This is a genomic window from Marinomonas pontica, assembly GCF_026191375.1.
Lineage (GTDB): Bacteria > Pseudomonadota > Gammaproteobacteria > Pseudomonadales > Marinomonadaceae > Marinomonas > Marinomonas pontica.
The window spans coordinates 1-57,671 of record NZ_JAODTL010000038.1; the positions used below are offsets into that span (position 1 = coordinate 1).

The window sequence follows — 57,671 nt, forward strand, 5'->3', positions numbered from 1 at the left end:
TATGGGGAAGGCTTATTAATTTTAAGATAACCACCAGATTATCTTAAAATAGTAATTGGTTTATGTGATTGTTTTGGTCAAAGATCTTGCTTGTTCTTTTACCCAACGCTTTAAATATCCTATGGCTTCTTCATTTCTTCGACTTTCTTTATAAGCCAAGTAAAAATTATCACCTGTTTTAAAAGCTGGGCATGGAAGCTTAATCAAGGCTACTTCATTTTCTTTTTCATTCATCATGTAGTCGTTTACAAGAGCGATTCCAAGCGAGTGTTTCGCGGCTTCATAAGCCAGCATCAAGTGACTAAATCGATGGAATTGAGCATTTTCGGGTAGAAGTTTACCTTGGCTTGAAAACCATCGCTTCCAGTCTTCTGTGTGTCTGTCGTAAATGCTGTGAGATGTGATTAAAGGGAAGTCGGCTATTTTCTCTGGTGATACATTCAGCTTGCTTTGAAGGTCTTGGTAGCTGGTTACTCCTAACTTATTCTTTATAGTCTCAAAGTAGCCATGACTGCATATCGGAAATAGTTCTTCTTGGTATAGGGTTTCAAAGACAAAGCCTCTTTTTTCTCTTTCTACTGTGATAAAAAAGTCAGCTGTTTTGTCTGACAAATCGGGAGTGCCGTGACTCATTTCAATGCTAAGTTCTAGGTTAGGATACAGATAACGTAGACTAGGGAGCCTTGGGATTAGCCAGTACACGGCAAATGAACTATAAACGGCCAGTCGAATGTGGGTTTTTTGTTGTCCTTTGATTTTATTGGTTGCTTCTTCGATTAATGATAGCGAGTTACTGATCGAGTCCAGATACTGCTTGCCTTCTTTTGTCAGCTCTACGTTACGCCCTTGTCTATAAAAAAGGCTTTCACCTAAATGGTTTTCTAGTAGGCGTATTTGGTGAGATACGGCGCTTTGGCTCACATTAAGTTCGTTAGCGGCAAGTGAAAAGCTATTTAGTCTTGCGACGGCTTCGAATACAGGAAGGGCTTTTAGGGGCGGTAGCATTTTATTTATCCAAATAACTAATAATGAAAGAAAATATATCATTTTATCTAATATATTGAATTGTTTAAGCTAGTAAGATGCATATTAGTTGTAAAGGAATAAGAGAGTGTCAGGAAAAACAGTAAGCAGCGCTATTTTCATTTTGGTATTAGGCAGCTTTTTTGCCACCTTATGTGACGTGTTTATCAAGATGGCGGGTGCTGATGTCGCTATTTTTCAGTTTACTTTTCTGCGAGCTGTCTTTATGTGTCTTATCCTTTCTCCTATTGCACTCGTTCAATTCCTGCGTTCTTCTAGAGTGAGCGCAATGCAGGGGCTTAAATTGCATTTTATCCGAGGAAACTTGTGGGTTTTGGCCGCATTGTTGTTAGTGGTGTCTTTGGCTGAGTTGCCTTTGGCTACTGCAAACGCGGTATTTTATACCGCCCCGATTTTTATCATGCTGTTTGGTGCTGTTTTTTATAAAGAGCGTTTGACTATAGATATTGCCTTTGCTGCCGTATTGGGGTTCATCGGTATTTTGGTGATTTTGAGACCAACGGCGTTATCATTTTCAATGATCAGCGCAATTGCTTTTGCTATTGTTCTGGCGGCGAATAGTTTATTGATTAAGAAATTGCCGCAAGAGCAAAGTATGCTTTATGGTCTATTCATTACTCAGCTTTTTGCCTTACCTTTGGCTGGTAGTTTGGCGCTTTGGGAAGGGCAAGAATTTGACCTAGATGTTTTAATGTATTCTGTGCTTTCTTCAATGTGCTCTATTTTATACAGCGTCTCTTGTCTGATTGGGTATCGCTTTATTGAGTCGAGTAAAGTGACGAGTGCGGAATACTCAGGATTGGTTTTTGCTTTTTTACTTGGGTGGTGGATATTTGGTGATACACCGGACTTATGGGTATTTGTGGGGTCTTTTTCGTTATTGCTCCATTGCTTTACCTAAGTCACCGAGACATTAGAAGACTACGAAAGTCACAATCTTTGACAAATACTCGGTCTAGTTTAGGGGCTGGTTAAGCCTTTGTGTGAGTACATACATTTTCGATCATTTGTTCGATCATCTCAGATAAATCAGCTTTGTCTAAATAGATACCATCGATAAACAATCGTGCAAGTCCATGTAGGCTTGCCCATGTTGTTTGTCCAATTCTTAATGGGGTGTTGTTATTAGGTAGTATCTTTTGATGCTGTAGTTCTTCAACCCATTCAATCCAGCTTTTAAAAGTGTGTTTTGATGCTGCTTTTAGAGAGTCGCTTGGGTTCCCTGCTTTCCATAATGTTCTGCCGTACATCAAGTCGTAGATTTCACTGTGCTGTAACGCATATTCCAAATACGCGTTAACATATTTCTTAAAGCTTTCTTGAGCGGTATTTTGCTCAGCTCGTAAGCGGCCAAGAATTTTTCCTTGTTCATAAAAACCTTCTTCTGCCAACGCACACAGTAGGGCATTTTTATCTTTAAAGTGATGATATGGCGCAGTTCTCGACACGCCAACGATATCCGCTAGCTTTCGCATGCTAAGGCTTTCGACTCCGTGATCTTTAATAATGGCGGAGGCCGATTCAAGCAGTGACTTTGTTAAATCACCGTGATGATAATGTTTTTTATTGAGTGTTGTCATGGCGGTATTAAATCTCTTCATCTTGACAATGTCAAAATTAGATTCTATCTTGACAGTGTCAAAATAAACTGTGTTTTTCGTTGTCTTTAAAAAAATAATAAACAAGCGAGTCCAAGTATGAGTCAGTCAATTTATCCTCACCTCTTTCAGTCACTAGACCTTGGTTTTACTCAATTAAAAAATCGAATCATTATGGGGTCCATGCACTTGGGCTTAGAAGAGGTTAAAGGCGGCTTTCCTCGGATGGCGGCTTTTTATGCAGAGAGGGCTAAGGGTGGGGTAGCCTTAATAGTCACGGGAGGTATTGGCCCTAACGCTGAAGGTGGTGTGTATGCTGGGGCGGCATTGATGGTGAGTGAGCAAGATGTCGAAAACCATCGTCAGGTAACCGCAGCGGTCCATGCTGAAGGAGGAAAGATTTGCATGCAGATCTTGCATACAGGGCGTTATGCTTACAATCCCAAACTGGTGGCTCCATCCGCATTGCAAGCGCCGATCAACCCGTTCATGCCACATGAGCTAACAAATGATGAAATTTCACAGCAAATAGACGATTTCGTCCGTGCTGCTGTGCTGGCGAAAAGAGCCGGTTACGATGGCGTAGAAGTCATGGGGTCAGAAGGCTATTTAATTAATCAGTTTATTGTGTCTCGTACCAATCAACGACAGGATGAGTGGGGAGGAGAATATGATAATCGGAGCCGTTTGGCATTGGAAATTGTTCGCCGTATTCGAGAGGCCGTTGGCGAGAAGTTTATCATTATTTATCGCTTGTCTATGTTGGACTTGGTTGAGCAAGGAAGCACGCTAGAAGAGGTGGTTACTCTTGGGCTGGGTATTGAGAAGGCCGGTGCAACGATCATAAATACCGGTATCGGTTGGCATGAAGCAAGAGTGCCAACGATAGCCACAAAGGTGCCTAGGGCAGCATTTACTTGGGTGACGGCGAAATTACGAGAGTCTTTGAATGTGCCTTTGATAACCTCGAATCGAATCAATATGCCAGATGTTGCTGAACAAGTGCTTGCAAGGGGAGACGCGGACTTAGTGTCAATGGCAAGGCCTTTTCTGGCGGATCCTGAGTTTGTCATCAAAGCCATGCAAAATAGAGCAGATGAAATTAACACGTGCATTGCCTGTAATCAGGCTTGTTTAGATCATGTGTTTGATCACAAAATGACATCGTGCTTAGTGAACCCAAGAGCGTGTCACGAAACCGAGTTGGTGATTATTCCTGCGGATGAATCCAAACACATTGCCGTGGTGGGGGCTGGACCAGCAGGGTTGGCTTTTGCCACAACCGCAGCGAAGCGCGGCCATAAAGTGACTTTATATGATGCGGCGAATGAAATTGGTGGACAATTTAATATTGCGAAACGCATACCTGGAAAAAGCGAGTTCTATGAAACTCTGCGCTATTTTGCTCGCCAAATAGAGCTAACCGGTGTGAACCTTCAACTGAATACACGCGTGGATGGTAATTTACTGAAGCAGAAACGCTATGATGAAGTGGTGTTGGCGACAGGGATCCTACCGAGAAAACCTGATATCGAAGGGATTGATCACCCTAAAGTGCTTAGTTATTTGGAGGTGATGAGTGGTCATCCTGTTGGTCAGCGTGTTGCCGTTATTGGCGCTGGCGGAATTGGCTTTGATGTGTGTGAATACATCATTCATTCTTCGACGGACAAGGAGCATGATATTCCCAGTTTTATGTCGCAATGGGGAGTAGACATGAGTTTTACATCGAGAGGTGGAGTAGAGGGAGTGAGGCCTACTTTTAAAAAAGCGGAGCGTGAGGTGTTTTTGCTTCAGCGAAAAAAAAGTAAGGTGGGTGCCAACTTAGGAAAAACCACAGGCTGGATTCATCGCACGGAATTGCTGAAGAAAGGCGTGGAATTTTTGTCTGGTTGCGATTATCAACGCATAGATGATTCTGGCTTGCATGTTGATATAGACGGCGAGATTCGTTGTCTTGACGTTGATACGATTATTGTTTGTGCTGGGCAAGAGTCGAATAGGTTATTAGAGAGCGAGGTCGACAAACCAATACATTTTATAGGAGGGGCATCAGTGGCTTCTGAGTTAGACGCCAAACGAGCGATAAAGCAAGGTACGGTTCTGGCCTCAACCATATAAGGCTAGAATTCATATGTCTGTTTTGGAGCAGCCTATATCGCCCTTTTAAGGGGAAGGCTGCTCATTTGGTTCCCCTGTTTTTAGTAGTTTTAATAAGTCCTCTCTCTCCAAACTGCCTTTCAATGCTAAGTCGAGCTGATATTGGTATTTTTCGTTCCAGTCAATGGTTCTTGAACTCAACACGGACAGCTCAGCCATCGCAGATTTCATGACTTTCAAATACGCCTGAATGTTCTGTTCTTGGTCTATTAAAATGTTTTTTAACGCGGTAGAGCTACTGTGCCTGAGGTAAAGCTTTAGTACTTCCGCTTGTTGTTCCATGGCTTGAATTTTCTCTTCTTGTTGTGACAATGATTTTTGCAGAAGGTCTATTGTGTTGCTTTGTTCAACAAGAGGGTTAGTTGCGATTGATTCCTCTGTAGAGGGGGATTGCATTAAGTAAAACGTTATGCTAGAAGAGCTGCCGACACTGAGTAGGAAGCAGGCGAAAAAAGTGATTAGCAACGTTTTGGGCTTCTTCTTTGGTGTGCTGATCTCTTCTTCTTTTTTTGGTGTGTTATTGGTTTTCGTTGGCATGGTGTTTTCCTCTCCTTTTTATGTCGGTGGTGTGTAAATCCATAAAAAGTGATTGATGAGCTTTATGTTAAATATAGACTCGACCTTTTACTGTAATGTTCTGTGGTTTTTTCTTTGTTGTGTGTTGCCGATTATGCTCGACATTTGTTCACAGATTGATTCTGCGGTTTTGTTTTCCTTGTAGTACACGTAAAATACGCGCTGATTATTTAAGATGCACAATAACCGACTAAAATAGTCAGGTAAATACTTGATAGAAATAGTAGGTTTTGTGTACTATTTGTTCTCACAGAATAATCTAGATTGGATAACTTATGCGCCTGACAACAAAAGGCCGTTATGCGGTAACCGCTATGCTTGATCTAGCATTGCATTCAGATCAAGGTCCGGTGTCTTTATCTGATATTTCAAGTCGACAAGGGATCTCACTGTCTTACCTTGAGCAGCTGTTCTCGAAACTTCGTAAGAAGGCGTTGGTGAGCAGTGTTAGAGGTCCAGGTGGTGGCTATCGTTTGAGCCGATCAAACAACGAAATTTATGTTGCACAGATAGTTGACGCCGTAAATGAGTCTGTCGATGCAACAGGTTGTAAAGGACGAAGTGATTGCCAAAGTGGCAATACTTGTCTTACCCACCATTTATGGTGTGATTTAAGCGATCAAATTCACGATTTTTTAAATCAAATTAGCCTAGATCAACTCGTACGTCGAAATGATGTACGACAAGTCGCAGAGCGACAAGAATTCGAAAGCCGTCAACGTTGTCTTGAAAATGACAAAATTAGCGCGGCCATTGTTGATTAAATAGAGAATAAATTAGTAGAACTTAATGCACTGATTCACGGTGTATTAGTGACTATAATTGAGTGAGTTTTTATATGACTGAGCAGATTGATAAGGCGCTGGCACGGGAATACGAAGCGGGTTTTGTCTCTGATGTGGAATCAGAAACGTTCGAACCTGGTTTGAATGAGGATGTTATTCGTCGTATTTCTGGAATGAAAGGCGAACCTGAATGGATGCTCGAGTGGCGTTTAAGTGCATTCCGTGAATGGTTAGAAATGGAAGAACCAGAGTGGGCTTTGGTGGATTATCCAAAGATAGACTTTCAATCCATTTCTTACTATTCAGCCCCTAAAAGCATGAAGGACAAGCCTAAGTCTTTAGACGAGGTAGATCCAGAGCTGTTGCGTACATACGAAAAACTGGGAATTCCTCTTATCGAGCAACAAATGCTTGCTGGTATTGCCGTTGATGCGGTGTTTGACTCGGTTTCTGTGGTGACGACGTTCCGTGAAAAATTGGAAGAAGCGGGCGTTATTTTTTGCCCTATTTCAGAAGCGGTTCACAAATACCCAGATCTTGTTAAAAAATACATTGGCAGTGTCGTTCCTAAGAAAGACAACTACTATGCCGCATTGAATTGCGCCGTGTTTACTGACGGTTCTTTTGTCTATATTCCAAAAGGCACTCGCTGCCCGATGGAGCTGTCTACTTACTTCCGTATTAATGAACAAAACACTGGGCAATTCGAACGTACCTTGATCATTGCGGACGAAGGTAGCCATGTTAGCTATCTCGAAGGTTGTACAGCGCCACAGCGTGATGAAAACCAGTTACACGCTGCTGTTGTAGAGTTGGTTGCTATGGATAACGCTGAGATTAAATACTCAACAGTCCAAAACTGGTATCCAGGCGATGAAAATGGCAAAGGCGGTATTTACAACTTTGTCACCAAGCGTGGTATTTGCCATACGAATGCCAAAATTTCTTGGACGCAGGTAGAGACAGGGTCTTCTGTTACTTGGAAATACCCAAGCTGTATTTTGAAAGGCGATAACAGTGTTGGTGAATTCTACTCAGTTGCTTTGACGCGCGGTCGTCAGCAAGCCGACACGGGTACGAAAATGATTCACCTTGGTAAAAACACTAAGTCTACCATCATTTCTAAAGGCATCTCAGCAGGCAGAAGTAACAACAGTTACCGTGGTCTTGTTCGCATGAACCCAGGCGCAGAAGGCGCTCGTAACTTCACTCAGTGTGACTCTTTGTTGATCGGTGATCAGTGTGGCGCACACACGTTCCCTTACGTAGAAAGTCGTAATCCGTCCGCTATTGTGGAACACGAAGCGACGACGTCTAAAGTCAGCGACGAGCAGATGTTCTTATGTCGTCAGCGTGGTCTTGATCCTGAAAAAGCCGTGTCCATGATTGTGAATGGCTTCTGTAAGGAAGTATTTAAAGAATTACCAATGGAATTTGCCGTTGAAGCGGGCAAGTTACTAGAAATAAGCCTTGAAGGCTCAGTAGGTTAAGGAATTATAGAAATGTCGAACACGAACAGTTTGTTGACGATAAAAGATTTGCACGCCAGCGTGGAAGAAAAACAAATCATCAAAGGGTTAGATTTAGAGATCAAACCGGGCGAAGTACACGCGATCATGGGGCCAAACGGTGCCGGTAAAAGTACCTTAGGTTATGTTTTGTCTGGCCGTGATGGTTACAGTGTCGAAAGCGGCAGCGTTACTCTTGATGGTGAAGATTTATTGGACATGGAAACAGAAGACCGCGCTCGCGCTGGTTTGTTTCTGGCGTTCCAATACCCAGTTGAGATTCCTGGTGTGAGTAATTTGGAGTTCTTAAAAGCCTCTGTCGATGCGCAGCGTGAAGCGCGTGGAGAAGATGCGATTACCTCTGCTGATTTTTTAAAAGAAGCGAAAGCGGCTTGTAAACAAGTTAACTTGCCAGTGGCTTTCTTGAAACGCGGTGTCAACGAAGGTTTCTCTGGTGGTGAGAAAAAGCGTAATGAGCTAATGCAAATGTTGTTGCTTTAAGCCAAAGCTTTGCATCCTTGATGAAACAGATTCAGGTTTGGACATCGATGCGCTGCAAGTGGTTGCGGAAGGTGTAAATAGCCAACGCTCTGCAGATCGTAGCTTTATTGTCGTGACGCATTATCAGCGTCTATTGGATTACATCAAACCTGACTTCGTGCATGTTTTGTCTGACGGTAAAATCGTTAAGAGCGGCGATGCATCTCTTGCTCTTGAGCTAGAAGCTCAAGGTTACGCTTGGTTGCAGAAAGAGCCTGCTGAAGACGAACTTGAGGGGTAATGCATGAGTGAATGGTTAGAAAGCGCCATTGCTCGAGCGCAAGGTATTAATGACTGGTTGGCCCCAAAACGAGCACATGCGCTTGATTTATTGGCGAATACCAAATGGCCAAATCGCAAAACCGAAGCATGGCGTTACACGCCGCTTCGCCCAGTAGAACGTACAGCAGCGAAAGTAATGGCTGACAAAGTGAATTTGTCGCCTGTCGCTATTGCGGAATTATCTGCCATTGAATTGGTGTTTGTGAACGGTCAGTTTGATCAAACTCAATTAGCGCAAACCTTGCCGGAAGGTTTGTCTATTGCTTTGGGCAGTGATTTAGGCTCAGCTGAACAAGTTGACGCGTTAAACGTTTTTTCAACAATTAAACCTGAGCGTCATATCTTTGGTTTGGTAAACGATGCATTGGCAAAAGATGTGGTGGTTGTATCGGTTGCACAAGGTGTTGAGATTGCTGAGCCGATTCGTATTAGTTCTTTGTTGAGTTCAGGTGCCGAATCTCATACACGTGTTCAAGTTGCTCTAGCTGCAGGCTCTAAATTAACCGTGATTGAAGATGTTCAAGCGCAAGGTGATAGCTTTAATACCGCGTTTGTTGAATACAATGTGGCCGCCAATGCCCGTTTAGAACATTACCGTTTTGCCCTGCAAACAGGCAGTAATGTTGCTATTGGCGGTAGTCATTTTAACTTGCATGACCATGCGAAAATGAACAGCACGATCGTTGGTTTTGGTAGTGAGGTTGTCTCGTTTGGATACAGACATTATCCATGCTGGCGAGTTTGCAGATGCCAAGCTCAATGCTATGTATTTGCTGGATGGAAAAGAGTTGTTCGACCTTCATGCGACCGTTGAGCACGCCATGCCTAATGGTAAAACAGAAGAAAATGTTCGTTGCATCGTTGCTGACCGTTCTCGCGCTATTTTCAATGGCCGTATTCATATTCATCGTGATGCGCAGAAAACCTTGGCAGAGCTGAATAACCGCAACTTATTGTTATCGGATAAAGCTGAGATTAACACCAAGCCTGAGTTAGAAATTTACGCTGATGATGTGAAGTGTGCTCATGGTGCGACGGTTGCTCAGATTGACAAGCAAGCTTTGTATTACTTGCAGACTCGCGGTGTGAGCCGTTCGAAGGCGCAAGTGATGCTTAACTTTGGTTTTATTAATGAGTTAATTGATTTAATGCCAAATGCGGCGCTAGCGGAGTGGATTCGTCCGATTATCCGTGAACGTTTTGCGCAGATGGAAGTGAAATAAGCGAGAATCGAATGAGTTTTGATGTAGCGGCTATCCGCGAGCAATTTCCGATTTTAAAGCGCGTCATTGACGGTAATCCGCTTATTTATCTCGATAATGCAGCGTACAACGCAAAAACCGCAATGTGTGATTGATGCTTCGGTGGATTACTACACGACATGCAATTCCAATGTGCATCGTGGAGCCCATCGTCTTGCAGATGAAGCAACGCGTCGTTTTGAAGACGCACGCGACATCGTAAAAGACTTTATCAATGCGCCGAAACGCGAAGAGGTGATTTGGACAACGGGAACCACAGAGGCCATTAATATTGTTGCCAATGGTTTGGGATCTTTGTTGTCTGCGGGTGATGAGATTATCGCAACAGAAATGGATCACCACGCCAATCTTGTGACATGGCAGCAAGCCTGCAAAGCGTCTGGGGCGGTTCTAAGAACCATCCCTGTGACCGATGCGGGTGAATTAGATCAAGCGGCTTATGATGCCATGCTAAATGAGCGTACTAAGTTTGTGGCTTTTCCGCATGTTTCTAACGCATTGGGCACAGTGAATCCAGTCAAAGCAATGACGGCGAAAGCAAAAGCGGTTGGTGCTTGGGTTTTAGTGGATGGTGCGCAGGGCGCCGCACATGGCTACGTAGATGTGCAAGATATCGGTTGCGACTTTTATGCACTTTCGGGACATAAAATTTATGGCCCAATGGGAATTGGTGCATTGTGGGGCAAGGAATCGGTACTGTCTACTTGGCCTGTTTGGCGCACCGGCGGCGAGATGATTTCTACCGTAACACTGCAAGATGCGACGTGGAATGTGTTGCCTTATCGCTTTGAAGCTGGCACGCCTAATGTGGGCGATGCTATCGCAATGGGTGAGGCTATTCGCTGGTTTAGTGCCTTGGATCAAGAGGCTGTTGCGGCCCATGAAAAAGCGTTACTGGATCGAGCAACTGAGCTTGCTGAGCAATTTGAAGGTTTAACCATCATTGGTACGGCCCAAGAAAAAATTGGTGTGCTGAGCTTTGTAATGGATCAGGGGCATCCTGCGGATATTGGTTTCTTGTTGGATCGACAAGGTATTGCCGTTCGTACGGGAGATCATTGTGCGCAGCCACTGATGGCGCGCTTTGGTGTTCCAGGTACGGCGCGAGCTTCGTTCGCGATTTATAATACATTAGAAGAAGTTGACGCGTTGTTTGTTGCACTGAAAAAAGTGCGAACAATGCTGGCTTAGGAGGTTTCAATGACAGTAACAACATTTGATCCTGTCTCTAGCGTGTCCTTAACCGCTTCTGCGCAGAAATATTTTGCCTCGAAATTGACAAAACAGCCCGGCAAGCTGATTCGACTGAGTACCAAAGAAAGTGGCTGTACGGGGTTTTCTTATGTGCTGGATATTGTTGATGCGGCGTCAGATGAAGACACGGTATTAGAATTTGGCAGTGTCACGCTTGCGGTTGATTCTCAGTCGACAGCCATGCTGAAAGGCACGGAGATTGACTTGGTACGCGAAGGCGTTAACGAAGTTGTGAAGTTCAAAAATCCTAACGTTGTAGCTGAATGTGGCTGCGGCGAAAGCTTTAGTGTGAGTTAACTTCATGCAAAAAATGGTAGTAACAAATCGTGCTTGTCCTGCAAGACGAGTTCCAAGCGGCGAGCCGATTAGTATTCCTGAAGGTCAATTTATTACAATCAACCAAAGTTTGGGCGGCAATTACACTGTTACGTGGCAAGGCAATATGCTGCGCATTGATGGCACAGACGCTGAAGCGATTGGTCAGCAACCTGAGGTTTTGGATTTCGAAGATCTTGGTACTGGCGAAGTAAACGAAGAACAAGTTTGGCAGGCGCTGGATACCATTTACGACCCTGAAATCCCTATCAGTTTGGTGTCGTTAGGCTTGGTATACAAAGTGACGATAGATCAAAAAGCAAAATCGGTTTTGATTGATATGACATTAACCGCGCCGGGATGTGGAATGGGGCCTGTTTTGGTTGGTGATGTTAAGTATCGAGTGGCGAAAGTACCGAATGTTGATTCTGTCAAAGTGGATTTGGTATTTGATCCACCTTGGTCACGAGAAATGATGAGTGAAGAAGCGCAATTAGAAGCTGGTCTTTTCTTCTAATGACTTTCTTTTGATCGCTTCGGTCATCGATTAAAATCGAATACAATAGGAAACGGCCTTGGCGCTTAGCCAAAGCCGTTTTTGTTTTAATAGGCTTTAGTGCACAAAGAGGGTAGTCATGGCTTTACCTAGTACGGAAGACATCGTAGACGATCTGTCGTTTTTTGACGATTGGGAAGATAAGTACAAGTACATTATTGATTTAGGTAAATCTTTGCCCGCATTTGATGATGCGTGGCGCACGCCTGAACGTTTAGTGAAAGGTTGTCAGAGCAGCGTTTGGATCCAACCTGGCAGTGAGCAGGATACAGAAAAAGGTGAAGTGCTGACTTTTTCTGTCGACAGTGATGCGATTATTGTTCGCGGTTTACTGGGTTTGGTGTTGGCGGCATTGGATCATAAAACACCGCAAGAAATTTTAGATTTTGATATTACAGCGTATTTTGAAGAGCTGGATCTTGAGAGACATTTGAGCCCGACCCGTGGCAATGGCTTGCGTTCTATTGTGGGCCGCATCAAAGGTATCGCGCAGGCTGCTGCTTAATTTTTTATTGGAGAGCGTTAAATGAACACCCCGGTTTACCTAGACAATTCTGCCACCACACCCGTTGACCCAAGAGTGGCTGAGAAAATGATGGCGTGCCTAACGCAGGACGGTAATTTTGGAAACCCTGCTTCGCGTTCTCATCTTTTTGGTTGGCGAGCAGAAGAAGCGGTAGAAGAAGCTAGGTTGCAGGTGGCGAGTTTGATCAACGCAGACTCCCGTGAAATCGTGTGGACGTCAGGTGCAACGGAAGCCAATAATTTAGCGCTGAAAGGTGTTGCTCACGCTTATCGTCAAAAAGGCCGCCATATAATTACGTCTATGATTGAACATAAGGCGGTTTTGGACCCTTGTAAGCAGCTAGAGAAAGATGGCTTTGAAGTGACCTACTTGCAGCCAGATGTTCATGGCGTGATTTCACCGAGTCAAGTGGAAGACGCGCTTCGTGAAGACACTGTTTTAGTTTCCTTGATGCATGGCAATAATGAGCTGGGTGTGTTGACCGATATTGCGGCGATTGGCGAGTTAACACGTTCTCGTGGCGTGTTTTTTCATGTAGATGCCGCACAAACCACTGGCAAAGTTGAGATTGACGTTAATGCCATGAAAGTGGATTTAATGTCGCTTACGGCTCATAAAACCTATGGCCCAAAAGGCATTGGTGCATTATTTGTGCGTCGCTCACCGAAAGTGAAGTTAGAGGCGCAAATTCACGGTGGTGGTCATGAACGCGGTATGCGTTCTGGTACCTTGGCCACTCATCAAATCGTCGGTATGGGAGAAGCGTTTCGTTTAGCGGGTGAAGAAATGGAGCAAGATTGTGCTCGCATCAAAGCTTTGCGTGAGCGTTTGTGGGCGTCGTTAACAGAGTTGTCTGGTGTACATCTTAATGGTGATGCTGACAGTCGCGTTGCGGGTGTATTGAATGTGGGATTTTCAGATGTTGACGGTGAAGTTTTGTTGATGTCCTTGAGTGATGTTGCCGTTTCTTCGGGTTCTGCTTGTACATCGGCAAGCTTAGAACCGTCTTATGTTTTGCGCACCATTGGTTTGGCCGATGATCTGGCACACAGCTCTTTGCGTCTCTCTGTTGGGCGTTTTACGACAGAAGAAGAGGTGGATTTTGCTGCTGGAACCATCAAAAATGCGGTAACTCGTCTTCGTTCGATGGGTTAGGCGTGAGAATTGGTGCTTTTATTCTTATTTGAATAAATAATGTTCTTTTGATCATACAATTTTAATAAATTGATGCGTATAATACGCGCGCTGAACTTTTATGTCCTGGGTCATGCAAATGGCATCGCCCTTTAAAATTTAATTTGGAGTTATACCATGGCGTTAGAACGCACTCTATCTATCATCAAGCCAGATGCTGTTGCTAAAAACGTAATCGGCGAAATCTACACTCGTTTCGAGCGTGCTGGTTTTAAAATCGTTGAAGCTAAAATGATTCAACTAGACGACGAATTGGCTGGCGGTTTTTACGCTGAGCACAAAGAGCGTCCTTTCTACAAAGATTTGGTTGCTTTCATGACGTCTGGCCCTGTTGTTGTTTCTGTTCTTGAAGGTGAAGGCGCTGTACTTCGTCACCGTGAACTGATGGGTGCTACTAACCCTAAAGAAGCGACTGCTGGTACTTTGCGTGCAGATTACGCAACGTCTATCGATGCGAATGCTGTTCACGGTTCTGATTCTGTTGAATCTGCAACTCGTGAAATTGCTTACTTCTTCGGTAAGTAATTGACAGCTAGGACTTTCGTGTCCGATCTGTTTTAAAAAAGCGGGCGCTAGCCCGCTTTTTTACAGAGGCTTCTGAAAAGACTTTTCTTTTCAGAGGCTTTTTTCGTTTACACTTAATGCTAACCATAGCAAGCGACATTGAATTATGACTGACATCAAAAAAGTAAACCTATTGGGTTTATCTCCGGAGAAACTGATTGAGTTTTTTGAATCCATTGGTGAGAAGAAGTTTCGCGCCACTCAGGTAATCAAATGGATCCATCAAAAGGGAGCGGAGAGCTTCGATGAGATGACCGATGTCAGTAAGGCGCTGCGTGCTAAGTTGGAACAAATCTGTGAAATTCGTGGGCCTGAAGTAGTGTCACAGAATATTTCTACCGATGGTACACGTAAATGGATCATCCGTACCGAAGGTGGTAAGAACGATTGCGTAGAAACGGTTTTGATTCCAGATGGTGACAGAGCGACCTTGTGTGTTTCTTCACAGGTTGGTTGCTCTTTGGATTGCAGCTTTTGTTCAACGGGTAAGCAAGGTTTTAATCGTAATTTAACACCGGCTGAAATTATTGGTCAGGTTTGGATTGCGATTAAGTCGTTTGGTCCTATGGATCCAAATGGTCCTCGCCGTGTTACCAACGTGGTAATGATGGGGATGGGCGAGCCGCTGATGAACTTCGAACCCGTTGTTGATGCTATGATCCTGATGATGCATGACCATGCCTACGGTTTGTCCAAGCGTCGAGTTACTTTAAGCACATCCGGTGTCGTGCCAAAAATCTATGAATTGGTAAAACGTACCGATGTGTCTTTGGCCATTTCATTACATGCGCCAAATGACGCTTTGCGAAATGAGCTTGTGCCAATCAATAAAAAGTATCCTATCGCTGAATTGCTTGAGTCTTGTCAGTTTTATTTGGCCAATTTGCCTGATAAACGTCACATTACGATAGAGTACACCTTAATGTCTGGGGTGAATGACAATGAAGAGCAGGCACATGAGTTGGCTGAGCTTCTTAAAGAGTTGGAATGTAAAATCAATTTGATTCCATTTAACCCTTTCCCTCATTCTGGTTATGAGAAACCGTCTAATAATCGAACACGTCGTTTCCAGAAGATTTTAGCGGATGCTGGTTATACTGTGACCGTTCGAACGACTCGTGGTGATGATATTGATGCGGCTTGTGGTCAGCTGGTGGGCGATTTTCATGACAAAACTCGTCGCAGCCAAAAGTACATTGAGTTACGCGAAGTAAAAGATTAATTTCTGAATTAATTTTCTGTGTATGACAAGGATGTCAGTATGCGATTTTGGTTTTTACCACTTTTGCTGTGTTGCTTATTAAACGCGTCTTGTGCTTATCAAGTTGTTTCCCCGCCTCGACCTTCACTTTCTGATGCTAAGCGATTGTCTGTTATTCAAGCGCATTTGCTGCTTGGGCAATGGGCGCTGGCAAAAAAACAGTTAGATCAAGTGAGTGTTGCAGATCAGGGACGTGAATATTGGCGCTTATTAAGTTTGTATTGGTTGAGTGTTGAAGAGTACGAGCGCGCATTTTTAGTCTATGAGCATGCCTTAGAAAAATATCCAGAAGACGACTTTATTTTGAACAACTACGGTGTACTGCTTGGGCATAAATTGCGTTGGAGGCAGGCATGTGAAGTGTTCGAAAAAGCGGACAAAAGCAGCCTTTCTAAACGTCAATCAGTGCAGATTAATCTTTCTAGATGTGCAATACGTCAGAATCACGTAAATTTAGCGAGTATCTATCTGAAACAGGCAAAAGAAATTGCGGATTTGCCTCTGATTGGTTTGATGACAGAGCTCAATCTTGTTTTAATACAAGGTAGTAATGACAAAGCTCGCTTAATTTTTAATAATATCCAGGCGAATAAGCAAATTGCCCGAGGATCGGTGCATTTTGATGAGTACAACTGTCTGTCGCGGCATTTAATTGCACGCGAGACTGACCCTACACTGTCCTCATCTGCGAGTAATTTTACATGCCTGAATGGCTCAAGGTATTGACATGACAACTGAATTTCAAACTGATGTTTCTGTAAGTAAAGTAAATGTAGACACGATTAATATTGGTAAGCGACTTAAAGTTAAGAGATTAGAACTAGAGTTTGATGAAAGACATGTTGCAACAGAGTTAAAAATTCCTATTGATCAAGTTCGCGCCCTTGAGTCCAATAATTTTAAATATTTTCGATCCACGACATTCGCTCGTGGGTTTCTAAAAAGCTACTGCCGTTTGCTCGGTGTTGAGCCGTCCGAAATATTGAATGCATTTGATGCAGAATTGGCCGATGCAGAACCAACAATAAAACCCGTTGATAAGGTAAATAAACAAACGCACCTAGGGGATCCTATTGTGATGCTTGTTTCAGTGGTTATTGTTGCTGTATTGGTGTTTTTGGTGTTCTGGTGGCCAGCGCAATCGAATAAAGACTTTGAAGCGGTTGGAACGAATGTGGAAGCCTCAAGCGAGAATACCGCGTCGGCTGCTAATGATGAGCGCGAAGCGCCAGTGTTGTCTAATGAAGCTAATGAGCCTGAAGTGATTGCTGAGGTCGTATCTGACAAGCAGCCACAAGCAACCAGCGAACTTACCGAAGAATCACTAGAACAAGGTGATGTGGTGACTGGATTGTCAGCGGAGACAATGGCCATTTTAGAAGAAGCTGGTGTGAGTCCTGAAGAGGTTGTGAGAGCAGCCGCTGAAGTGCCAGCAGAATTGGCCACTGAAATAAAAGCACCTTCTTATTCGAACGATGTGGTTGTTACCTTTGATGCGGATTGTTGGACTGAAGTCCGTGATGCATCAGGCAAAATTTTATTCTCTGGTGTTAAATCCGCTGGCAGTGAATTAACACTGACAGGAAAAGCGCCTTACCGAGTGGTATTAGGTTATGCCAAAGGTGTTTCATCCTTGAAATACAAAGGTGAAGATTTCGATTTTTCTTCTTTTACACGTAAAGATTTGGCTCGCTTTGAGCTCAAGTAGAGACTTCTATGCATTTTGAATCACCTATAAAACGCCGCCATTCTCGTCAAATTATGGTCGGGAATGTGCCGGTAGGCGGTGGAGCGCCAATTAGTATTCAGAGTATGACGAATACTGAAACCTGCGATGTGGATGCCACGGTCGCGCAAATTCGTGCCATAGCGGACGCCGGTGCTGACATAGTACGAGTATCGATTCCTTCTATGGACGCAGCAGAAGCGTTTAAGAAAATACGAGAAGCGGTGTCCACACCGTTAGTTGCGGATATTCATTTTGACTATAAAATTGCATTAAAAGTGGCTGAATATGGGGTAGATTGTCTCCGTATTAATCCAGGCAATATCGGCAATAAAGACCGTGTTCGTGCCGTTGTTGATTGTGCAAGAGACAAGAATATTCCGATTCGAATTGGTGTGAACGCTGGATCGTTAGAAAAAGATTTGCAAAAAAAGTACGGTGAACCAACACCCGATGCGTTGGTGGAATCGGCTTTTCGCCAAATTCAGTATTTCGATGAATTGGATTTTCATGAGTACAAATTAAGTCTGAAAGCGTCCGATATTTTTATGACGGTCGAGGCTTATCGTAAAATTGCTAGCCAAATTGACAACCCTTTGCACTTGGGTATTACAGAAGCGGGCGGATTACGCTCGGGAACGGTAAAGTCTTCTATCGGGTTAGGTCTGCTTTTGATGGATGGTATCGGTGACACGCTACGCGTTTCTCTGGCGGCAGATCCAGTTCAAGAGGTGAAAGTGGGTTGGGATATGTTGCGTAGTTTGAAATTGCGCAATCGGGGAATCAACTTTATTGCCTGCCCAAGCTGCTCTCGTCAGAACTTTGATGTTATTAAAACGATGAATGAGTTAGAAGAGCGTTTAGAGGACATTACGATTCCGATGGACGTGGCGGTTATTGGTTGTGTTGTTAATGGCCCCGGTGAAGCAAAAGAAGCGGATATCGGCTTGGCTGGCGGCACGCCAAATAACTTAATTTATCAAGATGGTAAACCAAGCAGCAAGACGAAAAATGAAACGCTTGTTGATGATTTGGAAAACATGATTCGTAAAAAGGCGCTCCTGAAAGAACAGGAATTAGCCAATATTATTGTAAAAAATTAAGGATCCATTGTGGCTCGTAAAATTCAAGCAATCAGGGGAATGAACGATATTTTGCCTGATCAGTCCTCTGTTTGGTTATATTTAGAAAAAACAGTAGCGAGTGTTGTTAAGTCTTATGGATACCAACAAATCCGTTTTCCTATTGTCGAAAATACCGATTTGTTCAAGCGCGGTGTTGGTGAGACAACGGATATTGTTGAAAAAGAAATGTACACCTTTGAAGATCGTAATGGCGAGTCGTTGACGTTACGCCCTGAAGGAACGGCGAGTTGTGTCCGTGCGGCCGATCAGGCTGGCCTACTATTTAACCAAGTACAACGCTTGTGGTACACCGGTCCTATGTTCCGTTACGAACGTCCGCAAAAAGGTCGTTATCGTCAATTTCATCAAATTGGCGTGGAATCTTTCGGTATGGGATCGGCGGATATCGATGCGGAATTGATTATTTTGTCTGCTCGCTTATGGAAAAAGCTCGGTCTTTTAGAGCATGTTGAACTGCAATTAAACACAATTGGATTGGCTTCTGAGCGTGAGACTTATAAAGCCGCTTTGGTGGATTACCTAACGCAATATAAAGATCAGCTTGATGAAGACAGTCAGCGTCGTCTTACCACTAACCCACTACGAATTTTGGACTCTAAAGACGAAGCAACTCAAGCTGTTCTCAAAAATGCGCCAAATTTAGAAGACTTTATTGGGGAAGAATCCCAAGCGCATTTTGACCGTTTGCAGGCGGCACTGAAGGCGAATGGGATCTCCTATGTGATCAATCGTCGTTTGGTTCGTGGTTTAGATTATTACGGTAAGACAGTGTTTGAATGGGTGACGACTCATTTAGGCTCGCAAGCAACCGTTTGTGCGGGTGGTCGCTACGATGGTTTGGTTGAGCAGTTAGGTGGCAAGCCAACACCAGCGGTCGGATTTGCTATGGGAATTGAACGTTTGGTGTTATTGCTTGAGACATTAGACCTAATCCCAGAGGACGCTAAATTCTCAACGGATGTGTTTGTTATCAGTATGGGAGACGATGCCGAGATAGCCTCCTTTGTTCTGGCCGAAACCTTGCGCGAAGAACATTCTGATTTGGTGATATTGCGCCATTGTGGTGGTGGTAATTTTAAAAACCAAATGAAAAAAGCGGATAAGTCCGACGCTCGCTTTACGATTATTTTAGGTCAAGACGAAGTGGAGCAAGGTATTTGTCAGGTTAAAGATATGTCAACGGGCGAGCAAAAAGCGCTTCCTTTTGATGATGTTGCTGCTTTTATCAATGCTGCGTTGTAATTGAATTGAACAGTGTGCGCCTTTAAATTATTTGGCAGTATACCTTGTATGAGGAAAAGAAAGTGTCTGAACTAAAGACTGAAGAAGAACAAATTGAAGCATTTAAATCTTGGTGGAAGAAAAATGGTCTGATGACCGTTGCTGCTGTCGCTATTGCTGTCGGTGGTTATTTCGGCTGGCAGGCTTGGAAAACAAGTCAAGCGAATTACACCAGTGAAGCGTCTGCACTGTATCAAAACTTGGTTCAGGCAGCCGCAGATTTAAGTGATGAGAATAATCAAAAAACAGTTACCTTTATTGCCAAGCAATTGTCTGAGGATTATGGCGATACGGGTTATGCTATGTTTGGGCAATTATTTTTAGCTCGAGTCGATGCTGAAAAAGGCCAGTATGATCAAGCAATTACTGATCTAGAAAATGCTATAGGTAAAACAGAAGACGCTTCTTTTATTGCCATTGCTGATTTGCGAATTGCGCAACTGATGCTGCAAAAAGACGATTTCAGTGGTGCCTTGGCTCGTGCTGAAAAAGTGACTGAGCAAGAGTTTGATGCGCAAAAACAAGAGTTAATAGGCGATATTTATATACAGCAAGGAAAGCGTGATGAGGCTCGATTGGCGTATCAAAAAGCCAGCGATGCTTTAGGTGTCGGTGTCAATCATCCATTGCTTGATATAAAACTGAAGGATTTGGTGAAGGGATAACTATGCGTAAGTCGTCTCTGTTCATCATAGTGTGTGCCACACTTGTGCTTCAAGGGTGTTCTAACTCTCGTCCTGCATTGCCAGATCTTCCGTCTTTAGAGAATAAAGTGGATTTGTCAAAGTCGTGGCGCTCTGGCGTCGACAGTAATTTCGGCGAATCGAGCGAGCGTTTTAATCTTGTGGCAGAAGACGGTTCTCTTTTCTTTGTCACTGATAAGGGAACGCTGTACGAACTTAATCAGGAGGATGGTAAAGAAAATGACGCCTTTGAGACCATTTACAGAGCAAGCTCTGGTGTGACTCGTCATGATGACGTTTTGTATTTTGGTACTTATGATGCTCAGTTAGTAGCTGCGTCAATGTCGAGCAAGTCCATCTTGTGGGAGAAGACGCTTAGTTCTGAAGTCTTGTCTGAGTCAGCCTACGCGGCCGGCAAATTAGCGATTCAGACGGCCGATGGATGGCTGAGCGTATTGGATGCCAGTACAGGTGATACTCAATGGCGAGCAAAAGAAGATTTGCCTTCATTGACTGTTCGTGGTACAAGCGCGCCTATTATTGCAAATGGCAAGGTCATTGCAGGTTTTGCGGATGGCAAGTTGAAAGCGTATGACCTTCAAACGGGCAGTCTAGTTTGGTCCTATGAAGTTGGCAAGCCAGAAGGGCGTTACGAAATAGAGCGGTTAAGCGATATTGATGGTCGATTGGTTGTCGCAAATGGGGTGGTTTATGCGGTTGCATATAACGGCACCTTAGTCGCACTTTCTATTGAGAATGGTCGTCCACTTTGGCAGCGTAGTATCTCTAGTTCCGTAGGGGTAGCCGTCAAAGGGGAGCTATTGGTTGCGGTTGATATGAAGAGCAAAGTGGTTGCTTTGAACGCAAAAAATGGCACCGAGATATGGGAAAACTCAGATCTTATTGAACGAGATTTGATTACGCCAGAATTTTTTAGAGACTATGTTGCTGTGATGGATCGTGGCGGCTATGTTCATTTGCTTGACTTGGTAACAGGTGAAGTGGCTGCGCATCGATTAGCGGATAATAGTGTTCCATCTGGTAGTCGTATGGTAGCAAAAGATAAGCAATTATTTCTTTTAACGCCGAACGCTAATGTGACGGCATTGAGCTACTGAAATCGATTCTGATTTTTGTAGCGAATTTTAGAAGCGGCTGCCATCCCCCTATGGAGATGGTGGCCACTTTGTATTTTTATAGGTAAAAAAATGATTCCAGTTATTGCATTGGTAGGTAGACCCAATGTTGGCAAATCAACGCTTTTCAATCAGTTGACGAGATCTCGTGATGCTTTGGTTGCCGATTACCCAGGCTTAACTCGTGACCGTAAATACGGTGATGGAAAGCTTGGTGAGCATGAATTTATTGTTATTGATACTGGCGGTATCAGTGGTGATGAACAAGGTATTGACGAAAAAATGGCTCGCCAGTCTTTGCTGGCAATAGAAGAAGCGGATGCCGTTTTGTTTTTGGTGGATGGACGTCATGGATTGAACCCAGCCGATGAAATGATTGCGAATCACTTACGTCGTTCCAATAAGCCGGTTTCTCTTGTTGTAAATAAGACGGACGGTATTAACGAAGACATCGCGTTAGCGGATTTTTATTCTTTGGGTATGGGTGAACTTCACCCTATCGCAGCTTCTCATGGTAAAGGCGTACATATCTTGATTGACAAGGTAATGTTGCCGTATGCCGAGCGTGTCGAAGAAGCGAAGAATCAAATTAACCTTGAATCGCGTGGTATTCGTATTGGGGTGGTCGGTCGTCCGAATGTGGGGAAATCTACATTGGTAAACCGAATGTTGGGCGAAGATCGTGTTGTGGTATATGACATGCCTGGTACGACACGAGACAGTGTTTACATTCCTTATGTTCGTCACGATAAAGAATACACACTTATTGATACCGCAGGGATTCGTCGTCGTAAGCATGTAAAAGAAGCGGTTGAGAAGTTTTCTATTGTTAAGACTTTGCAGGCTATCCAAGACGCCAATGTGGTTATTGTGGTCATCGACTCCCATGAGGATTTGGTTGAACAAGATCTTCATATGATTGGTTATGTGTTGGATGCGGGTCGCGGCGTAATCATTGCCATTAATAAATGGGATGGTTTGAAGAAAGACGATCGTGAGCACATTAAGAGTGAGGTTGAACGTCGTTTGGGTTTTGTTCCTTATGCTAAGGTGCATTACATCTCGGCCTTGCACGGTACAGGTGTTGGTGACTTGTACGATACGATAGAAAGTACGTATGAATCTTGTTATGCGAAGTGGTCGACCAACCGTTTGACTCGTATTCTTGAAGACTCTGTGGCTGAGCATCAGCCACCAATGGTTAATAGCCGTCGAATTAAATTACGTTACGCGCACCAAGGTGGATCTAACCCGCCGCGTATTGTTGTGCATGGTAATCAGACAGATTCATTGCCAGGTAGCTATAAGCGTTATCTAGAGAATAAGTTCAGAACCGTGTTAAACATCACGGGTACGCCAATTATTTTCGAGTTCAAATCTTCTGAGAACCCGTTCGCTCCTAAGAAATAACAACTATTTTTTATAAGAGTGTCTAAGAATCTCTGAGTGCCTGTGTTTTACATGGGGACTTGGAGATTTTTTTATGTAAAATGAATGAAATCTCTTTCTAAATATAAGGTTATTCACTATTCTCGCGCCAATGGCGTTAACCTTTAAATATGCGCCTTATTTTCTAAGCATCGTTTTTGCGTTTGCTTTCTTTTTTTGTTCAAAGGACATCTATGAAAATCGCAATTCTCTCTCGTAATCCTCGACTTTATTCCACTCGTCGTTTGGTTGAGGCTGGTGAAAAGCTTGGCCATGAGGTGGATGTAATTGACACGATGCACTGCTATATGGACATTACAAGCAGCAACCCTTCCGTTCGTTATGATGGTAAACCTCTGCCTAAATACGATGCGGTTATTCCTAGAATAGGTGCTTCCGTCACGTTTTATGGAACGGCGGTGGTCCGACAGTTTGAAATGATGGGGACGTACAGCATCAATGAATCGGTCGCCATTAGCCGTTCTCGTGATAAGTTAAGATCCTTGCAATTGATGTCTCGTAAAGGGCTTGGCTTGCCTAAAACAGGTTTCGCACACCATCCGGATAAGATCGGCGACTTGTTGAAAAACGTCGGCGGAGCCCCAGTTGTTATTAAATTATTAGAAGGAACGCAAGGAATTGGCGTGGTTCTGGCTGAATCCAATAAAACAGCGGAATCTATTATCGAAGCCTTTATGGGGCTAAAAGCCAATATTTTGGTGCAGGAATACATTAAAGAGGCAGGTGGCGCAGACATACGTTGTCTTGTGGTGGGCGGTAAAGTGATCGCGGCAATGAAACGTCAAGGTGCTGAAGGAGAGTTTCGCTCAAACCTTCACCGTGGTGGCACGGCATCGTTAATTAGATTATCACCAGAAGAGCGCCGTACGGCGGTAGAGGCTGCGAAAGTGATGGGCCTAAACATGTGTGGTGTTGATATTTTAAGGTCTAATCATGGCCCATTGATTATGGAAGTGAATTCTTCGCCTGGTCTGGAAGGAATTGAATCCGCAACAGGAAAGGATGTGGCTTCGATGATTATTCAACATATCGAAAAAACCGCGTTGCAAAGTAGCACAAAGACGAAAGGAAAAGGCTAATGGGCAAATCAACTTTAACCATTGGCGGTGTCGACATCCCATTGGGTGGTACAGCTCGCATTAAACTACCAATGGTGAAGTTGTATACCGACACTAACATGTCGATGCCTGTGTTTGTAAAGCGTGGTAAGCGCTCAGGGCCGACCTTGTTTATTAGTGCTGCTATTCATGGTGATGAGTTAAATGGCATCGAGATTATTAGCCGTATTATTCAAAGTAAATACCTTGAAAACCTGAAAGGGACTTTGATCGCTGTGCCCATTGTTAATGGGTATGGCGTGTTGAGCCAAAGTCGTTACTTGCCTGACCGCCGCGATTTAAACCGTTCTTTTCCCGGCTCTAAACGAGGCTCCTTAGCAGGGCGCGTTGCGGATCGTTTTTTGAGTGAAATCGTTGCTAAGGCAGATTACGGCATAGACTTACACACCGGAAGTTTACACCGCACGAATTTACCGCAAGTAAGAGCAAATTTGGATGACCCTGAAACATTGTCAATTGCCAAGGCGTTTGGGGTGCCTGTACTGATGAACTCTAACCTTCGTGATGGCTCATTACGTGAGTGCGCGAATGACGTTGGTGCCAAGGTAATACTCTATGAAGCAGGAGAAGCCTTACGGTTTGATGAGCTATCAATAAGAGCAGGCGTAAAAGGGATTGTTGGGGTGATGAGGCACCTGAGTATGTTGCCTAAATCGCGCAGCAAAAAGTCACTGTCTGAACCAAGGATTGCTCGCAGTAGTAGTTGGATTAGGGCTACGGACAGTGGTTTTACCACACACATCAAAGAGCTGGGTGATTTGGTTGAAACAGGCGATGTTCTGGCTGAAATAAAAGACCCTTATGGCGATATCTTGGATAAAGTATTGTGCAAAAATGGCGGTATTATTATCGGTAAGCAAAATATTCCATTAGTGCAAGAAGGCGATGCTATGTACCATATTGCTCACTTTACTTCTCCTGATGAAGTGGCAGGGCATGTTGAAAGCATGCAGGATGAGCTAATGGACAGTGAAGCTTCACTGAGTTTAATTGACTATAAATCGTCTTAAATCATGGATTCATGCTATTTTTTGTATAAGTTGCATTAGGTCAGCACACAATAAGAAATGACGGTGTCATTTCATTCCGTTAAGTCGTTATTACACTTTTTTTCATTAAAATCTCAGCATCAAATGTTGAGGTTTTTCATGTTCATTCTTCGTAGTGTTATTTACCTTTTTACTGTCGCTGTTGTTGCGCAGCTTATTTCCTTAGAAGGCTATCAGTCGGGTTCTGTTGCAGAATACAGTGAGCATTCTCTTACAGAACACTTGCAAGATATGATGTCTTTTCTGAGTTGCTTATTGTTTCTTTATGTCGCGAGAAAGGACGCACAACTGAATATAGCGTCGACACTATTGGCGGCTTTATTGGCGATGATGTTCGTTCGAGAGTCCGATTCTCTGTTAGATAACTATGTGTTTGATGGGGCTTGGCAAGCTCTAGTGGGCCTTATTTTTGTTTGTGTCATTGTTTTTTTATGGGGGCGGTTTTCGTCAATATATGCCTCGCTAAAGGCGTATTCACAACAGTCAAGCTTCGGTACTTTTTTAGCGGGTTTTGTGGCCATTTTGGCCTTTTCCAGACTCATGGGTAGAGCGTCATTTTGGCAAGCGGTAATGGGCGATTCGTATATGCGCATCGTAAAAAATATAGTGGAAGAGGGTATTGAGACCCTAGGTTACACTTTGATTTTAATCTCAGCCGTGGAATTGGTGATTGTTTGCCGTCGACGCCATCGTGAGTTGCTCGCCTTAAAGTAAAGAACGGATGTTCAACAACAAAAAAGCACGCCATGTTAAAACGATGGCGTGCTTTTTTTGGGCTTATTGTCTTAGCCTATACAGTTAAGTTATTGGCGAGACTTAACCTTTGGCTTACGGCGCTTCGCTGAAGGCGCTGTGCCACTATTAGAGCGTCCCGCTGAATGTTTAGCCTCATTATTGGTTTTTCGGCGAGCTTTCTCTGCTGCCGTATTTTTCTCAAGAGTTGGCCGGTTTGAAGAATGAGAAGCACCGGTTGCTTGGCCAGGTTTGGCTTTTTGAGGGCGTCGGTGAATCTGTTTGTCTTTTTCTTCCGCAGGTACTAATTTGTTGTCGCCATGGCCGATCAGGTCAGCACGCCCCATTTTAATTAGGGTGTTGCGTAAATCTTGCCAATTGCTGGCATCGTGATAGCGTAAAAACCCTTTTTGTACGGTACGCTGTTTGGCGTCTTTAGGGGTGTATACGTCTTCACTCTTGTACGTTACCGGCTTCAGCGGGTTTTTGCCCGAATGATACATGGCGGTGGCCAATGACATCGGTGACGGGTAAAAGGTTTGTACTTGGTCTGGTTTAAAATCATGAGTTTTTAACCATACCGCGAGGTTCAGCATGTCTTCGTCTGAGCTTCCTGGGTGAGCGGCGATAAAGTACGGAATTAAATGCTGCTTTTTCCCCGCTTCTTTGGAATATTTGTCGAACATCCGTTTGAAGCGGTCGTACGTCCCCATGCCTGGCTTCATCATTTTCGATAATGTGCCTTGCTCTGAGTGCTCAGGCGCAATTTTTAATAGGCCGCCAACGTGGTGTGTAACAAGTTCACGAACGTATTCTGGGTCTTCCACCGCCAAGTCATAACGTAAACCAGAGGCAATAGACACAGTGTGAATACCTTCTATTGCGCGGGTCTTACGATACAGTTCCGTCGTTGGGCTGTGATCGGTGTTTAAGTTAGAGCAGATGGTTGGATAGACGCAAGACAGTTTGCGGCATGACGCTTGAACTTCATCGTCGTTACAGTTCAGGGTGTACATGTTAGATGTAGGGCCACCTAGATCGGAAATGTGTCCAGTGAATCCAGGTACTTTCGCTTTAATATCTTCAATTTCGTTCAAAATAGATTCGTGTGAACGGGACTGAATGACGCGACCTTCGTGTTCGGTGATGGAGCAAAATGTACAGCCTCCAAAACAGCCGCGCATGATGTTGATCGATGTTTTTATCATGTCATAAGCAGGAATGCGGGCTTTTTTGTATTTTGGGTGCGGCACTCGGGCATAAGGTAAATCGAAGACGCCATCCATCTCAGGTGTTTCGAGTGGAATTGGCGGCGGGTTTACCCAGATTTCTTTTTTACCGTGTTTTTGAATCAGCGCACGCGCGTTATGGGGGTTTGATTCAAGATGTAAAATACGCGATGTGTGTGCATACAAGACAGGGTCTTTGGAGACTTTTTCGAAAGAAGGTAAGCGAATGTAGGTTTTCTCTGGATCGAGTTTCTCGCCACGACGTAAAGGCGCAGGAATAACGCGAATGGGCATGACGTCCGATTCTTCTTCGTCTTTAGTTTGGCACTTACCCTCTGGGATGTATTCATATGGGCTGTAGATTTGGTCTACTTTGCCAGGCCAATCTACCCGAGTTGAATCGATTTCAGTGAAGCCACCTGGCGGCGCGTTACGCACAATGGTCGTACCACGAATGTCGGTGAGTTCGTCTAAGGTTTTGCCCATCGCCATTTGGTGGGTTACTTCGATCATAGCCCGTTCCGCATTACCGTAAAGCAAAATGTCGGCGGTGGAATCGATCAACACCGAGCGGCGAACTTCGTCACTCCAGTAATCGTATTGTGCGATGCGGCGTAGGCTGGCTTCAATTCCACCAATCATAACCGGAACATCTTGGAAAGCTTCTTTGCAGCGCTGAGAATAAACAATGACCGCGCGATCGGGGCGTTTCCCACCCACACCGTATGGCGTGTATGCGTCGTCATTGCGTACTTTTAAATCGGCGGTGTAACGATTGATCAACGAATCCATGTTGCCTGCCGTGACACCGAAATACAGATTAGGCCGTCCAAGACGCATAAAGTCGTCTGTATTGCGCCAATCTGGTTGGTCGATAATACCAACGCGATACCCTTGAGCTTCAAGCAATCGACCTAATACCGCCATGCCAAAGCTTGGGTGGTCCACATAAGCATCTCCTGACACTATGATCACATCACAGCTGTCCCAGCCAAGAGCGTCCATTTCCTCTCGGGTGGTGGGTAGGAATGGAGAAACGCCGTAACATTCTGCCCAATACAATGGGTAAGAGAAAAGTTGTTTGGCGGTTTTATGTCGTTTGATCATTGTCTACTCTTGGTATCGGATGCAATACGCGCTGCGATCACGAGGATACATGGATTATCGGTGAAAAATTGTGCCGTATTATCCCAGAAAATGGTAAGGGTAGACAGTGTAATCTGTGTACCTTACCGCTTTCTTATTCATGGCTGAATGCGCCAAACACTTTCTTCAAAAACAGAGTGTCCTTTCTCTTTGTATTGTGGGTGGGTTGGCGCCAAATTTTCGGCGACGATTTTGTGAATTTTTTCTCCCCACATGGATGTGATGCTGTGTTCCTCAACAGAAAAAGGCGGCCCTTGGTTCTCACCATCATAGTACAATGAGATGAGCAGTACCCAGGCTGAAGGGGACAATCGGTCAAGTGTATGACGCACATATTCGGCGCGTTTTGAGTCTGGCATGGCGACCATGGCAGCGCGATCATAGCAGGCATCGAAGTGGCTTTCGTTAAATTGAAAATAGTCGCCTTCGACAATGCGCAGAGGCAAATCATGGACGGTATGAATCTTTAATTCACCCTCTTGGTGAGTGTCATAGCTGAAGTCGTTATCCCCCAAAAATTGCACGACAGCCAAAGACGAAAGCTCAACGCCTGTCACCTGATAGCCTTGTTCTGCGAGCCAGATCATGTCATTGGATTTACCGCACAAAGGCACCAGAACGTGGCTGCTTTTAGGCAATGTGGGCCAAAATTCTACGAGCTTAGGGTTTACGCCTTCCATATGAAAACCGATGCGGCCCGTTTTCCAACGATCTAGCCAAAATTCATTTGTAATCACGATAACCTCATTAAATGTGGGCTTGTTTAAAGTTCTGTATGTCTTATCCTAAACGGTGGAATTAGGTGATTGGATTTTCCAGTTAGGTCAAGGCTAGTATAGACATCTGCGGTGACTTTTCATTGCCACTTTCGTCCATTTTTACATACAGAGGCTGTCATTTTGAATATGGGGTTACTATGTCTTTAGAGTCTGCGCCAGATCACATTAAACTTGCTGTTGATTTGATTGAGCTATTGGAAGAACACGAAGTTGAGCCCGAGGTTGCCGTAGAAGCATTGTCTATTGTGTTGAAAGACTTTCAAAATAAGCGTGATAAAAACAACATAAAAGGCGGCTAAGTTTTTCATTTTAAAGCCTAAAATGGACGAAGTTCTGACTTTGCTTATCCAACATTATTCGCCGGTAACGTAGACATTTGCCTTGTTACATTCGCTATAATGGCCGCCATCCTATTTTGTTAAGAAGATTTACTATTTTGCACACACTTGATCAACTGAATCGTGGAGAGCTAAAAGGGGTGGTCCGTCTGCAGCTGTCTGAAGAGTTAACGACGTTTCCAGACGCTATTTTTGACCTTGTCGATAGCTTAGAAATATTGGATTTATCGAATAATAACCTAAGCTCTTTGCCTGCGGATTTATCTCGACTCAAAAAACTGCGTATTCTCTTTTGCTCCAATAACCAATTTACGCATTTGCCCGCCGTGTTAGGCGAGTGTGCGCAGCTGGAAATGATCGGCTTCAAAAGCAATAAAATCATGTCGGTGTCTTCTAATTCATTACCCGCGTTGACCCGTTGGCTGATTTTGACTGATAACAAAATTGAATATCTTCCCGAAGATGTTGGACGCTTAGCTCGTTTGCAAAAGCTAGCGTTGGCAGGAAACCGTTTAACGGCGCTGCCTGACTCTCTTGTTAATTGCCAAAAATTGGAGTTAGTTCGGCTGTCGGCCAATCAGCTTAAGGCTTTTCCAGATGTCTTATTGCATTTGCCACGTTTAGCTTGGTTGGCGTTTTCGGGCAACCCATTTTGCGCTGAGCGTGACCCGCATAATGAATTTAAAACGGTATCTTTTTCGGATTTGACGTTGCACCAAGTGTTAGGTCAAGGCGCGTCAGGGGTTATTTCATGGGCAACCTGGCATCATAACCGATTTGATTTTTCCGATTCTGTGGCAGTCAAAGTTTTTAAAGGTGAGGTGACCAGTGACGGCTACCCAGAAGATGAGCTGGATGCGTGTTTGGCCGTTGGAAGTCACAGCAATTTGGTTCAGCCTTTGGCGAAAGTCTCAGAGCCCAACTGTTCGGCTTTGGTGATGGAGCTGATCCCTGCTCATTATACAAATTTAGGTCAACCGCCGAGTCTGGGCTCGTGCACCCGAGATACGTTTGTGAACGAGCAAGAGTTCTCGATTGAAAAAATCGCTTATGTTATCGAGCAGGCGGATCGGCTGGTGGCGCATTTTTGTGAGAGAAAAGTCAGCCATGGTGATTTCTATGCACACAATACTTTGATCAATCAAGATGGTCATATCTTGTTTGGAGATTTTGGTGCCGCATCAAAGTATGCGAATTTATCGGAGCAGCAACAGCGTGGCATTGAAAAAATAGAGCAACGCGCTTTGGGCTTCTTTATTGATGATATGTTGAATTTGTGTGACGAAGTTGGGCAAAAAAGCGTGTTGTACGATTCGCTAAGCAAGCGCCGCTTCGTTTAATTGCTAAAAAAACGCCTCGCAGGGTAAATAATGCGAGGCGTTTTACGTTGAAACGTGTTAAATCAAAGGCTTAAAGCATTTGCTTGGCTTTTTCGGTCAAACGAATGGTTTGATCGCACGCGTTAGCCAATTCGATGCCTTTCTTAACAAAATGACGACTAAAGTAGTCTTTATGCTCGTCGTGTTCATGGAAATTATGAGGTGTCAGCACCGCCGTAAGAACCGGAACTTCTGTTTCCAATTGAACTTGCATTAATGCATTGCAAATTGCCTGAGCAACAAAGTCATGACGGTAGATGCCGCCATCTACAACCAAGGCTGTACCAGCAATCGCGGAATATTGACCGCTCTTTGCCAGTAGTTTGGCTTGTAATGGAATTTCATATCCGCCAGGAACGGGAATGATGTCGATCAAAGACGCATCGTAGCCGCGAGAAACGAGTTCTTTTGTGAAGCCTTCAACGCAATTTAAAACGATGTCTGTATGCCAAGAAGCATGCAGAATCGCAATGCGTTTTGTTGCTGGAGTAAATTCAGTGTTATTCGTTGAGCTCTGATTCATGTGTTAATCCTAAAAATCTAAGGTGAATCAGGGCGAACGGGCAGGCAAATATACCACGATAAAATGGCATACCTTAACGTGATGAGCCTAAAATAGGCACCATCATTAGAGGTTTTGTCTGACGCGCTCTCTATCATCCGGACTGTAACCGTCGGCTCTGGATTCACACCAGATCTGCTGACCCTAAAAGAAAGACTTCTTGTAGGCGCTCGCGGGCTTAGACTGTGATTAAAACAGGGTCTTTACCGCCGGTGGGGAATTTCACCCCGCCCCGAGAACGAAGTCGGATACATCCGACAGACGAAATATACTCGTTTTTGCCGGTGGCTGTCAAAGTGTCTGCCTTCCTCAACTGTGGTGACTTTGTGACAATTTTATGGATAACAAAAAGTAACCAAGAATGGGGTGGTTCTAGTAGTGCTTTTTGTCTAGCTGGATATAAAATTACTATTAAGAGATTTTAATGTTTTGTTACAATAGCGCGCTGTTTATAACGAATAGCTTGGAATATTAGTCTGGAATGGAGTCTTACATGGTGAATATACACAAGACATTTGTGCATCGAGTGTTGATTGGTCTGTCTGTTTTTGGCTTAGCGGCATGCAGTTCGGTTCATAAAGACACCACACATCTTAATGAAAGTGATGAGATGGAAGATATTTCTCAAACCAACTCGGCTGAATACCTTTGCAACAACACGCTTTTAACTGTGTTGTTCCATGCAGAAAATGCCCAAGTAAACTGGAAGGATAAAAACTACCATCTGACACATGCCATCAGTGCTTCTGGTGCTTTTTATCTAGGGGAAGGTTTGTCATTTTGGATTCATGGTGATGAAGCCGAAATTGAGCAAGGTGTCGTAAAAACTCAATGTCACCTTGTTCGAGTTGACTCTTAAATAGCTTTCAAATTAGATCACCTGAAGGGCGTTCACCTTAAATCGTGGTGTTTTCATCCCGTCACATTTGCAATACGTGTACAATGGCTTCATTCGCGCCTTAGGGCGCATGATTCCATTGTAGAGAACGTATGAGTAAGCTATTTGTCATGGGCATGGGCCCAGGTGATTTGGGTTTGGTTGCCCCTAATGCAACCGCAGCATTGTCTGTTTGCAGCGATTGGGTTGCCTACGGGTATTATCTTGATTTGCTTGGCGAACTGAGCGAAGGAAAAACTTTCCACAATTTGCCACTTGGTGAAGAAATTGGTCGCGCTCGATTGGCCTTAGATCTTGCAGCAGAAGGCAAAAATACCGCGTTAATTTCCAGTGGCGATATTGGTATTTACGCCATGGCAACCTTAGTATTTGAGTTGCTGGACATGCAATTACAAGGCAAAGAAAACCACCCTGAATGGCTCGATGTGGACATTGAAGTCATCCCCGGGATTTCAGCAATGCAAGCCGGCGCCAGCCGCGTGGGTGCCATGTTAGGGCACGATTTTTGTACCATTTCACTTTCTGATCTTTTAACGCCATGGGAAACCATCGATAAGCGCTTGCATGCCTGTGGCGCAGGCGACTTTGTTGTGTCTTTTTACAACCCCGTGTCGAAAAAACGTGATTGGCAACTTAACCACGCGCGTGATGTCCTATTGCAATACCGTCCTGTCAGCACGCCAGTCATGATTGGCCGTCAACTGACACGCCCAGAAGAAGAGATTACTTTTACAACACTGGGAAAATTAGACGCAAAAGACGTGGACATGTTTACCATGGTGAGTGTTGGTAACTCGGATACGAAACACATAGTGAATGGTGAGAAACAGTGGATTTATACGCCACGTGGTTACTCAAAAAAACTTTAGTTAATCAAGATGTTAATACGATTAAGAGACACAATATGACGGTTTATTTTATTGGCGCCGGCCCAGGTGACCCAGACTTGATGACAATCAAAGCCGTCAAAACAATGGAACGTTGTCCTATTGTTTTGTACGCAGGTTCATTGATTCCTCCTCAGGTGATAGACAGTGTTCGCGGTTCTGCTGAAGCCATTTATGACACAGCGGAAATGAATTTAGACGAAACCACCGCGGTGATAGAAAAAGCGGCGCAAGAAGGCAAAGACGTTGCGCGTTTGCAGTGCGGAGACCCCGCGCTGTATGGCGCGATCGGTGAACAGATTCGTCGATTGGAAGCATTAGATATAGATTACGAAGTGATTCCAGGGGTTAGTGCCGTTGCGGCTTCCGCCGCTATGCTAAGAAAAGAATTGACCTTGTCTGGCGTTTCTCAGACGGTGATTATGACGAGATACGAAGGCAAAACTCCTTTCCCTGAGCGTGAGCGTTTACCTGCGCTTGCTCAAAGTGGTGCGACCTTAGCAATTCACCTTGGGGTGACGCGTATCCACAAAATTGTAGATGAACTTATCCCACATTATGGCGCTGATTGCCCTGTGGCGGTGTGTTATCGCACCAGCTGGCCAGACCAAGATTATGTGGTGGGTACTTTGTCGGATATTGTGGCAAAAGTACGTGAGAAAAAATTCACACGAACCAGTCTCATTTTGGTTGGTAAAGTATTAGATACAGAAGATTTCGCTGACTCTTATTTATACGACAAAGGGCAAGCGCACATCTTTCGACCGATACATAAAAAAACAACAAGCGACACAGTCTGTATCGCCACGGACAACAAGGACTAAATCATGCAATTAAATAAAATCCCCACCACCATAGTGACTGGTTTTTTAGGAAGCGGAAAAACGACCTTGCTTTCAAACGTTTTGAAGCAAGCTGCTGGAAAGCGCATTGCGGTTATCGTTAATGAATTTGGTGAGCTAGACATTGACTCAGAGCTACTGCGCTCTTGTCCATTGGATTGCCCGGATGAAGGTCAGGAAGCGACTGGACAACGCGGTGATGATGGTTTCTATGAATTAGCAAATGGGTGTATTTGCTGTACGGTAGAAGAAGAGTTCTTACCGGTGATGGAACAGCTGGTGGCGCGCAGAGATGACATAGACCATATTTTAATTGAAACCAGTGGATTGGCGTTGCCAAAGCCTTTGGTACAAGCGTTTAACTGGCCAGGTATCAAAGAGTATTGCACCGTTGATGCGGTAATCACTGTGGTCGATGGTCCTGCTGTAGCCGCAGGGCGTTTTGCTCATGATGAAGACAAAGTTCAGGCACAGCGCCAAGCGGACGAGAGTCTAGACCATGACCCAAGCTTGCAAGAGCTGTTAGACGATCAGTTGAGTGCAGCAGATCTAGTTGTTGTCAGTAAAAATGATCTATTGAACGACGAAGAGAGAGCACGAGTGCAAGACATTATCAGTCATGAAGTGCCAAATACGGTGAAAACCGTGTACATCGAAAATGGAGAAGCCGCACTTGATATGTTGCTAGGCATTGATGCTGCAACGGAAAGTCGAATCGACGAAGTGCATAACCACCATGATCATCATCATGCTCACGGCGCGCACCACGATCATGCCCATGACCACTTTGATTCTTTTGTTATTACCTTGGGTGAAGTGCAGTCTGACCTTTTGCAAGAAACCCTCACTCAGCTGGTTGAAGAGCATAATATTTTTCGTATAAAAGGGTTTGCGGCAGTACATGGCAAACCGATGCGCCAAGTATTTCAGGCTGTAGGAACGCGTTTAGACCGTTATTTTGATCGCTTGTGGCAGCCTGAAGAGGTGCGTAAAACCCAGCTGGTATTTATCGGTAAAGGCATTAGTAAAGAGCAGGTTGAGAATATATTACATGATGCTTTGAGTGCTTAACCCCTCCCAGCCTCCTCCTTGGCAAGGGGAGGAGCTAGACATTCTCTCCCCTTGTATCTTTGAAGGGGAGGGTTAGGGGAGGGTTAAGAGGGCTATGCCAAGCTCGTAATGAAAAAACTATGGATTCTCGCCTTCGCGGGAATGACGGGTAAGTACAAGAAAGAAGCTGGAGAAACCGTGCACTTATTAGCAGCCAAACCGGGTGGCTTTGTTGACGACGAAGGGATTGTCGATCTTGGGCAATCCCCAGCAGACTTAGTTATTTTGGCCGCGGCGGACAGTGTGCTCGGTGCACTTGGCAGTGCACTTGATCAAGTCGCTTCTCTCAATCGTCCCCATGATGGATTGAACAACGTCCGATTGCCGAGTGTTCGTCTTGCCAATTGGATGCAGTTAGTCAAACCCGCGGCTTACGATTTGTACGAACACAAGGTGCTCGATCACGCTAAAGTGGTCGTGGTATCTTTGTTAGGCGGTGAGCATTACTGGGCATACGGTTTTCAGCGCTTGCAAGAATGGGCACAAGGCAAAGAAGGTCGCACGCTTATCATCGTGCCGGGCGACGATTCGCAAGACCCTTCACTAATGAACGTTTCCACTGCAAAATCAGAAGACTGTCATCGAGTGTGGCGTTATTTGCGTGAAAGCGGCCAAGTTAACTCTCAGCAATTGTTCTATTTCCTCATTGATCGTTATTTTGGGTCGCCGTGTGCTTGGCAAGAGCCTACTCCTTTACCCAGTGCTTTGATTTATCATGCGGGGCATTCTGCTGGCTTTGCCCAGTGGCAAAATCATTATTCCGATGAATTAGCGCAAGGCACTCCGGTCGCTATTTTGGCGTTTTATCGCTCTCATCTTCAAAGTGGCAACACCGTGATGTTTGATCGCTTGATCGAAGTGCTAGAGCAAGAAGGTCTGGTTCCGTTGGCAGTGGCGGTAAGCTCCTTAAAAGACGATGTCTCGGTAGGCTTGATCGAATCGTTAGTGGAACGCACACAAGCCAAGGTGATTTTAAACACCACAGGTTTCGCGGCAAATCGCGTGGGCAGTCCAGATTTGGCTTCTGAGCCAACGGATTTTCAATCGGCTTTTGCTTCGCCCATCCCCGTTTTGCAGTTGATCTTGTCTGGAAGTACTGAAGAAGATTGGCAAGCGCAAACTCAAGGGCTTCGCAGTCGTGATGTGGCCATGCAAATTGTCTTGCCAGAAATGGACGGTCGCATTATTACTCGTGCAGTCAGTTTCAAAGCGTTAAGCCATTACAACGACATCGCCCAAGTCGATTTAGTGCGTTACGAATTGCAAGAAGAGCGTGCGCGTTTTGTTGCTCAACTTGCTAAGCGTTTCGCCAATTTAGCCTGCAAACCGAATCATCAAAAACGCATCGCTCTGGTGCTGGCGAATTACCCAACCAAAGACGGCCGTATTGGTAACGGCGTAGGCTTGGACACACCGGCCTCGACAGTGAATCTATTAAAAGCCTTAGAATCGGCGGGCTATCCGATTGCGAATATTCCCGACCACGGCAACGCTTTGATCGAAGAGCTACTTGGCGCGGTGACCAATAACCCCAATACCTTACATGAACGTGGCTGTTGGCAAAGTATCGCCTTGGAAGACTACTTACACTATTTTTATCAGTTGCCATTGGAATGCCAACACGCCGTTTGGGATCGCTGGGGGCCACCGGAAGAAGACCATAAATGCCGCGAGCAAAACGGCCAACGTCGCATCATGCTAGCGGGTATTCGCTTAGGAGAAACGTTTGTCGGTATTCAGCCGGCTCGTGGTTTCAATTTAGATCTCGCGGCGAATTATCATGACCCAGATTTGATTCCGCCTCACAGTTATTTGGCCTTCTATTTTTGGTTGCGCCATGTCTATAAGGTCGACGCTTTTGTGCATGTGGGCAAACATGGCAACCTTGAATGGTTGCCGGGCAAAGGCACAGCATTATCAGATCAGTGTTGGCCAGATATTGCGTTAGGGCCGATGCCGCATTTTTACCCTTTCATTGTGAATGATCCGGGTGAGGGCGCGCAGGCTAAGCGCCGCACCCAAGCTGTGATTGTTGACCATCTTATGCCGCCGATGACCCGCGCTGAAACTTATGGCGATATGGCGGAGTTAGAAAGTTTAGTTGATGAGTATTACCAAGCCATGGGCATGGACGTACGTCGAGAAACTTGGCTGCGTGAACAGATTCTTGAAAAAGTCCAAACCACACATTTGCTTGAAGAGCTGGCAGGGATAGAAGCGGACAACGATGAGTCCGTGCTGGAAGGGTTAGATACTTACTTATGTGAGATAAAAGAGGCGCAAATTCGTCATGGATTGCATCGCTTAGGGGAGTTACCCGAGGACGATAAACTGGCCGATACGCTGGTGGCATTATTGCGATTACCGCGCGGAAGTGAGATCACCAGTCAAGGGATTCTCCACGCTTTAGTCAAAGATTTATCGTTGCAACAAGACGATTTTGATCCGATGAAAAGTGAGCGAACGTTATGGCTTGGCAATAAGCCCGAGCGTTTACAGTCTGTAAGCGAACTAACGTGGCGGACTCATGCGGATACCAAGGAGCGCTTGGAGCTAATGGCCAAGGCGTTGGTCCTGAGCCATTTGATTGGTAAAGCTTCCATTGATGAGCTGGCCATACTCTTGCCGCAAACCGCTGCGTTGTTAGCTCACAGTAAAAAGCGCTTGTTTGTCGCGCTGCAGCAAAGTGCAAACGACGAGATTCAGGCATTAATCACGGGCTTGGCGGGCGGTTTTATTCCTCCTGGACCAAGTGGTGCGCCGACGCGCGGCCGATTAGATACCTTGCCCACAGGGCGCAACTTTTTCTCCGTTGATAACCGCGCGATTCCGTCTCCGGCGGCTTGGGCGATTGGCCAGCAGTCCGCTGAAGCGCTCATTCAGCGGCATTTACAAGAACATGGTGATTACCCTAGAGACTTAGGCTTGTCCGTGTGGGGAACGGCCACCATGCGAACGGGCGGCGATGATATTGCTCAAGCGTTTGCTTTAATGGGAGTTCGGCCGATTTGGGCGCCGGGCTCGAATCGTGTGACGGATTTTGAGGTGCTTTCTTGCATGCAGTTAGGTCGTCCGCGAGTGGATGTCACCTTACGTGTCTCCGGTTTCTTTCGAGATGCTTTCGCCAACGTTATGCGGCTTTACGATGCGGCGGTGCAAGCCATTGCCGATTATCAAGAGCCGGGCACAGGCAATGTTATTCGTGACAATGTGGAAGCGCGAAAAAGCACATTACTGGCTCAAGGCATGGGTGAATCCGAGGCAAATCGTCAAGCCACCTATCGCGTTTTCGGCAGTAAACCCGGGGCTTATGGCGCGGGTTTGCAAGGTTTAATCGACGAGCGTTGCTGGGACACCAAAGCCGACTTAGCGGAAGCTTATGTTAACTGGGGGGGTACGCTTATGGTTCTTATGGTTCTTATGGCGACGGGGCTGACAATCAAGGAAATGGCGAAGGCGTAGAGGCAAAAGACGCGTTTGTGGCGCGTTTGTCGCAGTTGGACGCGGTGGTGCAAAACCAAGATAACCGCGAGCACGATATACTTGATTCGGACGATTATTATCAATTTCAAGGCGGTATGACCAATGCCGTTACCGAGTTTAGTGGTCAAGCGCCCAGTGTTTATCACAGTGACCACTCGAACCCGAGTTCGCCTAAAATTCGCACCCTAAAAGAAGAGCTGAATCGCGTCGTACGTTCGCGAGTGTTGAATCCAAAATGGATCGACGCCATGCAAACGCACGGTTATAAAGGCGCGTTTGAAATGACCGCTACTGTGGATTATTTATTTGCTTATGATGCGACGACCGATTTGGTCTCGGATTATCAATACGAACAAGTCACCGATAGGTTGTTGCTCGATCCAGACAACCAAGCCTTCATGCGAGATAATAATCCTCATGCATTAGAAGAAATGGGCGAGCGTCTATTAGAAGCAATACAGCGCGGCATGTGGCAAAATGCGGGCGATTATAAAGACAGCATTCAATCCTTGTTGCTTGATTTGGATCAGCAACAAGAACAAAGCCTGTGATCTTGGGCAGAAGGTCACTTGTAACCTTGTTGGCAGTCACTTGACTGATTGTCAGCTAAGTCGAATACAGAAAGAGAGAAAGCATGAAAAATTCAGAACAGGCCAAAAAGGGCATTATGATTTGTGGCCACGGCAGCCGTGATAAAGACGCAGAGCGTGAGTTTGGTCTAGTAGCAAAAGGACTAAAAGAGCGTTTTCCCGATTTACCTGTCGAGTATGGCTTTTTGGAATTTTCTGCCCCTAACATTCATATGGGTTTAAACAGCTTGGTTGACCAAGGTGTTGAAGAAATTTATGCGGTGCCTGGCATGTTGTTCGCAGCAACGCATGCGAAAAACGACATTCCTTCGGTGTTAACCACTTACGAAGAAAAACACCCAGGTTTGCACATCACTTATGGCCGTGAGTTAGGCTTACAAGATGACATGATCGATGCCTTCCAAGCGCGCATTTATGAATCATTGGGGTTGGACCCTGAAAATCCGCCAGCCAACCTTTATGACACTCTGTTGGTCGTCGTTGGTCGTGGTACATCGGATACGTCTGCGAACGCAGAAGCGGCGAAGTTAACGCGCATTGTTAACGAAAATATGGGCTTTGGCTGGGCGGATACGGTTTACTCTGGCGTAACATATCCGTCTGTAGGGGTTGGTTTAGAAAACCTAATGAAGCTAGGCTACAAGCGCATAGTGGTTGCCCCATATTTCTTATTTACTGGTCGCTTGATCAAACGTATTCAAGGTTATGTCGACAAGGTGGCTCAAGCTAATCCAAGTATTGAGTTCATTCAAACACCTTACCTAAATGACCATCCGCGGGTCATTGATGCTTTTCAAAATCGTGTGGAAGAAATCATGCAAGGGGAATGGCAGACTGGTGAAGAAACCTTGATGAATTCTTTTAAGCGACGTTTGGCGGCAGGTGAGGTGGATGTTCACCACCATCACGCTGAGTTTGTTGACCCACAAGACGACACGCAAGGCTTGTCTAGTTTTGACCTTAAACATGCTGTTGTCTCTTCGGGGGAGTTGTCTCACTCCTCTGTGCTTAAACCGCATTCTCACGATCATAGTCACGGACATTCGCATGATCATGGACACTCTCATGGTCATGGTCATGGTCATGGTCATGGTCATGGTCATGGTCATAGCCACGGACATTCACATGATCATGGGCATTCTCATGGTGTTTACAAGCACATTGGCCACCCAATGGGGCCACGCACCATGATTGGTGAAGGGATTTGTTGTTGTTTTATGGGGCAGTTTACACAAGACATTCTTGAAGAAGAGAAAGACAAAATCGACGGTGATTGCACGAAAACCGCATTTGCCCACAAGTAATTCAGACGTTGCGGATAAAAAAATGCCAGCTTCTTTATGTAAAGTTGCTGGCATTTTTTGTGGTTTAACCAAATGTTATTAGTTTGAAGTATCCATTTTAGTCTCACTTTCTACCGTTTCAGCGGGTGCCGCCACGGCGTCTTTTTCCTGTGTTTCTTTCTTTACTAGCGGCTGTTTTAGTTCCGCTAAGTCTTTGTTTAGTTTTTCAATTTTTTCTTCTAGAAGTTTAGAGTACGCCACTTGGTTAGACAGCTTTTTACGAAGTTGTTGCTGAATGTCTTCGGATTCATTTAGGTTTTTCATTTCAGTGTTGATGAAAGTAACCACTGCTTTTCCTTGCTGCTCAAACGACAGGTCACGTTTGTCTTCTGTGCCAAGTGTGTAACTGATTTCAAACAGAATTTTTTCGTAGCCAGTAACGAAGTCTTCATAATCTTTTGATGACAAAGCTTTGAGCTTTTTCACTGTCAACGAAATCCGCTCTGCTCTTTTCACCGAAAAAAGAACCGCATCTGCTTTTTCTTTAATTGCATCGATTGCTCTTGGATCGGCGGCAATGAACGCCATTGTGGCATTCAATGATGCGGATACTTGAGACAGGGATTTCGGCGCATGTTGTGAAATGTCTGATTTAATGAGTCGATCGAGTTCTTTTTGAGCATCCGCTAAGTAAATTTTACTGACGGTTTTGACTTCAAGAGCGCGCTGATTTGCGACCAACGCGGGTTGAGCGGCAATGGCATCTCCTGTTTTTTCGTCTGCAATTTGATCAACCAGTTTTTTTAACTCTGTGTTGAGTTCTTTGACTGTACTTGGAAAGTATTTTTCAGCGTCAATTTTTTTCAACTGTGCGTGATAATCAAAGGCTTCAGACAGAGTGGACAGGGATGTGGCTTTTAAGCTTCTTGCTTTGTCCATGCGGCTGTTAAATTGATTAAGACTTTCTTTGGCTGCGCCGATGTTGGTGGTAGAAGTAAAAAGCCCAGTGCTGCTGTTGGCTTCGGATGGGTCAAACTCAAATTTTGCGTAATATTCTTTCGCTTCCGCCAGTGCTTTATTGGCTTCTTCTATGTGCTTTGCTGCAAACCAGTCTAGCTCTTCTTCGACGCCTTTCGAGACTTGCTGTTCTGCTTGGTCTAACGAGGCTTTGAATTCGCTGATTTGACTGATGGTTTCAGACTGTTTAGCGTCTTCGCTTAGGTTCGATGCAGAGTCAGGGTTCGAGGCGCAACCTGCCAGTGTTAAAGTGATAGTGGTGAGCATTAACGCTAGCTTGAGTTCCTTTTTCATAACAGAGTTCCTTATCGGTTGATCAGTTCATAAATAAAACAGAAAGAGACAGTGTCGAAACTATAGCATTATTGTGCATGATTTGAGTAAAGAATGAGCAGGAAAAAAATAACCCCGACAAAGCGGGGTTATGTAAAGTCAGGCTGGCTTTAGGGTATTGCTATTAAAGTGTGAAAGGGCGGTCGCCGTTTTCGTCTTTAATTCGAGTCGGCAAGCCCATGTCATTCAACAAACCTAAGAAAGGTTTTGGATCAAGTTGCTCAACGTTACGCATCTCTTTCGCATCCCACGTGCCATTGGCAACCAAGATGGCTGCGGCAACAGGTGGCACGCCAGCTGTATAAGAAATACCTTGGCTGCCCACTTCGTTGAACGCGTCTTTGTGGTCTGCAACGTTGTAGATGAAGACTTCTTTCTCTTTGCCATCTTTGATGCCTTTTACTACATCACCGATGCAGGTCTTTCCTGTGTAATCAGGGGCAAGAGAAGAAGGGTCAGGCAGTACCGCTTTTACCACTTTAAGTGGCACGACTTCTAAACCTTCCGCGGTTTTAACGGGCTGTTCAGACAGCAGGCCAAGGTTTTTAAGCACGGTGAATACGTTGATGTAGTGTTCGCCAAATCCCATCCAGAAACGCACGTTTGGTACATTCAAGTTTTGTGAGATGGAGTGCACTTCATCATGGCCTGTCATGTAGGCTGTTTGTTTGCCGACGACAGGTAAATCGTCTGTGCGGCTGACTTCAAACATTTTATTTTCTTGCCACGCGCTGTCTTGCCAAGAGTACACACGTCCGGTGAATTCACGGAAGTTAATCTCTGGATCAAAGTTGGTTGCGAAGTATTTTCCGTGGCTGCCGGCGTTGATATCGATGATGTCGATATCACTCACACTGTCAAAATAATCGTTGTACGCAAGGGCGGCGTAAGCGTTGACAACACCTGGATCAAAGCCCACGCCAAGAATGGCTGTGATGCCTTTTTCTTTACACGCGTCGCGGCGTTTCCATTCGTAGTTTGCGTACCAAGGTGGGGTTTCACAAATTTTAGCTGGGTCTTCATGGATGGCGGTGTCTAGGTAAGCGGCACCCGTTTCCATGCAGGCTTCAAGCACAGACATGTTGATGAAGGCTGAGCCTACGTTGATGACGATTTGAGATTCGGTGTCTTGAATCAATTTAACCGTTGCTGGCACGTCAAGAGCGTCTAGGGCGAATGCTTGAATGCGGCCCTCTACCTTCATGCTGCCTTTGTCGAGGACACTGGATACAATATCGTCGCATTTCGTAACGCTGCGCGAAGCAATTGCGATATTGCCCAGTGTGTCATTGTGTTGGGCGCATTTATGGGCCACAACACGAGCCACGCCTCCACCGCCGATGATTAGGACATTTTTTTTCATAGTAACGCTATCTCCAAAATAAAAAGTGTTGAACCGTATTAACTTATGATTAAGACAAGTTCTGCTCAAAATCGTTGTAGTCGAATTCCCTAACGAGCTCGATAGTGCCATCCAGTTGGCGTATGGCAATAGACGGCATTTTTACACCGTTAAACCAGTTCTTTTTCACCATGGTGTAGCCTGCGGCGTCTTGAAACGATAGGCGGTCACCAACTTGCAAGGGTTTTTCAAATTTGAATTCGCCGAAAATATCACCCGCTAAGCAAGATTTTCCACAAATCATGTATTCCTGCTCGCCTTCACACGGTGCCATTTTAGCATTTTCACGGTAGATCAATAAATCCAGCATGTGCGCTTCGATAGAGCTGTCTACAACGGCTAAGTTTTTGCCATTGAATAACGTGTCCAATACTGTCACTTCAAGCGTGGTACTTTTGGTAATACTGGCTTCACCTGGCTCTAAATACACTTGAATGTCGTACTTCTCAGCAAACGCTTTTAGGCGTTGGCAAAACTTATCGATAGGGTAGTTTTCCCCTGTGAAATGTATGCCGCCGCCAAGGCTTACCCATTTCACTTGCTGAATCAAATGACCAAAACGATCTTCGATCAGGTTCAGCATGTCATCAAAGCGATCAAAATCGTTGTTCTCACAGTTATTGTGGAACATAAAACCGGATATGTCGTGAATCACTGTTTCAATTTTTTCTGGGTCCCATTCGCCAAGTCGGCTAAAAGGGCGCGCTGGGTCGGCAATCAAAAACTCAGATGTACTGACCTGAGGGTTCACGCGTAGCCCCCGAGTTTTGTCTTTGCTGGCGTCTTTAAAACGGTTGAATTGGCCGATAGAGTTGAAGATTATTTTGTCGGAGTGGTCTAATACTTCGCTAATTTCATCGTCAGAATACGCCACGCTGTAGGCGTGAGTTTCACCCTTGAATTTGGTTTTTCCAAGCTTCACTTCGTACAGAGATGAAGACGTCGTGCCGTCCATGTACTCTTGCATCAGGTCAAACACTGACCAAGTGGCAAAGCATTTTAAAGCAAGCAAAGACTTGGCTCCGGACTGTTGGCGCACATAGGCGATCTTCTCTAAATTCTTCAGAAGAGCCGCTTTATCAATGAGGTAATATGGTGTCTTGATCATGGCAACCTGCCCGTTAGTCAAAACGGTGTATTCTAGAGCAAAGGTGGGGGCTTTTTCTAGCTTAAAAACGCTATTTTGCAGGGCTTTTTGTGACGTTTTGGTGACTCCCTTGAGGTTTTAAGGGCTTGAAATTTTGTGGCATAAGGAATTGCACTTTTAGAATTGGCTGCAATGAGTAATAGGCCTATTGTCTGTTTCACTTTATAATTCTGCTCAACAACGGTATGGCGGTTTTGGTCGTTCTATACACGGCGTTTATAAAAGCCAAAGCCGCACGGGTAAATGATTTTTTAAGAGTATGAGGAACATCTTAGTATGTTGATTTTAGTAATAGGGTTGGTGGTTTTCTTTTGTCTGCATTCTGTTCGCTTGGTGGCTCCTCATTGGCGTGAGACGATTATGCAGCAGCATGGCGCGATGCGTTGGAAAATGCGCTTTGGGATGATCACACTATTGTCGACCGCGTTTATTGTGATGGGGTATCTACAAATGCGCGTTGAGCCAGTTTGGTTGTGGTTCCCGCCCGTTTGGACTCGCCATTTGGCAGGATTGCTGGTGTTGGTTGCGTTGTTCTTTGCCGGCTCCGCGTTGGTTCCTAATACCACAATGAAAAAGAAAATGGGCTATCCAATGCTGATTGCAGTGAAAATCTGGGCATTTGCGCATTTGATTAGTAATGGCTCTTTAGCCGATGTGATGGTGTTTGGCAGCTTTTTGGTGTGGTCTATTGTGAGCTTTGCTGTGTATCGTCGTCGTGACCGGAAGGCTGGTGTCATTAGAGACTTTGAATCTGGCGTGCAATATGACTTAGCGGCGTTCGCGTTTGCTATGGTGTCTTGGTTTGCTATCGCGTTTTATCTGCATCAAGCCATTATTGGTGTGTCTCCATTGGTTTAGTGCTCTCCCAATCTATAAAAAAACCTATCAGATTTTAATCTGATAGGTTTTTTTTTGCATTTTTTTGCTGTTTTAAAAGGTTAGGTGACGTTTAAGCTCTGAAGTTTAGGTTCTGAAGTTATTGATGCTTTTTGTCAAATCGTCAGCCAAGGATTTAAGCTCTTCCGCTCTGGCGGCACTTTCTGCGGCAAGGGTTACGAGTTCTGTAGAGCCTTGCTGAATGTCCGCGGTGTTTTGATTGACTTCTGAAGTAACACTGGTTTGCTCTTCGGTTGCCGTGGCAATCTGAGCCGCGCGGTCGTTTATGGTCATGACAGACTGTTGGATTTTATCCAAGCTCTCTTTGGCCATGTTTACATCTTCCACACTCCTGTTTGCTCGGCTATGACTTAATTGAATTTTGTTAACCGCATCTTTGGTGATTTTTTGAAGCGATTCGATCATTTTCTGAATTTCTTCAATAGAGCTGTAGGTGCGTTGTGATAAAACACGGACTTCGTCGGCCACGACGGCAAACCCTCGCCCTTGTTCGCCGGCGCGTGCTGCTTCAATTGCAGCGTTTAATGCGAGTAGGTTGGTTTGTTCAGCGATGCCAGAGATGGTGGTCAGGATGGTATTAATGCCGTCAGCATTTTTACTTAGGTCATTGATCACATCGGCCACACCTTGAATGTCTACGGCAAGCGTTCGAATACTGTCTTGGCTTTTCAATACTTGCGATTGTCCTACCGTACTTGCGGCAACGGTTTCATCGGCGTTAATGGCTGTATTAGTAGCATTGCCAGCAATTTCTTGTGTGGCTTGCGCCATTTGGTGAATAGCGGTCGCGACCATAGAAATATTGTGCTGTTGCTCTTCCAGCTTCAGTGAGCTGTTTCTTGATGAGTTGTGTGCTGCACTGGCTTGCTTTGCTAACTCGTGCCCCACATTTTTTAAGTGAGACACAGTGCCATGAAGTAGGGCAACAAATTGGTTAAAGTTGCCAACCAGTACGGCGATTTCATCTTTTGAGTTGGCCGTGAGTCGCTGTGTTAGATCGCCATCTCCTTGGGCTATTTGCGCCATACTGTCTGATACACGACGTAAGTCTCTGAGCAAAAAGCGCGTCACCTGTACAACGATGAAAATGGCTAAACACAATAAAATGACGACCGACATGAGGATATTGGCCCCCAAATTGTATAAAGGCGCATTCAGCACGCTTTTGTTCATCATTAAGCCGAGCACCCATGGGCTGCCTTTTATGTTGCTGGCGTGCATAAGTGTGTCTTCACCATTTAGTGTGAGGTCGACTAATTTTGCTTGTTTGCGCACTTGTTGGAATAGGTCGCGCGTTAGGGTGGGAGAAAGGTCTGTTGCTTCTTTTAATATGTGTTTTTTGTCCGAGTGTGCAATGATTTTTCCGTCGCCATCAAACAGGACACTGTATCCATCTCCTGCCACTTTCATGGCCAATACCGTATCCAGTATGCTGTCTAGGAAAACCAGCCCGCCTATGGCGCCGACAAATTGCCCCTTTACCATAATCGGCTCAACAAAGGTCATCGAGAGCTTTTGGGTAGAAGCCGAAACATAAGGCGCGGTCACGTAGGCACTGTTTTTGGCTTTGGCATCTATATACCAACTGCGTTTGCGTGGATCGTAGTCAGCGCTGTTTAAAGAAGGATCATGACGATACATCTCGCCATTTTCTAATCCTAAAAACGTCATGCCAAAACTCAAACTGGTTTGCGCTTGCTGCAAAATAGTGAGGATTTCTTTTTCATTCGCGTTTGGCTGAGCCGTTAGTAAAGCTTCGATTTTTTGCTTAACGGCCTGCATGGTTCCTACGCGATCTGCTGACCAACTGTTGATGTACGTTGAAATGGCATTCGCTTGAGAGTTGGCTTCTGATTTGATGCGAGCATCGCTGTCTGTCTTGAACTCATAAAAAGAGACGCCACCAATGGCAAGTGCTATGACAATGGCCACAATAATAGACTGAAGAGTGATTTTAGTTTGTAACGAAAAGTGCATCCTTGGTTCTCCTACGTGTTCACGTAAAGCGGATAGTTCCATTGAGTATAAGAGGTATTTCAAAATGGCCGCCATTTTCTTATATTTATCATCGCTTTTCTATTAGGAATTAGCCCTTTTCAGCTTTTGATACTTCGGGGGCTTTCTGTTATCGTCCGCGGCCATTTTATTCGTGTTGATAGGTAAAAATAGATGATTTGTGGTTTTGATTACGGAACATCCAATTGCGCGTTGGGCGTTATGCAAGATTCGTCAGTGCGTTTAGTCGCGTTGGAAGGAGATCACTCTTTTTTACCTTCTACTTTATACGCTCTAGATCGTGACTTAATCACCGAAGCCGTTGGTCGAGGCCTTCAAGATATTCATGCAAGACAATCGTTTGCAGAGCTTAGACAAAATGCGTTAACTCGTGCCAAGCGCGCTCGTTACGAAGAAGACATCGCGGATGAAGATCAGACGTTATTTTTTGGTCGCGCTGCATTTGAAGAATACTTTCAATGGCCTGAAGAAGGCTATTTTGTAAAATCTCCCAAATCTTTTCTTGGTGGCGCAGGCTTACGGTCTGAGCATATTCACTTTTTTGAAGACATCGTCACTGTGATGATGCAAAACATCAAACAGCGCGCTGAAAAGTCCCTTGGTCAAGAGATTACTCATACCGTGATTGGGCGTCCGGTTAACTTCCAAGGCCTTGATGCCGAAGCCAGTAACCGACAAGCCTTAGACATCCTAACAACGGCGGGCAAGCGCGCAGGGTTTAAGGAAATTGAGTTTCTTTATGAGCCAATAGCGGCGGGGTTAGATTTTGAAATGACCTTGCCAGACAACAAAACAGTCTTGGTTGTGGATATTGGTGGTGGTACTACGGACTGCGCCATGGTGCGAATGGGGCCAGACTACCTAAAAAAAGCGGACCGTCGTGAAGATTTTCTAGCTCATACTGGAGAGCGTGTTGGCGGGAATGATTTGGACATACAAATTGCTGGCCGACATTTTATGCCTCTGTTCGGGATGAATAGCTTGTTAAAAACGGGGTTGCCCATGCCAACACAGCTTTACTGGAACGCCGTGACCACGAATGACGTGTCCGCGATCGCAACCTTTAATAGTATGGAAACCAAACAGCAAATTGAGCAACTGAAATTGGACGCGGCCAACCCCAAATTAATAGAGCGTTTCTTGCGCATGAGAGAAGAGAAACACAATTACCACATTGTAAGAAGCGCAGAAGAAGCCAAAATTGCACTGTCTGACTCGTTCCACTATACCGCCTCGCTGGATTACATCGAAGCGGCCTTAGGAACGGACATTACGCGGGATGCATTGGCAAAATCCATCGATTCCCCATTAGAAAAAATGCTTAACCTGATGAAAGTCGCGATTGCGCAAGCAGGTGACACCCCAGACTTAATCTACATGACAGGTGGTTCCGCCAAATCGCCCATTATTCGTGAGGCGATTCAAGCCAGTATTGGTGATATCCCCGTCTTGGATGGCGATCACTTTGGCAGTGTTGCCGCTGGGCTAACGGTTTGGTCTGAACGTATTTTTAGATAACGCCGATCTGAATTTTTCATCTTTGATGGTGCTTGTTGGTGTTATAATGTTGTCCTACTAAACATTTGTATGGAGTACCAACTTGCTAAAGTCTGTGATGATTCAGATAAAAGACCTTTTTGCATGGAGCGATATCAAGCGACCTTGGCATCTTGCGGTTTTAGCCGCCGTCGCTGTTGGGACGCCCGCCTTGATCGGCGCTGCGACCAATCAATTTGCTGTTGCCACCTTATCCAGCTTGGGCGCCATGGTTATCTTGTATCTACCAAAAACGCGTATTGCCCATAGAATGGTGACCTTGGCCATGTGTTCTTTTGGATTTATGGTGTGTTTTAGCGTGGGCTCGTTGGCCAGTGTTAACCCTTACCTTGCTGCGCTGGCGCTTGGGATCTTGTCCTTTAGCGCCATTGTCATTACACGCTATTATCGCCTTCCTCCACCGGGCAGTTTTTTCTTCATTCTTGTGTCTGCGCTTGCGATTTATTTGCCATTTGATTTGAGCCGGTGGTCTGCGAACATTGGCATGGTGGGGTTGGGGGGCATGTTGGCATGTGTACTGGCTTTCTTTTACAGCTTGATGACGCACGCAAATGACTTACCTCCCGTTAAGATAGAGACGGATCCTCAAGTAAACGCCATTATTTTAGAAGGCGCTCTGGTCGCATTCTGTATTGCTTTTGCTTATTTCGTGGCCGTGTTGTGCCATTTACCAAACGCATTGTGGGTGCCTATTTCTTGCGCGGCTATTTTGCAAGGCGCTACTTATCGGATGATCTGGCACCGTAACATTCATCGCATTGTGGGAACGGCATTAGGGATGGGCGTTGCTTCTGTGCTGTTTTCTTTTCAACCTAATTACTGGGTGTTGGCACTTAGCATGATCTTTTTCCAGTTTGTTGTGGAATTATTGATCGTAAAAAACTACGGTGCCGCGGTGATTTTTATTACGCCGCTCACCGTCATCATGGCCGAAATCACCAGCGCAAACATGAGCACAGAAGTGTTGTTGCATCACCGTTTGGTTGATATCTCCATTGGCAGCACCATTGGTATTATAGGCGGTACTGTTTTTCATCGCACTTCTCTTCTCAAAAATATTGAATCGAGAATGAACGCACGCAGTTCTTTATCAGGTCGTAAGCCTTCCTAAGCGCAATTTGCAATTCGTTTGTTGCTTAACGCGGACTTAAAACGTACGCTTCGAACTTCGGTCAACGTCGTTACTTAATGAGGTTGACCGTTCTTGTGAAGGTGCCAGTCTGACTGGTGAAACGGGAAACAGGTGAGTGGACTTACACAAACCCTGTACTGCCCCCGCAACGGTAAATAAGTGATGTATTTTTTCTCGTTTCCACTGTTCGTGAGCGTAATGATATCGGATGGGAAGGGGCGAGAGACGTAAAAATACAGTTCGATCCCACACTTATGAGTCCGGAGACCGGCCTTCATTGACTCGTATTTGGGTAAACCAATACGTTAATTTGAATCATACGGGTGAGTATGAGATCCATTTTGGAGGCACATCGTGCACATTGAACCGGGCGTCGTTGACGGCGCAAAAATTGTTTTAAGTTACGCGACGGCCTTTGCCGCGCTTGGTCTATCCGCTAAAGCGTCCATCGAGATGATAAAAAAAGACGGCTTGCTGTCTTTGATCGGTCGTAGTGCGTTAACCACTCTTTTTGTCTTTGTTTTTTTTGAGATACTGCCTCATCAGGCTGTGGGCGTATCGGAAGTGCATCTCATCTTGGGGTCGACGTTGTTTCTTGTTTTTGGCCCGGCCGCGGCATCTATAGGCCTGATATTAGGCTTATTAACACAAGGTGTTTTCTTTGCTCAATTCGACTTGCCTCAATATGGTATGAACGTCACGACGTTATTGTTGCCTTTGTTTGCTATGTCTGCGGTGGCTCGTCGCACTATCGCGGAGAATACGGCATACGTCGATATTAGCTATAAACAGGCATTGAAACTGTCCTTAACTTACCAAGGCGGCATTGTCGCTTGGGTGGCGTTCTGGGCATTTTATGGTCAAGGTATGGGTGCTGATAACTTGGCCTCTGTGGCGACGTTTGGTATCGCGTATTTGAGTGTTGTGCTGATTGAACCTATTCTGGACCTTGCTGTTCTGGCTGGGGCGAAAAGCCTGCACCGTTTTAAACAGTCGTCTTTGTTTGAAGCGCGTTTGTTTAATTAAACGCAGTTGATCGATAGCAAATGCCCGTTCTGAGTCTACTTAGGACGGGCATTTTTGTCTTCAGCGTTTGTAGCGACCGTGTTCACTCACAAACTCCAAAAAGGCGCGATTGGCTTTCGACAGATAGCTGTCTTTACGCCAAGCAATGCCAAGGTCTAACCAAATGGGTGGATCAAATGATCGGGTTATTAGCTCGTCGTCGTCTTCTATTACCATAGAGAGTAAGGTTGAGATGCCAAAACCTTGTTGAGTAATGGATTTGATTAGTGGAATTAAATTGGTTTCGAAGCCAATTTTAGGTTGTTTATTACACGCTTTGGCCAGTTTATCGACGATGCGACGATGAAAATACCCCTCTTTAAACATCACCAATTCTTCATCGAAAAACGCGTCTGGCGTGATGCGTTCTAGTTGGCTAAAGGGGTGATCTGTCGCAATGGTGACTCGCATTTCTTCACGAATCAATGCCTGAGTTTCCAAGCCGTCGGGCAGGGTTTCCGCGACGATCACACTCAGATCCAACTCGCCATTTTCGAGCATTTGTTGCAGTTGCCACGTACCGCCTTCAATGACTTTAAGCGCAATGGTAGGGTATTTGTGGCGAAACGCCATCAAAATGGGGGAAATAATACGAGCCCAACATGCTGGGAATTCCTACGCGAACTTCGCCCTGACTTAATCCCTGTAGTTCACCCATTTCCAGCAGAGCGTCATCGGTTGCCTGAACGATTTTTTCCGCATGAACCAATAACCTTTTACCTTCGTCCGTTAAACCCACGTGACGATCGGCTCGATGGATGAGAGTCAAACCTAAATCGGCTTCCAGTTTTTTGATCGCCATACTCACGGCAGGCTGAGCGACACTCAACTGCTGAGCCGCTTTCGTGAAACTGGCGGTTTTTGCAATGGCAACAAAGTAACGCAATGGTTTAATGTCCATCAGAGATCCTTATGGATTCTATAAGATAGATATATTTTATTGATAAAATCACTGGGCGTATAGTGGCACTGTTATTTCATTTTATGGGTGTTAACCCAGCGGAGTTGCGTGTGATTGAAGTTGGCAGTGCGGTATTTTGGCGAGGCACTTTGGCCTTGGTGATTGGCTCATTCATGATTTTTGCCAATGTGTATGTAACACAGCCTTTATTGCCGATGATCGCGAATGAATTCGCCATCAGCCCACTGCAAGCCAGTGGCAGCTTCACCATTACCACACTGACTCTGGGCATTTCATTGCTTTTTTATGGGCCGATCTCTGACGCTCTTGGTCGAAAAGGCATCATGGTGATGACCATGGTGGGCATCACCTTAACCACCTTTTGTTTGTCCTTAGTACAAAGCTACGAATCACTGCTTGCATTACGCGCGTTGCAAGGCTTCTTTCTGGCAGGGTTGCCAGCCATTGCGGTGGCGTATTTGGGAGACGAGTACACGCCTGAAGCGTTACTGGTGGCGGTTGGTTTGTACATCAGCGGTAATACATTGGGTGGTATTGGTGGTCGTCTTATTGGCGGCTTCGTCGGGGAGTGGCTGGGCCGCTCTGCCACTTTTGCCGTAATGAGTGCCATCAGTCTGATGTGTTTGCTCGCTTTTTTCTTCCTGCTACCAAAATCTCAACACTTTGAGCCAAAGCCTCTTCGTGTTGGTCATATATTGAATAATATGAAAAGCCATTTGCAAAACCGTCGATTACTTACCTGTTATTTGATTGGTGGCTTCAGCTTCTTCATTTTTATCAATCAATACAGCTATGTGACCTTCGTTTTAGAGGCTGAGCCATATAACTTAACTGCGAAGTACGTCGGCTTGCTGTTCTTAACTTATTTATCTGGCACCTTGGGCTCGGCGATCTCGGGTAAACTCGCCAAACGTTGGAGCCAGCCCAATATTATGGTGTTAGGCACCTGTATCTTTATGTTTGGTTCACTGGTGACGCTTGGAAATTCGTTATTGGCGATCATTGTGGGCTTACTCATAAACAGCTTTGGCTTCTTTCTATGTCACTCAACGGCCAGTGGGTTTGTTAGTCGAAACGCCAAACACGCCAAAGCCAGCGCCTCTTCTTTGTACCTTGTTTTCTATTATCTTGGGGCAAGTTTAGGCGGATTCTACCTAGACCCATTTTGGCAAGCGAACGGTTGGACCGGCGTTGTATTGGGGTCTTGGATAGTGCTCGGCGCGGTTGTTTTGGCGGGAGTGAGTTTGGTTTTAGACAACAAAAAAACCTTGTCGCTGAATGTTTCCCATTAACAGGGTAAAGGGACATTTCGCGAGACCATCGGTGATTTGGCGTTAACCGTTAAGGATGATCGCTCTCGTCATACTGATGTCTTATTTCGGTGTTATAAAAATACCTCAACAAGACAGAAGTATGGCGACAATATGGACTACTTATTCATTTCTCGAAAAAATGTACATTCCCGATATTATCAAATTTTAGTGAAACGCCTGAAGTTGGATTGTGAGCTATACATTACAGGTATGCCGACCTTATCCTCACTGCCGTTCTTAAAAGAAGCCTGTAAAGTCGACTTTAGTGACGTTCTTGAGCAGCAAACGAAGCGTAAAAAAGCTTACCATCCTATCTGGAAAAACACCTTGTTAATGTCGTTATATCGCCGTGTCCAGCTTGGTGTGGAGCGTTTAAGGTACGCTAAATTCCTATCGGTATTATCGGTAAAAAAGCCATCCCATGTTGTTATCTGGAATGGGCGAAAACTGCCTAATGTCACCATAGCGATGGCGGCTAAGAGTTTGGGAATTAAGGTTTTCTACTTTGAAAATGGTTTATTGCCACAAACCGTTACTCTAGATCCTAAAGGCGTTAATTTTTCTTCGTCTTTGAGTCAGGATCCCAGTTTCTATTTGTCATTTGATCCAGAGAACAAACATGCATTTTCTGCTCCAGACATTGTGCCGCGTAGCAATATAAAAAAACGACAACATTTTCAAAGCGCAGACCTACCAGATCGATTTATTTTTGTTCCATTTCAAGTGCCCCACGATACGCAAATTGTATGCTATTCCTCTTGGATTGAATCGATGGAGATGCTGTACGATCAAGTGATATCTTCTGTCAAAGCACTTAATGATCCAGAGTTAAAAGTGGTTTTTAAAGAACATCCCTCTTGGCATAAGCACTATTCGTCTTTGTATAATAAGGACTCAATAGGACAATTCGCCAATGGCAATTCAACGGTCGAATTAATGAGTAAGGCCGAAGCGGTTGTTACAATAAACTCGACAGTAGGCATGGAATCACTTTTACTAAATCAACGTGTTATTACGCTTGGCGATGCTTGCTACAACATAGATGGGTTGGTATTACACGCAAACACAGCGTCTCAGCTAACGGAGTGTTTACTGCAAATACAGCAAGGTTGGCAAATGAATACTCAGCTGTGCGAGAAATATTTTTCTTATCTAGAGTACGTTTACTGTATTCCTCGTATTGCCAAAGACGACCCAGAACACATCGAAGCAGTGCGCCAACGCTTGCTAGAAGAAGATGTCTTTAGTCGGACACAAAATGGTGTATCCACAAGTCTCTCAAGGAGCCAAATGCCAACAGGAGCGCTGGAACTGAGTCGAGCCTAGCGTTTATTATTCATGAAAAGCTGTCATAAATAGCGTATTAAAATTACCATGCCCCCTAATACGCTATTGAAGATTACATGCTGAGTAAAATATGAACACTAAAATATACAAAGAAGTCCTGTACCTCGCCAAAGAACTAATGACCTGCGCCAATAAAAAAGACCAAGCGGGTTTTGATGGGTATTACCAAGAATTAAAAACCATCTGTGATGACAACGACGGCACAGACAAAGACCACCCAGTGCAGTGGGAAACCCTAGGCGACTTTACCGACGACTTAGAGCAAGCCATTGTCATCTACGATAAAGCCTTAGAAAAAGCCGCCGCTATAAACTCCAAAGATTACCTTTCCTCCATCGGCTTTTCGGCAGCGCAATTGAAACTAGAGCTTGGCGACAACGCGGGTGCCATTGAATACCTAGAACAAGCTAAAATTCACAGCAACAAGATAATCGACAAAGAACTAAAGGCAGAGATTCACGACGTATTGTTTGATCTGAAAAAAGCCTAACGCAACAAAAGAGACACAGAATGGAACGTCCGACCAAGGAACAGATCAGCGCATTGCCTTTGTACATTGGCCTTGGTCTTTCTAATATCTACATCGTTGAAAATGAGCAGCAGGCGATGGACGCTTTGCACGTATTGTTAACGGAATCTCGGCTTGGCTTCGACACCGAAAGCAAACCGATTTTCCAAAAAGGCCAAGTTAGCCCCGGCCCTTCGCTGATTCAACTAGCGACGGAAACAACCGCTTTCCTTTTCCCAACACGATTTCCCTGTGCGGTAGCGGCTGCCAAGCAAATACTGACCAACCAAAATATCAAAAAAATTGGCTTCGGCATCAAAGACGACAACAAAGAACTGCGCAATAAACTCAACATCGACATCACCAATACGCAAGACTTATCCGTCACCTTAAAGCAACTTGCTGGAGAGAAAAACAGCATCGGCGCCCGCGCCGCCGTCGCCATGATGCTGGGAAAACGCCTTGGTAAAGGCGCCCAAAAATCCAACTGGGGCGCGTATCCACTGAAAGAAAACCAGATCCTCTATGCGGCGAATGACGCGCATTCGGCTATTTGTGTGGAAAGGGCGTTGGCTTTATTAAGGTCTTAGTTTCCTCCCTTTTCAAGGGGAAGACGGAAGATGGGGTTATTGGTTCTATTCAAACGCTTTGTATTTCCGACCTTTATTTCCGCTTTTTAATTCGGGAAAAAGCTGAGCGGGTAACTTTTTTTAAGCGCACAGAACTTAAGTCTAAAGGGAAGCAAAAATTCGCTTAAGATCTTTAATAACTTCTTTTTTCTTCATAAAGTGGGGGAATGCGATGCCTAGAGACCGTGGGGAATCGATTGTTTTGAATGATGTGAGCAAGTACATTGACCCATATATAAAGCCATGCGGAGGTTATAATGACGGTAGAATCAATATCAATTGGGATTTCAGTTTTTGCATTAATTATTTCTGTATTAACTTTTTATTTTACGCTTTTTCATAATAAACATAGCTTAGTTGCTACAGTTGCAAAATGGACTAATGACCCAGATCCTAATACCTTGGACAACATTTGCGAAATTGGAGTTTTCAATAATGGAAATCGAGATTTATTAATTCAATCGGTAGAAGTTGACTTTTCCGAAAATTCCTCTAATCGAGCTTATCCTGAATTGAATTTAAATGAAGTTCCATGTTCTTTAAAAGCTGGTGGGTGCGAACTTTTGGCTATACCTATACCAAAACTATTTATGGAAAATGCTCAGAATAAAGACCTCCTTATTAAAATAATTATTTACGTTTATACAATTAAGGGTGAGCTAAGGATTGCAACTAAAAACCTAACTCCGATTATTGGCGACAAGGGGCCTGCTTCTTTGGATTGGCAGCCATTTTTTTTAAGAAAAGTTAAGCTAAGTGATAGGCAGTGAATGTAGTAGAGTATTTAATAAGATTTTAAAAACTTGGTTTTCCACCATAGCTTAATTTAGCAATTTCTTAGAATGTCTTATTTAGTTTGTTCGACGCAATCCCGATTGCGCGACATTATGGAGTTTCAGAGTCCTTGTTTGGCGAGCTATCTCCCACCGAATAAACAATTTATGCCTTACGATATAAATCGTCTTGCTAAAGCTAACGTAAAACAGTGTGAATCAGACGTTTGGGCGAAAGCCCGACAAAGAGACTTTTTGGTTACTTTTGTGGATCTGGACAAAAGTTACCCGCTCAGCAGAGCGGAATAAAGGTTGGGAATACAAGGTGTTTGAATGGAACCCGAAGAAGAGATTAACCCCATCCTCCGCCTTCCCCTTGAAGACAAAAGGGGAAGGGACTTGGTGATTTGTAACCATTACCTTTTATCTTTGAAATACCAATAAAGTCAGTTCGACGCAATCCCGATTGCGCGACTCTATGGAGTTTCAGAGTCATTGTTTGACGAGCCATCTCCTACCAAATAAACAATCTATTCCTTACGATGTAAATCGTGATGCCAAACTTAATAATAAACAGTGTGAATCAGACGTTTGGGCGATAGCCCGATAAAGAGACTTTTTGGTAACTTTTGTGGATCTGGGCAAAAGTTACCCGCTCAGCAGAGCGGAACAAAAGGTTGGGAATACAAAGGGTTTGAATGGAACCAAAGAAACCCCTCCCTAACCCTCCCTTGAAGAAAGGGGAAGGGACTAAAAAAAGCCCCGCAAAGCGGGGCTATAAAACTAGGGAGTGACAACGATAAAGTCACGCGCTGTTGTTACACAGCATTCTGATCCGGTGCCGTATTATTTAATACAACACCAAACGCAGTGGGTTTTCCTGTTGAATCATGTCGATGAAACAGGAATGTTTTGTTAAATGGCTTTGTTGTTCAATTCGGTGCTTTTTAGCACTTCATCAAGGTGTAGCCAGGTTTCGATGACGGTGTCTGGGTTAAGAGACATGCTTTCGATGCCTTGGGCGACAAGCCAGTCGGCGAAGTCGGCGTGGTCAGATGGGCCTTGGCCGCAGATTCCAACGTATTTGCCTTGTTCACGACAGGCGGTGATGGCCATTTTTAGCAGTTTTTTCACAGCTGGGTTACGTTCGTCGAATTTGTCTGCGATCAATCCTGAGTCGCGGTCAAGTCCGAGTGTTAGCTGAGTCAAGTCGTTAGAGCCGATTGAGAAGCCGTCGAAGTATTGTAGGAACTCGTCAGCCAATAGGGCGTTGGACGGCAGTTCGCACATCATGATGACTTTCAGGCCGTTTTCACCGCGAGCCAAGCCTTGTTCAGCTAGCA

Annotated in this window: 50 protein-coding genes, 4 pseudogenes and 2 riboswitches (1 of these 56 running past the window's edge); of the genes and pseudogenes, 42 read left to right on the top strand and 12 right to left on the bottom strand. The window is 44.9% G+C overall.

Annotated features, from left to right (window positions below; translation table 11 throughout):
* Positions 1-60: 60 nt before the first annotated feature.
* Positions 61-1,047: a LysR substrate-binding domain-containing protein gene (locus N5P32_RS09135; protein WP_265728781.1), complete on the bottom strand. Its 987-nt coding sequence runs from the start codon at positions 1,045-1,047 to the stop codon at positions 61-63.
* 64 nt (positions 1,048-1,111) lie between these two features.
* On the opposite strand from N5P32_RS09135, the gene N5P32_RS09140 reads away from it, so the two are divergent.
* Positions 1,112-1,945 carry a DMT family transporter gene (locus N5P32_RS09140; protein WP_265728782.1) on the top strand — a complete coding sequence of 278 codons (834 nt, stop codon included), beginning with the start codon at positions 1,112-1,114 and terminating at the stop codon, positions 1,943-1,945.
* Positions 1,946-2,015: 70 nt separating this feature from the next.
* Here N5P32_RS09140 and N5P32_RS09145 read toward each other — a convergent pair whose 3' ends face one another.
* Entirely contained in the window at positions 2,016-2,729 is a 714-nt protein-coding gene (locus tag N5P32_RS09145; RefSeq protein ID WP_322783852.1) for a TetR/AcrR family transcriptional regulator, read from the bottom strand.
* A gap of 12 nt (positions 2,730-2,741) precedes the next feature.
* Between N5P32_RS09145 and N5P32_RS09150 the strand changes: the two genes are divergently transcribed.
* Positions 2,742-4,763: an NADPH-dependent 2,4-dienoyl-CoA reductase gene (locus N5P32_RS09150; RefSeq protein WP_265728783.1), complete on the top strand. Its 2,022-nt coding sequence runs from the start codon at positions 2,742-2,744 to the stop codon at positions 4,761-4,763.
* A 45-nt stretch (positions 4,764-4,808) separates the two neighbouring features.
* Here the strand turns inward: N5P32_RS09150 and N5P32_RS09155 are convergent, their stop codons facing one another.
* A complete protein-coding gene (locus N5P32_RS09155; protein WP_265728784.1) occupies positions 4,809-5,339 on the bottom strand; it encodes a hypothetical protein in 531 nt (176 codons plus the stop codon).
* A gap of 314 nt (positions 5,340-5,653) precedes the next feature.
* On the opposite strand from N5P32_RS09155, the gene iscR reads away from it, so the two are divergent.
* The 23 genes and pseudogenes from iscR to N5P32_RS09265 all read left to right on the top strand — a co-directional run bounded on the left by iscR (position 5,654) and on the right by N5P32_RS09265 (position 25,726).
* Complete coding sequence (gene iscR / locus N5P32_RS09160) at positions 5,654-6,142, top strand: Fe-S cluster assembly transcriptional regulator IscR (RefSeq protein ID WP_265728785.1); 489 nt, start codon at positions 5,654-5,656, stop codon at positions 6,140-6,142.
* Between the two features lie 74 nt (positions 6,143-6,216).
* Positions 6,217-7,653 (top strand): Fe-S cluster assembly protein SufB, encoded by a 1,437-nt coding sequence (sufB, locus tag N5P32_RS09165; protein ID WP_265728786.1) that lies wholly within the window; start codon positions 6,217-6,219, stop codon positions 7,651-7,653.
* A gap of 93 nt (positions 7,654-7,746) precedes the next feature.
* Positions 7,747-8,172, top strand: a pseudogene (locus N5P32_RS18225) (ATP-binding cassette domain-containing protein); the annotation flags it as partial.
* Positions 8,173-8,209: 37 nt separating this feature from the next.
* On the top strand, positions 8,210-8,452 hold the full coding sequence (locus tag N5P32_RS18230; protein WP_409371096.1) for a hypothetical protein: 243 nt from the start codon (positions 8,210-8,212) through the stop codon (positions 8,450-8,452).
* Between the two features lie 3 nt (positions 8,453-8,455).
* Positions 8,456-9,307, top strand: a complete 852-nt coding sequence (locus N5P32_RS09175) for a SufD family Fe-S cluster assembly protein (RefSeq protein ID WP_265728787.1) — start codon at positions 8,456-8,458, stop codon at positions 9,305-9,307.
* Complete coding sequence (locus N5P32_RS18345; RefSeq protein ID WP_265728788.1) at positions 9,189-9,716, top strand: SufB/SufD family protein; 528 nt, start codon at positions 9,189-9,191, stop codon at positions 9,714-9,716. Before N5P32_RS09175 ends, N5P32_RS18345 begins: the two co-directional genes overlap by 119 nt.
* A gap of 11 nt (positions 9,717-9,727) precedes the next feature.
* A pseudogene (locus N5P32_RS09185) lies at positions 9,728-10,946 on the top strand (aminotransferase class V-fold PLP-dependent enzyme).
* A 9-nt stretch (positions 10,947-10,955) separates the two neighbouring features.
* Positions 10,956-11,306: a HesB/IscA family protein gene (locus tag N5P32_RS09190; RefSeq protein WP_265728789.1), complete on the top strand. Its 351-nt coding sequence runs from the start codon at positions 10,956-10,958 to the stop codon at positions 11,304-11,306.
* A 4-nt stretch (positions 11,307-11,310) separates the two neighbouring features.
* Positions 11,311-11,841, top strand: a complete 531-nt coding sequence (sufT, locus tag N5P32_RS09195) for a putative Fe-S cluster assembly protein SufT (protein WP_265728790.1) — start codon at positions 11,311-11,313, stop codon at positions 11,839-11,841.
* Positions 11,842-11,959: 118 nt separating this feature from the next.
* Positions 11,960-12,385 (top strand): SufE family protein, encoded by a 426-nt coding sequence (locus tag N5P32_RS09200; protein ID WP_265728791.1) that lies wholly within the window; start codon positions 11,960-11,962, stop codon positions 12,383-12,385.
* A gap of 21 nt (positions 12,386-12,406) precedes the next feature.
* Positions 12,407-13,561: an IscS subfamily cysteine desulfurase gene (locus N5P32_RS09205; protein WP_265728792.1), complete on the top strand. Its 1,155-nt coding sequence runs from the start codon at positions 12,407-12,409 to the stop codon at positions 13,559-13,561.
* Positions 13,562-13,717: 156 nt separating this feature from the next.
* Positions 13,718-14,125: a nucleoside-diphosphate kinase gene (gene ndk / locus N5P32_RS09210; protein ID WP_024022239.1), complete on the top strand. Its 408-nt coding sequence runs from the start codon at positions 13,718-13,720 to the stop codon at positions 14,123-14,125.
* Positions 14,126-14,270: 145 nt separating this feature from the next.
* Positions 14,271-15,386, top strand: a complete 1,116-nt coding sequence (gene rlmN, locus N5P32_RS09215) for a 23S rRNA (adenine(2503)-C(2))-methyltransferase RlmN (RefSeq protein ID WP_265728793.1) — start codon at positions 14,271-14,273, stop codon at positions 15,384-15,386.
* Positions 15,387-15,425: 39 nt separating this feature from the next.
* Positions 15,426-16,151, top strand: a complete 726-nt coding sequence (locus tag N5P32_RS09220; RefSeq protein WP_265728794.1) for a hypothetical protein — start codon at positions 15,426-15,428, stop codon at positions 16,149-16,151.
* A gap of 1 nt (position 16,152) precedes the next feature.
* Entirely contained in the window at positions 16,153-17,133 is a 981-nt protein-coding gene (locus N5P32_RS09225) for a RodZ domain-containing protein (protein WP_265728795.1), read from the top strand.
* 8 nt (positions 17,134-17,141) lie between these two features.
* Positions 17,142-18,254: a flavodoxin-dependent (E)-4-hydroxy-3-methylbut-2-enyl-diphosphate synthase gene (gene ispG / locus N5P32_RS09230; RefSeq protein WP_265728796.1), complete on the top strand. Its 1,113-nt coding sequence runs from the start codon at positions 17,142-17,144 to the stop codon at positions 18,252-18,254.
* 9 nt (positions 18,255-18,263) lie between these two features.
* Positions 18,264-19,538, top strand: a complete 1,275-nt coding sequence (gene hisS / locus N5P32_RS09235; RefSeq protein ID WP_265728797.1) for a histidine--tRNA ligase — start codon at positions 18,264-18,266, stop codon at positions 19,536-19,538.
* Between the two features lie 62 nt (positions 19,539-19,600).
* Entirely contained in the window at positions 19,601-20,242 is a 642-nt protein-coding gene (locus tag N5P32_RS09240; RefSeq protein WP_265728798.1) for a YfgM family protein, read from the top strand.
* Between the two features lie 2 nt (positions 20,243-20,244).
* Entirely contained in the window at positions 20,245-21,378 is a 1,134-nt protein-coding gene (bamB, locus tag N5P32_RS09245; RefSeq protein ID WP_265728799.1) for an outer membrane protein assembly factor BamB, read from the top strand.
* 90 nt (positions 21,379-21,468) lie between these two features.
* A complete protein-coding gene (gene der / locus N5P32_RS09250) occupies positions 21,469-22,806 on the top strand; it encodes a ribosome biogenesis GTPase Der (protein ID WP_265728800.1) in 1,338 nt (445 codons plus the stop codon).
* Between the two features lie 212 nt (positions 22,807-23,018).
* A complete protein-coding gene (gene rimK, locus N5P32_RS09255) occupies positions 23,019-23,924 on the top strand; it encodes a 30S ribosomal protein S6--L-glutamate ligase (protein ID WP_265728801.1) in 906 nt (301 codons plus the stop codon).
* Positions 23,924-24,973, top strand: coding sequence for a succinylglutamate desuccinylase/aspartoacylase family protein (locus N5P32_RS09260; RefSeq protein ID WP_265728802.1), 1,050 nt, complete (start codon positions 23,924-23,926; stop codon positions 24,971-24,973). Before rimK ends, N5P32_RS09260 begins: the two co-directional genes overlap by 1 nt.
* Before the next feature lie 138 nt (positions 24,974-25,111).
* Complete coding sequence (locus tag N5P32_RS09265; RefSeq protein WP_265728803.1) at positions 25,112-25,726, top strand: hypothetical protein; 615 nt, start codon at positions 25,112-25,114, stop codon at positions 25,724-25,726.
* 89 nt (positions 25,727-25,815) lie between these two features.
* Here N5P32_RS09265 and N5P32_RS09270 read toward each other — a convergent pair whose 3' ends face one another.
* Complete coding sequence (locus N5P32_RS09270) at positions 25,816-28,080, bottom strand: YgiQ family radical SAM protein (protein ID WP_265728804.1); 2,265 nt, start codon at positions 28,078-28,080, stop codon at positions 25,816-25,818.
* Positions 28,081-28,217: 137 nt separating this feature from the next.
* Entirely contained in the window at positions 28,218-28,856 is a 639-nt protein-coding gene (locus N5P32_RS09275) for a class I SAM-dependent methyltransferase (RefSeq protein ID WP_265728805.1), read from the bottom strand.
* A 179-nt stretch (positions 28,857-29,035) separates the two neighbouring features.
* Here N5P32_RS09275 and rsmS point away from each other — a divergent pair, with 179 nt between their 5' ends.
* Together rsmS and N5P32_RS09285 are read left to right on the top strand one after the other, a co-directional pair.
* Entirely contained in the window at positions 29,036-29,197 is a 162-nt protein-coding gene (gene rsmS, locus N5P32_RS09280; RefSeq protein WP_265728806.1) for a pleiotropic regulatory protein RsmS, read from the top strand.
* A gap of 137 nt (positions 29,198-29,334) precedes the next feature.
* Positions 29,335-30,576 carry a leucine-rich repeat-containing protein kinase family protein gene (locus tag N5P32_RS09285; protein ID WP_265728807.1) on the top strand — a complete coding sequence of 414 codons (1,242 nt, stop codon included), beginning with the start codon at positions 29,335-29,337 and terminating at the stop codon, positions 30,574-30,576.
* Positions 30,577-30,646: 70 nt separating this feature from the next.
* On the opposite strand, the gene N5P32_RS09290 is transcribed toward N5P32_RS09285, so the two are convergent.
* A complete protein-coding gene (locus N5P32_RS09290) occupies positions 30,647-31,138 on the bottom strand; it encodes a 6,7-dimethyl-8-ribityllumazine synthase (protein ID WP_265728808.1) in 492 nt (163 codons plus the stop codon).
* Positions 31,139-31,259: 121 nt separating this feature from the next.
* A riboswitch (FMN riboswitch) is annotated at positions 31,260-31,421 on the bottom strand.
* 249 nt (positions 31,422-31,670) lie between these two features.
* Here N5P32_RS09290 and N5P32_RS09295 point away from each other — a divergent pair.
* From N5P32_RS09295 to N5P32_RS09320, 6 genes and pseudogenes are all read left to right on the top strand, one after another.
* Positions 31,671-32,036, top strand: a complete 366-nt coding sequence (locus N5P32_RS09295) for an MliC family protein (protein WP_265728809.1) — start codon at positions 31,671-31,673, stop codon at positions 32,034-32,036.
* A gap of 131 nt (positions 32,037-32,167) precedes the next feature.
* Positions 32,168-32,944, top strand: coding sequence for a precorrin-3B C(17)-methyltransferase (gene cobJ, locus N5P32_RS09300; RefSeq protein ID WP_265728810.1), 777 nt, complete (start codon positions 32,168-32,170; stop codon positions 32,942-32,944).
* Positions 32,945-32,979: 35 nt separating this feature from the next.
* Positions 32,980-33,786 carry a precorrin-4 C(11)-methyltransferase gene (cobM, locus tag N5P32_RS09305; RefSeq protein WP_265728811.1) on the top strand — a complete coding sequence of 269 codons (807 nt, stop codon included), beginning with the start codon at positions 32,980-32,982 and terminating at the stop codon, positions 33,784-33,786.
* Between the two features lie 3 nt (positions 33,787-33,789).
* Positions 33,790-34,875 (top strand): cobalamin biosynthesis protein CobW, encoded by a 1,086-nt coding sequence (gene cobW, locus N5P32_RS09310; protein ID WP_265728812.1) that lies wholly within the window; start codon positions 33,790-33,792, stop codon positions 34,873-34,875.
* A gap of 177 nt (positions 34,876-35,052) precedes the next feature.
* Positions 35,053-38,948: pseudogene (gene cobN, locus N5P32_RS09315) on the top strand (cobaltochelatase subunit CobN).
* A gap of 83 nt (positions 38,949-39,031) precedes the next feature.
* A complete protein-coding gene (locus tag N5P32_RS09320) occupies positions 39,032-40,291 on the top strand; it encodes a sirohydrochlorin chelatase (protein ID WP_265728813.1) in 1,260 nt (419 codons plus the stop codon).
* 78 nt (positions 40,292-40,369) lie between these two features.
* Here the strand turns inward: N5P32_RS09320 and N5P32_RS09325 are convergent, their stop codons facing one another.
* The 3 genes from N5P32_RS09325 to nspC all read right to left on the bottom strand — a co-directional run bounded on the left by N5P32_RS09325 (position 40,370) and on the right by nspC (position 44,130).
* A complete protein-coding gene (locus N5P32_RS09325; RefSeq protein ID WP_265728814.1) occupies positions 40,370-41,581 on the bottom strand; it encodes a hypothetical protein in 1,212 nt (403 codons plus the stop codon).
* A 163-nt stretch (positions 41,582-41,744) separates the two neighbouring features.
* On the bottom strand, positions 41,745-42,983 hold the full coding sequence (locus tag N5P32_RS09330) for a saccharopine dehydrogenase family protein (RefSeq protein ID WP_265728815.1): 1,239 nt from the start codon (positions 42,981-42,983) through the stop codon (positions 41,745-41,747).
* 49 nt (positions 42,984-43,032) lie between these two features.
* Positions 43,033-44,130, bottom strand: coding sequence for a carboxynorspermidine decarboxylase (gene nspC, locus N5P32_RS09335; protein ID WP_265728816.1), 1,098 nt, complete (start codon positions 44,128-44,130; stop codon positions 43,033-43,035).
* 315 nt (positions 44,131-44,445) lie between these two features.
* On the opposite strand from nspC, the gene N5P32_RS09340 reads away from it, so the two are divergent.
* Complete coding sequence (locus N5P32_RS09340) at positions 44,446-45,027, top strand: NnrU family protein (protein ID WP_265728817.1); 582 nt, start codon at positions 44,446-44,448, stop codon at positions 45,025-45,027.
* A gap of 105 nt (positions 45,028-45,132) precedes the next feature.
* Here the strand turns inward: N5P32_RS09340 and N5P32_RS09345 are convergent, their stop codons facing one another.
* The gene (locus N5P32_RS09345) at positions 45,133-47,043 is read right to left on the bottom strand and encodes a methyl-accepting chemotaxis protein (RefSeq protein WP_265728818.1); all 1,911 of its coding nucleotides are present in this window, start codon (positions 47,041-47,043) and stop codon (positions 45,133-45,135) included.
* A gap of 192 nt (positions 47,044-47,235) precedes the next feature.
* On the opposite strand from N5P32_RS09345, the gene yegD reads away from it, so the two are divergent.
* The 3 genes from yegD to N5P32_RS09360 all read left to right on the top strand — a co-directional run bounded on the left by yegD (position 47,236) and on the right by N5P32_RS09360 (position 50,797).
* The gene (yegD, locus tag N5P32_RS09350; protein WP_265728819.1) at positions 47,236-48,600 is read left to right on the top strand and encodes a molecular chaperone; all 1,365 of its coding nucleotides are present in this window, start codon (positions 47,236-47,238) and stop codon (positions 48,598-48,600) included.
* Between the two features lie 82 nt (positions 48,601-48,682).
* Entirely contained in the window at positions 48,683-49,750 is a 1,068-nt protein-coding gene (locus N5P32_RS09355) for an FUSC family protein (protein WP_265728820.1), read from the top strand.
* Between the two features lie 82 nt (positions 49,751-49,832).
* A riboswitch (cobalamin riboswitch) is annotated at positions 49,833-50,061 on the top strand.
* A gap of 64 nt (positions 50,062-50,125) precedes the next feature.
* A complete protein-coding gene (locus N5P32_RS09360) occupies positions 50,126-50,797 on the top strand; it encodes an energy-coupling factor ABC transporter permease (protein ID WP_265728821.1) in 672 nt (223 codons plus the stop codon).
* Between the two features lie 60 nt (positions 50,798-50,857).
* Here N5P32_RS09360 and N5P32_RS09365 read toward each other — a convergent pair.
* Positions 50,858-51,737 (bottom strand): annotated as a pseudogene (locus N5P32_RS09365) (LysR family transcriptional regulator).
* A 110-nt stretch (positions 51,738-51,847) separates the two neighbouring features.
* Here N5P32_RS09365 and N5P32_RS09370 point away from each other — a divergent pair.
* From N5P32_RS09370 to N5P32_RS09390, 5 genes are all read left to right on the top strand, one after another.
* The gene (locus N5P32_RS09370) at positions 51,848-53,050 is read left to right on the top strand and encodes an MFS transporter (RefSeq protein WP_265728867.1); all 1,203 of its coding nucleotides are present in this window, start codon (positions 51,848-51,850) and stop codon (positions 53,048-53,050) included.
* A 132-nt stretch (positions 53,051-53,182) separates the two neighbouring features.
* On the top strand, positions 53,183-54,397 hold the full coding sequence (locus N5P32_RS09375; RefSeq protein WP_265728822.1) for a capsular polysaccharide export protein, LipB/KpsS family: 1,215 nt from the start codon (positions 53,183-53,185) through the stop codon (positions 54,395-54,397).
* A 91-nt stretch (positions 54,398-54,488) separates the two neighbouring features.
* A complete protein-coding gene (locus tag N5P32_RS09380; protein ID WP_265728823.1) occupies positions 54,489-54,908 on the top strand; it encodes a tetratricopeptide repeat protein in 420 nt (139 codons plus the stop codon).
* A 20-nt stretch (positions 54,909-54,928) separates the two neighbouring features.
* Positions 54,929-55,516 (top strand): 3'-5' exonuclease, encoded by a 588-nt coding sequence (locus N5P32_RS09385; RefSeq protein ID WP_265728824.1) that lies wholly within the window; start codon positions 54,929-54,931, stop codon positions 55,514-55,516.
* 296 nt (positions 55,517-55,812) lie between these two features.
* Entirely contained in the window at positions 55,813-56,325 is a 513-nt protein-coding gene (locus tag N5P32_RS09390; protein ID WP_265728825.1) for a hypothetical protein, read from the top strand.
* Positions 56,326-57,243: 918 nt separating this feature from the next.
* Here the strand turns inward: N5P32_RS09390 and ppsA are convergent.
* A protein-coding gene (ppsA, locus tag N5P32_RS09395) for a phosphoenolpyruvate synthase (protein ID WP_265728826.1) crosses the window boundary here: on the bottom strand, positions 57,244-57,671 show its final stretch. Its footprint extends 1,969 nt past the window's final position; only the last 428 of its 2,397 coding nucleotides appear in the window; its start codon lies off the right edge, out of view; its stop codon occupies positions 57,244-57,246.

Excerpts from the sequence above, each read along its gene's own strand:
- N5P32_RS09330 (WP_265728815.1), bottom strand. The coding sequence starts at position 42,983 with ATGAAAAAAAATGTCCTAATCATCGGCGGTGGAGGCGTGGCTCGTGTT.
- N5P32_RS09265 (WP_265728803.1), top strand. The coding sequence starts at position 25,112 with ATGTTCATTCTTCGTAGTGTTATTTACCTTTTTACTGTCGCTGTTGTT.
- cobW (WP_265728812.1), top strand. The coding sequence starts at position 33,790 with ATGCAATTAAATAAAATCCCCACCACCATAGTGACTGGTTTTTTAGGA.
- ndk (WP_024022239.1), top strand. The coding sequence starts at position 13,718 with ATGGCGTTAGAACGCACTCTATCTATCATCAAGCCAGATGCTGTTGCT.
- N5P32_RS09270 (WP_265728804.1), bottom strand. The coding sequence starts at position 28,080 with ATGATCAAACGACATAAAACCGCCAAACAACTTTTCTCTTACCCATTG.
- rlmN (WP_265728793.1), top strand. The coding sequence starts at position 14,271 with ATGACTGACATCAAAAAAGTAAACCTATTGGGTTTATCTCCGGAGAAA.
- sufB (WP_265728786.1), top strand. The coding sequence starts at position 6,217 with ATGACTGAGCAGATTGATAAGGCGCTGGCACGGGAATACGAAGCGGGT.
- rsmS (WP_265728806.1), top strand. The coding sequence starts at position 29,036 with ATGTCTTTAGAGTCTGCGCCAGATCACATTAAACTTGCTGTTGATTTG.
- N5P32_RS09190 (WP_265728789.1), top strand. The coding sequence starts at position 10,956 with ATGACAGTAACAACATTTGATCCTGTCTCTAGCGTGTCCTTAACCGCT.
- sufT (WP_265728790.1), top strand. The coding sequence starts at position 11,311 with ATGCAAAAAATGGTAGTAACAAATCGTGCTTGTCCTGCAAGACGAGTT.
- N5P32_RS09260 (WP_265728802.1), top strand. The coding sequence starts at position 23,924 with ATGGGCAAATCAACTTTAACCATTGGCGGTGTCGACATCCCATTGGGT.
- N5P32_RS09205 (WP_265728792.1), top strand. The coding sequence starts at position 12,407 with ATGAACACCCCGGTTTACCTAGACAATTCTGCCACCACACCCGTTGAC.
- rimK (WP_265728801.1), top strand. The coding sequence starts at position 23,019 with ATGAAAATCGCAATTCTCTCTCGTAATCCTCGACTTTATTCCACTCGT.
- N5P32_RS09150 (WP_265728783.1), top strand. The coding sequence starts at position 2,742 with ATGAGTCAGTCAATTTATCCTCACCTCTTTCAGTCACTAGACCTTGGT.
- iscR (WP_265728785.1), top strand. The coding sequence starts at position 5,654 with ATGCGCCTGACAACAAAAGGCCGTTATGCGGTAACCGCTATGCTTGAT.
- N5P32_RS09200 (WP_265728791.1), top strand. The coding sequence starts at position 11,960 with ATGGCTTTACCTAGTACGGAAGACATCGTAGACGATCTGTCGTTTTTT.
- ispG (WP_265728796.1), top strand. The coding sequence starts at position 17,142 with ATGCATTTTGAATCACCTATAAAACGCCGCCATTCTCGTCAAATTATG.
- N5P32_RS09220 (WP_265728794.1), top strand. The coding sequence starts at position 15,426 with ATGCGATTTTGGTTTTTACCACTTTTGCTGTGTTGCTTATTAAACGCG.
- N5P32_RS09375 (WP_265728822.1), top strand. The coding sequence starts at position 53,183 with ATGGACTACTTATTCATTTCTCGAAAAAATGTACATTCCCGATATTAT.
- N5P32_RS09290 (WP_265728808.1), bottom strand. The coding sequence starts at position 31,138 with ATGAATCAGAGCTCAACGAATAACACTGAATTTACTCCAGCAACAAAA.
- N5P32_RS09385 (WP_265728824.1), top strand. The coding sequence starts at position 54,929 with ATGGAACGTCCGACCAAGGAACAGATCAGCGCATTGCCTTTGTACATT.
- N5P32_RS09225 (WP_265728795.1), top strand. The coding sequence starts at position 16,153 with ATGACAACTGAATTTCAAACTGATGTTTCTGTAAGTAAAGTAAATGTA.
- nspC (WP_265728816.1), bottom strand. The coding sequence starts at position 44,130 with ATGATCAAGACACCATATTACCTCATTGATAAAGCGGCTCTTCTGAAG.
- N5P32_RS09155 (WP_265728784.1), bottom strand. The coding sequence starts at position 5,339 with ATGCCAACGAAAACCAATAACACACCAAAAAAAGAAGAAGAGATCAGC.
- N5P32_RS09390 (WP_265728825.1), top strand. The coding sequence starts at position 55,813 with ATGACGGTAGAATCAATATCAATTGGGATTTCAGTTTTTGCATTAATT.
- N5P32_RS09340 (WP_265728817.1), top strand. The coding sequence starts at position 44,446 with ATGTTGATTTTAGTAATAGGGTTGGTGGTTTTCTTTTGTCTGCATTCT.
- bamB (WP_265728799.1), top strand. The coding sequence starts at position 20,245 with ATGCGTAAGTCGTCTCTGTTCATCATAGTGTGTGCCACACTTGTGCTT.
- N5P32_RS09380 (WP_265728823.1), top strand. The coding sequence starts at position 54,489 with ATGAACACTAAAATATACAAAGAAGTCCTGTACCTCGCCAAAGAACTA.
- N5P32_RS09135 (WP_265728781.1), bottom strand. The coding sequence starts at position 1,047 with ATGATATATTTTCTTTCATTATTAGTTATTTGGATAAATAAAATGCTA.
- N5P32_RS09325 (WP_265728814.1), bottom strand. The coding sequence starts at position 41,581 with ATGAAAAAGGAACTCAAGCTAGCGTTAATGCTCACCACTATCACTTTA.
- der (WP_265728800.1), top strand. The coding sequence starts at position 21,469 with ATGATTCCAGTTATTGCATTGGTAGGTAGACCCAATGTTGGCAAATCA.
- N5P32_RS09345 (WP_265728818.1), bottom strand. The coding sequence starts at position 47,043 with ATGCACTTTTCGTTACAAACTAAAATCACTCTTCAGTCTATTATTGTG.
- cobJ (WP_265728810.1), top strand. The coding sequence starts at position 32,168 with ATGAGTAAGCTATTTGTCATGGGCATGGGCCCAGGTGATTTGGGTTTG.
- yegD (WP_265728819.1), top strand. The coding sequence starts at position 47,236 with ATGATTTGTGGTTTTGATTACGGAACATCCAATTGCGCGTTGGGCGTT.
- N5P32_RS09320 (WP_265728813.1), top strand. The coding sequence starts at position 39,032 with ATGAAAAATTCAGAACAGGCCAAAAAGGGCATTATGATTTGTGGCCAC.
- cobM (WP_265728811.1), top strand. The coding sequence starts at position 32,980 with ATGACGGTTTATTTTATTGGCGCCGGCCCAGGTGACCCAGACTTGATG.
- N5P32_RS09295 (WP_265728809.1), top strand. The coding sequence starts at position 31,671 with ATGGTGAATATACACAAGACATTTGTGCATCGAGTGTTGATTGGTCTG.
- N5P32_RS09175 (WP_265728787.1), top strand. The coding sequence starts at position 8,456 with ATGAGTGAATGGTTAGAAAGCGCCATTGCTCGAGCGCAAGGTATTAAT.